Raw genomic sequence first — 57,671 nt, 5'->3', positions numbered from 1 at the left:
GGATGAATTCAGTTTGCAATGGACTCAGATTTTTCGTGTGAGGTTTGCATATGTCTCGGTTCCATTGGCGATCGCGCTTAACCCCGATCGCTGCCCTGGCCCTGTTGGCGGCGGCTCCTGCTGCACCGGCCTTGGCCCAATCCGTTAATTCCACTAGCCCTGACTTGGCCAATCCCGACTCGATCGGGGCCGTGGCCGACACCAGCGAGCTGATCAACGACCTCAACCAATACGGCCAAGAGGGACGCAACCGCCGCGCCAGCAGCGCCGATCAGGTCACCTCCGTCTCGCAACTGTCGGACGTGCAACCCACCGATTGGGCCTTCCAAGCCCTGCAATCGCTGGTTGAGCGCTACGGTTGCATTGCCGGTTATCCCGACGGAACCTACAAGGGCAACCGGGCCATGACCCGCTACGAGTTCGCGGCCGGTTTGAATGCTTGCCTCGATCGAATCCAAGAATTGCTCGTGACCAACGTGGCCGACTACGCCACCAAAGCCGATCTAGAAGTCCTGAAGAAATTGCAGGACATGTTCAAGACCGAGCTGGCCGCCCTGCGGGGTCGCGTAGACACCCTGGAAGGTCGGATTTCTTACCTGGAGAAAACCCAATTCTCCACCACCACCAAGTTGACCGGGAACGCCATCCTTGGTTTGCAAGGGGGAACCCTCACGGGCGATGACGACGACAGCAACGCCGAAAACGTCACCTTCAGCAATCGGGTGCGACTGGTGTTCAACACCAGCTTCACGGGCCAAGACACCCTGACCACCCGTTTGGAAACCAACAATGTTCAGAATCCGCTGAACGATGTGACGGGCTTGGGTTCCCTGAGCTACGGCGACGGCAACAGCAACCAAATCAGCCTGACCTATTTGGGCTATCGCTTCCCGATCGGGGAAAAAGTGGAAGCCCTGGTGGGAACCACCGGGTTGGATTTGGATGACATCCACGACACCCACAACCCCTTCCTCTATGGCGATGGTTCCGGGGCCCTGTCGCGATTTGGCGATCGGCCGCCCGTGTTGCGTCAACCGGCCGATGCTGGGGTGGGCTTTGTTTGGAGTCCCAGCGATCAATGGTCGATCGGGGCCGCCTACATGGCCGGCAACGCCGCCAGCCCCAGCGATGGCAGCGGTCTTTTCGGCGGTAGCTACAGCGCCAGCGCCAGCTTGAACTACAAGAGCAGTGACAGCCGCTTCAGCGCCGGCCTGTTCTTTGCCCACAGCTACTACTCCAACGACGATTACCAATACGCCGACGAAGACTTGGGCCTGTTGGGTCGCACCGGCACGCGACGCACAATCAACCCCTTTGGCGACCATTCCGCGATCAGCAACAGTGTTGGCCTGCAAGCTAACTATCTGTTCTCGCCCAAGGTGGGCTTGAACGGTTGGGTTGGTTACACCAAGGCGGAAGATGCCCAAAGCGACGACAGCATCGACGTGCTGAACTGGGCTGTGGGTTTGGTCTTCCCTGACTTGGGCAAAGAAGGCAACCTGGGATCCTTGTTGGTGGGTCAGCCGCCGACGGTGATCAGTGCGGATGGCGTGGAAGAGGATGACGAAACACCGATCCACGTGGAAGCGCTCTACCGCTGGGCCGTGAACGACTTCATTTCGATCACTCCGGGGGTGATTGCGGTGTTCAATGCGGACACGGGCAACGACAACAACACGGCCATCTTGGGCGTGGTGCGCACCGAGTTCAGTTTCTAGGTTCCTGGTGCTCCTGACCCAAAATCAGGGTTTGAACGATCAATTGGGGCGAATGGTTCGATCGTTAAACTTGAGCACAAAACTTGAGCACAAACCGGATGATGACCCGAATTACAGGGGAGAAGCGATTTAGGTGATTGGTGTTGTGGAAACTGCTGAAATCGGCTGAAGCCGGATCAATGGCGGTTGCTAAATATCCAGTGGCTCGATCGACTCACGACCCGTGATTTTGTCCAAATTCCCAATCATTCATGGAATCATCGCTGCCCAATTCTTGAATGATTTTTTCGTTCTTTTATCCTCACCTTTTTGACGAACTGTGATCGGGCGATCGCAGTTTTTTTGTTGAAAACCTCAGTCATAGTAATAAGGGGATTAAGCCCCTTGCTGTCTAACGATCTGGTAACAGCAACAGCTAGTAGGGTGGGCAGTGCCCACCTCATAATTGCTTTATGGCATCTGTAATATGACGTACCAATCGTTCTAGGTAAAGGCTGTAACTACAAATAATAATTCTGGCTAAGGGATTAATCATTCCAACGACCAGGCGCTACGATCGCCCGTTTTGGTAGAAGCTAGCCAGCTTGTTCGCGAGGGCCATTTTTTGGCTGGTGCAGTCCGTTTCGCGCATTCGACGGCGCAGCAGTTCCGTGGCGCTATACATCAGGGCTTGGGCTTGGTCTGCATTACCCAGGGCCCGATACGTGTCGATCGCCCCTTGGGCCGCTTCTAAATACCAATCTGGATGGCGATCGGGCGTGAGGAAATTGAGGGCTTGCTCAAAACAGAGCCGCGCCTCTTGCAAGTAGGGGAAGGCATCGGAGTGGCGCTGGCCTTCATCCACATGGGCCCGACCCTTGTGATAGTGCAAAATGCCGCAACCGAGGGCATAGTCTGGGGCTTGGCGATCGAGGGAGTCGATGCCCTGATTCCAGTTTTTGAGGGCGGCCGCATAGCCGTGGAGCCGCCAAAGGACACAGCCCCGATTTGCCCAGGATTTCCAGTGACTGTTTTGGGTGAGTGCCAAGGCGCGATCGAACGCGGTCACGGCCTCGCCTAATTGCCCCAGACTGTCCAAGGTGAGGCCACAGTTATTCCACACATCGGGATTATTCGGATCGCTGGCCAAAGACTGGTGAAAGGCTTCCAGGGCTTCCTGGTGGGCCTGTTGGCTATCGAGGGCAATGCCTAGGTTATTCCAAGCTTCGGCATATTGAGGATCCAGGTCGATCGCCCGTTGATAGGCCTCGCGGGCTTCCTGGGTGCGGCCCAAATCTTCGAGCAAGTTGCCACGATAGTTCCAGGCTTCCTTGCAATGGGGATCGATCGAAAGGGTGCGTTCAAAGGACTCCAGGGCTTGGGCCCGTTGACCGAGCTTTTTCTGAAGCATTCCCCGGGCGAACCAGGCCGTGCTGGCGGTGGGTTGCAACTCCAAAGCCCGTTCATAGGCGGCGGCGGCCTCGCCCCAGCGGTCTAGGGTTTGCAGCAACCGCCCACAATCGAGCCAGGCATTGACAACGTTGGGATCAATGGCCAGGATGTGGCGATAGGCGGCGAGGGCTTCCTCGTGACGCTCCATGGCAGCGAGGGCATGGCCATAGTTCCCCCAAAGATCCATTTGGTGCGGAATTTGTTGCAGGAGTGCCTCCAGTTCCGGGAGAGCTTCGGCATAGGCCTTGGCTCCCACTAGGGCGATCGCCCGGCCGTGGCGAGCAACGGTTAAGTCAGATTGGATATCGAGGGCCCGTTCAAAGGCTTCGATCGCCCCAGGATAATTGCTGGCTTCGAGCTGCTGAAGCCCCAGATCCAACCACTGCTGCAACAACCAGTCCGCAGAATGCTCGGGCATGACGGTTACTTCGCTAACCATCTCCTCTGGGGGCACTGGGGGCAACCAATCCGCTCCCCCAATTGCCCCGGGCGCAAGATGTGGCGGCCCAAATAGGGTCACCCCGGGCGACGATGCACCATTAAACGGATCGGAAAAGGATAGGGGTTCCACAGGCTGATCGACGAGCTAACGCGCGATAGGGATCCAAAAGACGGAATTCAGCGAGGTTAGGCGATCGAGCGGTTTCGGGTGACAAGGGGCGATCGGGGATCGTTAGGGTCAGTCAAGCACGCTCATGTTGACATCAGGAATACCAAGCTCAACCCATTCCGTCAATTCCCTAGCCGACAAATTGACCCAACTGTCAGCAGTTCCTGGGATTTAGCGAGCATTCTGGGCAGTAGGGTCTGTTTTGATCGACTTTGATCGACGGTTGGGGCTTTTTTGTGTTGTTGGGGCCGTTTTCAGGTTCTATTGGCGGCGACGGGGGCGATCGCGGCGATCGTCCTCAAAGTTCTCGAAATCGTTGTTCTCAAAGTCATCTTCAAGATCATCAAACCGCCCGCGCCCCTCGGAGGCATCACGCCGATCATAACGGGCCAGGGCCCGATCGCGCGGATCCGGGCGGCGGGCTAAGCCGGTCTCCTGGCTTGGGGCCGGACGGCTGGGCCGACGCGATCGACGATTTGGCGGTGGGTCGCTCAGCTCCCGGCTCACCTCCTCAAAGGCTTCCCGTTGCAACAGGGGATAGTCACTGATCCAAACTTGGCGATCAGGGATATAAAAATCAGCCACTTGGGCCACTCGTCCCAAATCGGGGCGATCGGACAAAATCAGGGTTTGGGCCCGCATTCCCGGCTTAATGCCCTTGTGCTCGCGACGCAGCGGAGCCTGCAAACGGGTTTCAAATCCCGTCTCATCGCCCACTTCCAAGTTGAGGCAACGCTCCCGGTTTTCCACAATCACCAACTCGCCCTGGCGGTTCACCGTTTCCTCTTGACCCACCAGTTCTTCGGTCACGTAAACATCCAGAATTTCACCTTCCCAAAAACCGCAATAGCCGAATTTGCGCACTTTGCCATTGCGGAGGCTGGCCCAATAGATGGGGGCCCAAAACCAATAGAGCGCTGCCGCAAAGCCCAGCACAAACCAAATGGGGCCCGTCGCATCGCCCGTGGCTAGGCTGCCCAACCAGGTCACCACCATGCCCACCACGGAAATGGCTAGGCGGCGAATGAAGTCCGCCGGCCGCCCCCAATAGAATTGGTATTGCGGATAGGTGGCGATCGAGGGAATTAGGCGATCGAAAGCGTCACGGGTCAGCGGAACCAGCATAGGTTGTTCGGAGGCGGTTCTGAGGAAGTTTCTGAGGAAGTCACTGAGGCGAGTGGACAAGGTTAAGCCATCGGAGGGCAACACCAGTCGCCCTCACAAGGGGCTGAAGCCCCTTGCTGCCTAGTGATCAGGTAACGGCAACGGCCATTGGCCTTGACCGATCGACATCAGGTTGTCGCGCTGCTACAGCAGTTTTTCAAGACCATAAACCAAGCACTTCAGGTCAATCAGCTTCCGAATTGTCAGCAACACACCGGGCATATAACAGGCCCGATCGCTCGTGTCGTGGCGCAGCGTGTAGATTTGGCCCGGCGCACCAAAGATCACCTCCTGGTGAGCAATGAGACCCGGCAAGCGAACGCTGTGAACATTGATATTGTCGCCGGCCAAGCTGCCCCGCGCACCGGGAATCAATTCCTTTTCTTCCACCTGTGCCGGATTGAAGGTTTTGCCCAATCCAGACATCAGTTGCACCGTTTGCAGGGCCGTGCCGCTGGGTGCGTCGGCCTTTTGGTTGTGGTGCAGCTCAATGATTTCCACATGATCGAAATATTGGGAGGCTTGAACCGCAGCCTGCTGAAGCAACACCATCCCGATCGAGAAGTTGGGGATGATGGCGCAACCGGTGCTGGCCTTGTCGGCAAATTCTGCCAACTCGTGCACCTGTTGCTCACTCAGCCCCGTTGTGCCGATCGCGGGTCGAATGCCATAGGCGATCGCCGATCGCGCATTTTCATAAACCGAACTGGGGTGCGTGAAATCCACCATCACGCCCAACTGTCGCTCTTGGGCCGCCATGGCCAAAGTCGCCTCTAGCTGATCCAAAATCGGCACTTCCAAGGGGCCGCAGCCGACCACTTCGCCCACATCCTGGCCCACTAGCTCCGGCGCGCGATCGACCGCCCCAATGAGGGTCATATCGGGCGCAGCCGCCACCGCCTTCACCACCTCACGGCCCATCTTGCCAGCCGCACCAACCACCACTACTGGAATTGGGGAATTTTGAGTCATGCCCATTCACCGCCGCGTTAAAGACAAACAGAATCAGTCAACCAAATCAAGCCAACCAAGACCAACAACCTAAAACAAATGGGCAACCTAAAACAAACTCCTGCCATAAACCAACCCCTGAAAATTTGTCAGCCCCCGAAAATCAGCCAGCAAAGACCGGCAAGCCACCCCGAACCCGCCCAAAACTGCCGCCCGGGCCAGGGCCAATGTTCACGCTTCGCTCACAGTCGATCGAGTATTTTCAAAGCACCGTATTAATTGCTACCTGGCTGACTTTGGGGTCTGAAGATGCTGTGGAGCGCTCTTTGCGTTGCAATTTGGTCATATTAGACCCGAAAATATCTATTTCTTCGCAAGAATAGCGACTAGGGGCAAGCATAATCAGCCAAACCATAACCGTGATTATGCGGAAAATGATCCAAGAATGCTTCCTCGCCAGAAGCTGGGTCAGCGATAAGATATTGGTAGTTTGCCGCGATGCGGCTTCGTTTGCGCCTCAGCTTTTGAGGAGAGCCTTGTGACTTTCTCGATCGACCCGTCTGCCGAGAGTTTGCCCGACGGTGCAGAGAGACCCGTTCTGCGTCCTGATTGGTCGGTGGCCCGCTCCAGTCTGTTGATCGTGGACGATCGAACGGACGATCGCACTCTTTTGCATCGACTTCTAGCGCGTGAGGGCTATCACATCCTGCTGGCGGATAATGCCCATCAGGCTTGGCAGCAACTGAAGCACCATACCTTTGACCTCATCCTATTGGATGTGTATCTGCCCGATCGCAGTGGCTTTGCCCTTTGCGAGGAGCTGAAAGCCAACCCAAAAACTGCCGATATTCCGATTATTTTTACTGGCAGCTCTGATGGCGGCTCCAATGGCAACTTAGATAAAATTCAAGCCTTCAAGGTGGGTGGCGTTGACTATTTAATCAAGCCCTTTGCCCTTGAAGAAGTTTTGGTTCGAGTCAATACACACCTGAAAATTCAGCGAGCTGCCAAGCTGGTTGCCGAACAAAACCAGCGGCTAATAGCGGAAGTGGCGGAACATGAAAAAACCGCCGCTATTTTGCAAGAACAAAAGCAATATTTACGCATTATTTTAGACAATATTCCTCAGCAAATTTTTTGGAAAAATGCTGACTTAGTTTTCTTGGGTTGCAATCGAAGTTGGGCAGAAGCATCCGGTTTAGGGGATCCCGAAAGTGTGATTGGCAAAACCGATCAGGACTTAATTGAAGATCCAGCCATTGCCGAACAATTTCGGGCCCAAGATCGCCGCGTGATTGAAACTAATCAACCCATTTCCCATCAACTATTACGAAAATATCGTCACGCTGAAGGGGGTCAGCCCATCTGGCTAGATTGCTACCGTGTACCGATTCGCGACGAAGCGGGGCAAGTGATTGGGGTTTTAGGGGTTTTGGATGACATCACCGATCGCAAGTTGGCGGCCGATGCCCTGCAACAGGCGGAGGAAAACTATCGCAGTATTTTTGAAAATGCCCTAGAAGGGATCTTTCAAGCCACTTGGGAAGGGCGATTTATGAGTGTGAATCCAACCTTGGCCCGCATTTGTGGCTATGGATCGCCTCAGGAAATGATGGAATTAATCACCAATGTGGGTCAGCAGCTTTACGTGCGATCGCACCGGCGCGAAGAGTTTTTGGCTTACATGGCTCAATACGGAGAAGTATCCAATTTTGAGTCGGAAGTTTACCGGAAAGATGGCCGGCGAATTTGGATTTCTGAAACCGTTCGTAGTGTTTATGACGCTGGGGGCAAGTTTCTTTACTTTGAAGGCATGGTGCAAGAGATTACCGAACGTCGCAAAACAGAGCTGGAATTGCGACAACAACGGCAACAATCGGAGCAATTATTGCTGAATATTTTGCCCCAGAAAATTGCTCAGCGCCTGAAAATGCAACAGACGGCCATGGCCGATCGCTTCGAGTCGGCAACGGTGCTGTTTGCGGACATTGTGGGGTTTACGGAATGGGCTTCCCAAATTCAAGCGGCGGAGTTGGTGTCCTGTTTGAATGACATTTTTTCGGAGTTCGATCGCATTGCTGAACGCTATGGGGTTGAAAAAATCAAGACGATCGGGGATGCCTACATGGCCGTGGGGGGCGTGCCTTCGGCGCATCCTAACCATGCCATCAACACGGCGCGGATGGCGTTGGAAATGCAGCAGGCGATCGGGCAGTTTCAACGCAAAAATGGGCAAACCTTTCAGTTGCGAATTGGGCTGAATACGGGCCCCTTGGTGGCGGGGGTCATTGGCATTCGCAAGTTTATCTATGATCTCTGGGGCGACACGGTGAATATTGCCAGCCGGATGGAGTCCCAGGGGGAAGCAGCCAAAATTCAGGTGACGGCTTCCACGGCGGCCCTGTTGGGCGATCAGTTTGTTCTAGAGCCGCGTGGCCCCTGGCAAGTGCGAGGACGCGGGGAAATGCTCACCTACTGGCTGGTGGGCGAGCGACCGCCAGTGCCGGATCCCGATTTTGCCGAAAGAGCCGGTGAAATAGCTGATGACCCCAGGATGAATCATCTGAATAATTTTCGTGATTCTAATCCGGGTGACTTTGACCCTGATCGTGCGGCGGGGAGTGATCATCCAGCCGACGATCGGCCAGTGGCGGGCAGTCAGCGCGGGGACTTTGATCCGGAGGTTGATCCCAAGGATTTGAATTCGATCGATCATAATGGGCAGACCCCTACCCATCCGGCCCGCTCCGGGGCTGGCCATGCCGTCGATCGCGCCACCGATGCCCATTCCTAAGACCGCCCCCAGTCCTTCCTCAACCGAGTCCCCCTACGACTGGATGGCCCAGGCCCTCCAGACGATTCACCGGGCCCATTGGCATCGATCGCCCCAGATCCTGAGCGGCCGGCCGGGGGCCGTGGTGGAGCGCGACGGCCGCACCCTGATTAACTTCGCCAGTAATGACTACTTGGGGTTGGCGGGCGATGACCGGTTAATGGCCGCTGCGATCGAGGCGATTCAAACCAATGGAACCGGCAGCACTGGCTCACGGCTGATTACTGGCCAACGAGCGTTGCACCGAGAGCTAGAACAGGCGATCGCCCAACTAAAACAGACCGAAGACGCGATCGTCTTCAGTTCCGGGTATTTAGCCAATCTGGGCACGATCGCCGCCTTGGTGGGCCCGCGAGATTTGATTTTGAACGATGCCTATAACCATTCCAGTCTGCTAGCCGGAGCCAAACTCAGTGGAGCCACGGTGGTGGACTATCGGCATGGCGACTTGCAGGATTTGGGCGATCGGCTCCAAAGCCACCGTTCCCACTATCGCCGCTGCCTGATCCTCACGGACACGGTGTTTAGTATGGATGGGGACTTGGCTCCCCTGCCGGAAATTCTGGACTTGGCGGAGGCCTTTTCCGCCATGGTGTTGGTGGATGAGGCCCATGGGACGGGGGTTTTCGGGGCCACGGGGGCCGGCTGCGTGGAGGCCCTGGGGTGCAGCGGGCGATCGCTGATTCAGATGGGAACCCTCAGCAAGGCCCTGGGCAGCTTGGGGGGCTATGTGGCCGGCTCGGCCACCCTCGTCGATTTTTTGCGCAACCGCGCCGCCAGTTGGATTTACACCACGGGCCTGTCACCCGCCGACACGGCCGCCGCCCTGGCTGCCATTCGGATTGTGAACCAAGAACCCGATCGACGGGCCGCCCTTTGGCACAATACCCGATCGCTCCGTCAAGCCCTTCAGGATTGGTTAGCCACCCAGTCCACCGAACTCACCCAGGGCGATCGCGCCTATCGCCTACTGCCCAGCGAATCGCCTATTCTCTGTTTGCAAGTGCCCAACCCAGCCACCGTCAGCCAATTGGGGCGATCGCTCACGGAAGCCGGCCTGTGGGTCGGAGCCATTCGACCGCCCACCGTGCCCACCAGCCGCCTGCGCCTGACCCTGATGGCCACCCACCAGCCCGAACATTTAGCTCAACTCATGGCCGCCTTGCGATCGGCCATTCCCCCAGGAGCCTAAGGGGGGAAATGGCTCCCCGCTGCAACCTTAGGAAGGCAAATTTCTAGGGCTGTTAGTGACCTTTCCAGGCATTTTTCAAGGTCAATCAATCCCAAGCCCAAATTCATAACAAGCGTACCCTGGCAACTCCTAGAACCCGTTTGTGCTAAAATCTTGGAATGTTTTGAAGTTATAGGGCTTTAGGCAAATTTAACCTGCCTAAGATGTCCAATCTGGAGCGGAGTGAGCATGACCAGCAACTATGGGGCAGATCAAATTCAGGTTCTTGAAGGGCTTGAACCTGTCCGCAAGCGACCGGGAATGTACATCGGCTCCACTGGGCCGCGCGGTCTCCATCATCTAGTTTACGAGGTGGTGGACAACTCGATCGATGAAGCCCTTGCTGGTTATTGCACCCACATTGAAGTGGATCTGAATGCCAACGGCTCCGTTACCGTCACCGACGACGGCCGCGGCATCCCCGTTGACATTCACCCCCAAACCGGCAAGTCCGCCCTCGAAACCGTGATGACCGTGCTGCACGCGGGCGGCAAATTCGGCGGCGGTGGCTACAAAGTATCCGGCGGTCTCCATGGCGTGGGCGTGTCCGTGGTGAATGCCCTCTCGGAAGAAGTGATTGTTGAAGTTAAGCGCCTGAGCCAACGGCACGTTCAACGCTACAGCCGAGGCATCCCCCAAGGGCCCCTGACCAGCGAACCCAGCGACGATGCCCAAACGGGCACGCGGGTCACCTTTTTGCCCGATCGCGAAATTTTCATCACCGGCACAGAATTTGACTACGCCACCCTCGCCAGTCGGCTGCGGGAGCTGGCCTATCTGAATGCGGGCGTGAAAATCACCTTCAGCGATCACCGGCTGGAGCTGTTGCGTACCGAGCAACCCAAGGTTGAAACCTACTGCTACGAAGGCGGCATTCGGGAATATGTAGCCTATATCAACCGCGATCGCCTGCCCCTCCACGAGGAAATTCTCTACGTGCAAGGGGAGCGCGACGGGGTGCATGTGGAAGTGGCCATGCAATGGTCGATCGATGCCTACACAGACAACCTATTCGGGTTTGCCAACAACATCCGCACCGTGGATGGCGGAACCCACCTGGAAGGGTTGAAGGCCGTTTTGACCCGCACCATGAACGCGATCGCCCGCAAGCGCAACAAGCTGAAAGATGGCGATGCCAACCTGGGCGGCGAACATATTCGGGAAGGCTTGACGGCGATTATTTCCGTGAAAGTGCCCGATCCAGAATTTGAAGGACAAACCAAAACCAAACTCGGCAACCCCGAGGTACGCGGCATTGTGGATTCCCTGGTGGGGGAAGTTTTCACGGAATATTTGGAGTTCCGGCCCGGCGTGGCGGACTCCATTTTGGAAAAGGCGATTCAGGCCTTTAATGCGGCCGAAGCGGCTCGCCGGGCCCGGGAATTGGTGCGCCGGAAATCGGTGTTGGAATCGTCGCCCTTGCCGGGTAAATTAGCCGATTGCAGCTCGAAGGATCCGTCCGAATCAGAAATTTTTATTGTGGAAGGAGACTCGGCAGGCGGTTCCGCCAAGCAAGGACGAAACCGTCGATTCCAAGCCATTTTGCCCCTGCGTGGGAAGATCCTAAACATCGAGAAAACCGACGATGCCAAGATCTATAAAAACACCGAAATTCAGTCACTAATTTCTGCCCTGGGATTAGGTATCAAAGGCGAGGAATTTGATGTTTCTCAACTGCGTTATCACCGGGTGGTATTGATGACCGATGCGGACGTGGACGGTGCCCACATTCGCACCCTGCTGCTGACCTTTTTCTATCGCTATCAACGGGAATTGGTGGAGCAAGGTCACATCTATATTGCCTGCCCGCCCCTATACAAGGTGGAGCGCGGCCGGAATCATCAATATTGCTACAGCGATCGGGAGTTGCAGCAGATTTTGGCGGGCTTCCCGGCCAATGCCAACTACAACATTCAGCGGTTCAAAGGTTTGGGTGAAATGATGCCCGATCAGCTTTGGGACACCACCATGAACCCGGAAACCCGCACCATGAAACGGGTGGAAATTGATGATGCGGCCGAGGCCGATCGAATCTTCACAATCTTGATGGGCGATCGGGTGGCTCCCCGCCGGGAATTTATCGAAACCTACGGGGCCAAGCTGAACCTCACCGACCTGGATATTTAGCCTGCATCTCTAGGATTCGTGGGAGCAAGGGTAGTGCCTGTGCAGTGATGATTTTCAGTGAAAGATTGCTTGCTCAAAGACGCTCTCACCTGCTCATCATGATTACGGCACTATCCAGTTTACAGCGGGCATTCTGGCTGAAGTCTTCTCACAAAATTTGGAGAAGGTACTTGCGGTTTCAAGGGCGACCAAAGCTATTGGCGAAGCTGTGAAGTACATTCCAGATTCAGCAAGAAGCCACTATCCTGATGTTCCCTGGCGAGATGTTGCCGAGATGCGAGATCAGTTGGTTCATGATTATTTCAATACAGATATAGAAATCGCCTAGAAAGCGGCTTAAGAAGATATTCCTCAGTTAGAAGTAATAACTTCTAGGGTGCTAGCTGATTCGGAAAGCCAGATTTAGTGAAAATGGACTAGGTAGTACTTGTGGATGACTGCTGTGCAATTAGTATCATTACTTCGCAGACGCTACTTAGTCAGACATCGTTGTCAACCCAATTTATAAGAGAGCATATTTTAATTTTGTAAAGTTTTCATAAGATTTCAAGAGATTTAGGTATTGTAAAAGTGGGATATTTGGCTGTAGGCAACAGGTTCAAGAATGAAAGGAGAAGTGCTAAAGCGATTATTCCGTGCTGTTGCCAGTGATGACTCACAGGCGATACAAAGCATGTTGTCCATCGTGGTAGAGGAAGAACGCAAGCTAGGGCATACCACCCTTGCTAATCAACTCGAAAGCATTCTGCGGAAAAGCGCCCATCTTGTCAAACCCGAAAATTCATCATCAGATTCTGTACGAGAAAGCCCTGCAACTTCTTCAGAGAGAGCCACGCCTAAAGCATCCGAAACACATACTCTCACCCTCTTATCGAGTAAACATAGATTCAATCATCCGTTTATTGTTACGATTCCTCGTGACAGTTTGAGGCATCATATGATCCTTGCCGATGCCATAGAAACACGATTTCGCCGTATTGAACGGGAATATGCTGCTCGTGATCGACTTGCCCATCATGGGTTGCGCTATCGCCAAAAGATTTTGCTTTATGGTTCTCCAGGGTGCGGTAAAACGATGGGAGCCGAACGTATTGCTTGGAATACCGGCTTAGCCTTAGTTAAAGTTCGCTTTGATGCAATGGTTTCCTCGTATTTAGGAGAAACCGCTACCAATTTGCGTGAAGTATTTGAAGCTGCTGTTGCTTCTCCTTGTTTACTTTTTATTGACGAATGTGACGCACTGGCTAAATCGCGTGAGGATAGCCAAGAGGTTGGTGAAATTAAGCGTGTAGTCAATACATTCCTCCAACTACTTGATGAGTACGAAGTCTCAAACGGCTTACTTGTGGCTGCAACTAATTTGACCAAGTTTCTTGATGAAGCTGTTTGGCGAAGATTTGATGATGCTATTGAAGTGCCAAAGCCAACAGAACCAGAAATTGAAGCTATTCTTAAACAGACCCTCTCTTCAGTTGAAGTTGGCTCAATCGATTGGAATTTAGTTGTGCATAAAATGGTGAATTTTTCGGCTGCACAAGTTACGAGGGTTGCTCAGGATGCCGCAAAACGAGCCATTCTAGATCGTGAAGAGCTAGTCATTCAAGAACATTTAGAAGAGTCAATCCAAGACATTTTAGTTTCTCATGCCTGATAGCTCCGAAAATTTTCCTCACATTTCACTTCACCTTGTTAAAGAAGGGATAGCCTCTGCTCCACCAGGAGGTGGTGGCAGAGTTTCAGCAACTACCTTGGCTAACAGGGGAGATGCATGTGGACATGGTAACAAGCTGAAATCTTCAGTTGATCTCATCACTACAAATTGGCAAGAGGAGAAGAAAAGACGAGAGGAAGAGGGCAAACCTGAATTGCCAGATGCAGTATCCTTTATCCTACAAGTAGATCCTGATTTATTTGATGCAGATGATCTCAAGAGCTTTGGTATTGAGGTTGTTGCTGATCTTGAGCAGGGATATATCATTGGAGCTTCATCTGATACAGGGCTATCAGAACTTAAGAAAAAGATTGAAAAGCTGATTCAGGAAGGTAAGGGGAAGACAAAGATTCCTGCAATTTGGGAAATTCTAGAAGGAACTCAACGCCCAGAATATATTCTTTCTGAAAGTCTTAAAACAGAATGGGAACGGATTCTAGAGCAACAGGAGTATATAGTAGACATCGGCATTGCTTGTATCAATATACAAGAGCAATATTCAAGATGCCCTAAACGTAAGAAAAATGAAGGAAATGAAAAATATCAGCAACGAGTAAATAAATGGTTAGACAAGCACAATTTGTCTCCTGAAGAATGGGATGACTTATATTCAGAACGAACGGATCAACTTCAAAAATTCATTAACCAATACAATGGTGAAATTCTTAGAAATATAGCTGGTGAAGAAATAGGAATTTCACGTTTACCAGATAGCTTTTCTTGTCGTATTCGGATTCTTGGAAAAGGGTTGAAAGATCTTGTCCTCAACTTTCCGTATATTTTTGATGTCAGTGAACCTGATGAATTTAATCCTCTTTTAGTGACACCCAATGGATCTGAATCCGACCGGGAACTGTTTACGCTAGAACCTCCCGATCCTAATGCGCCTAAGGTCTGTGTGATCGATAGTGGTATTCAAGAACTTCACCCCAAATTACGGGTTGCGATTGATTCACAGTATTCCAAATCATGGGTGCCTGGAGAACTTGATATGACTGCTGACTATGTTCGAGGAGGTGGACATGGTACCAGAGTTTCTGGTGCTGTTCTTTATCCTCGCGGTATTCCTACTACAGGTCGTCAGCAAGCAATATGTTGGATTCAGAACGCTAGAATTCTTGATGGTAGCAATCAGCTACCTAAAAAACTATTTCCACCTGAAGTGCTGGAAGAAATTGTAGAATTTTACCATCACCGTACCAGAACTCGAATTTTCAATCATTCAGTTGCAGGAATCGCTCCCTGTCGAACCCAATCTATGACTCCTTGGGCAGCCGCAATAGATAAGTTGACTTGGGAAAAAGATATTTTATTTATTGTCGCTGCGGGAAATATTGAAGCGAATTCGAGCTTTGTCACTCGGCTATCTATATATGCACATATGAAGGCTGGGCGGCCTTATCCACAGTATTTATTAACTCCCTCTGCACGAGTTGCAAATCCTGCCCAAAGTTTTCAAGCATTGACGGTAGGTTCAGTTGCTCATACTACTTATCAAAATCCTCCACTTAAATCAGTGGCAGAAGTAGATTATCCTTCTTCCTTTTCTTGTTCAGGGTTAGGGATTTGGGACACTATCAAACCAGAAGTAGTAGAGTACGGAGGAGATTATGTAATTGACTCACCTACTTCGCCAAGCTTCACTAAACCAGAGCCAGTTTGTCCTGAGCTAGTAAGATCTACGCTTTACGGTGGTAAAGTTATCAGTTCTGATGCTGTCGGCACTTCTTTTGCTGCCCCGAAAGTAACTCATATTGCAGCCACTTTAGCGACAATATTTCCCCAAGAAAGTACTTTATTGTATCGTGCACTTATTGTTCAGTCAGCACGCTTACCCAATTGGACAAATGAGTCCGCCGCAAAACTGTATCAAGGAATTAGAACAATGGGCTATGGAATTCCCAATCTTGATAGAGCGTTGGGTAATTCTCCCAATCGTGTAACTTTGACAACTCAAGGCAATGAAGTTATCCGCGCTCGGCAAGCCAAAATTTATCAAGTACAAATACCAGAAAGTCTTTTAAGGGAAGGTGAAGGTTTTGAGATTTTGATTGAAATTACTTTGTCCTATGTTGCTGAACCTCGCCGTACTCGTCGACATCGGAGGAAATATCTATCAACATGGCTTGATTGGACATGCAGTAAAAAAGGAGAAGATCCTCAAAAGTTTTTAGACAGGGTACTCAAGGAACACAATGAAGCTCCAGAAGATGCTGATGAAGGTGAAGGTTTATTTCGTTGGACTCTTGGCAAGAGACAGTTCAGATCTAATGGTGATGATCAGCGAAAACCCAAAGGAATTGATGGAATCGTGAAAAAGGTTTCTAGAAGTGCAGGAACCGTCCAGAAAGACTGGGCATTAGTTCAATCTTATGATTTGCGTGAGGGGTTCTGTGTCGCTGTAGTAGGGCATGAAGGGTGGAATCAGAATTCAGAGGCCACTGTTCCTTACTCTTTAGTTGTCAGTTTTGAAGCTATCAACTCGAAAATTGCAATTTATGATGCGTTTGTTCAGGTTCAGCAACCTCTACAAGTGCAGCAAGAGGTGCGTTTGAGTATCTCCTAAGGTAATATTAATCCCCCTACTATAATCACAGTCAAACCGATGTCTAACAACCATATTACAGCGGATGGAAAAGAGGCTATCGGCAGATGAGAAGGTGACTGGCCTCCGCTGACTAGAGGCGTTATACGGCTGAGTTATGAGGGGAGGCGATCGCGCAAATTCAAGGAAAATCTACAGCTTTTGCCTTGCCGAATTCAGTACACGTCAGTTCGGGTTAATCGTGTAGCTCAATTCCCAACACAGCCAAATCGAGGGACGGTTTCTGGGGTTGATGACAGTAGGCAATCAGTTCACTGGGCAGATACACACAACAATTGACCGGACTGCAGTGACGAGAGTGTTCAATCTGGTAACGGTTCTTGAGATTGAAACTCATGGAGTGCTCACGCTGGTGTTGCTTGAAACCATCCTTGAGCAAGTGTCGCATCCATTACGTTTCAAAATCTTGGCAGAAGTCGTCGATTTTGCAGAACAGAGCTTCTAACCTGAGCACGACGGGGTTGGGTTAAGGCTGGTTTGGATTAACACCTCAGCTTAACCAGTCCCGTCTTTCTGCTGCTTCCCCTATTCCGAACTGACGTTGGCTTAGGCTGCGGGATTGGGGGCTGGCCCATAGCTCTCGGCCAGTCGATCGATCCAAGGTTGCCAGGGGGTCATCTCCGCCCAATCGGTCAAGTTGAAATGCAAAGGAGTGAGGGTGATGTAGTTTTGCCGAATCCCCTGCACATCGGTGATCAGGGGCGAAGTTTGGCCTCCGGGCATGGTTTCCGGGTCAATTTCTTCAAGCACTTCTCCCGACAGCCAATAGTAGGTGCGGCCACGGGGATCCACCCGCTTTTCAAATAGGTCGTGATAGCGCCGGAAGCCGAGTTTGGTGAGCTGCACACCCGCGATCGGGCCGTCGGGCGCTGGGATATTCACATTCAGCAGCATTGGCCGGGCGGGCGGCTGGGCAATGAGTTGGGCCACCGCTTGCACGGCAAACTCGGCGGCGGCGCTGAAGTCAAGATGACCAAACTTGGCCAGGCTGAAGGCAAAGCTGGGAATATCCTCCAGCAGGCCTTCCATGGCCGCCGAAACAGTTCCCGAGTAGAGCACATCGGTTCCCAGGTTGGGGCCGTGGTTAATGCCCGACAGCACCACATCGGGCTTGCGATCGAGCAGGGCCCCCAGGGCCAGCTTGACGCAATCGGCGGGCGTTCCAGAACAGGCCCAAGCGGTGACGCTGGGGTGAAACAGGTTAGGAACCAGTTCCGTGCGAATTGGATCCTGAAGCGTCAGGCCGTGCCCTGTGGCGGAACGCTCCCGATCGGGACAAACGATCGTCACTTGGTGACCCGCTTCAGCGCAGGCATTGGCAAGGGCGCGAATGCCCAGGGCAAAAATCCCGTCATCGTTGCTAATCAAAATATTCATGGCGAGATATGCATGGCGGATCGAGAAGGAATAGCCGATCGAGGAGGGGTGGCCGGGAGCCGTTGGAATCCCGAAGCGCAGAACGATAGGGCAGAACTATTATTGACTATGGCTATCGACTGTGACCCATTGAGTGATCTTCATGGGTTGCAGCCATCGTTGAAGCCAAATATTGGAGCCATTGAGGTTTCCGGCTTCCCAAACGCTCCATCCGTTGATTGGCACCATCATGGCAACCGAAATCGCAATGCAACCGGCCGCTGCGCAACTGCTGGAACAGACGGCGCGATCGATCCAAAATCCCCAGACCGAGCCTGAGCGTCCGCGACCCGCTGCCGTGGTGACCGCGATGAAAACCGTGGAAACCCAAACCCGCCGCGATCGGGTGCAGCTCTCGGAAGGGTCGCTGGTGGGTCGCTGGCGTTTGGGGGTGGTGTCGCCCAAAAAGTCGGCCCAGCGCGATCGGGGGTTTTATTTTCCGGCTTTTGCCCCGGCCTATCTGACCTTTTTGGCCAACGAAGCCACGGGGGCGATCGCCCGAATCAAGAACCGAGTGCAGGTGGGGCCGATTTTTATGGAGTTTTCTGGCCCGGCCCGGTGGGTGGGCCAGCGGAATTTGCTGGCTTTTGATTTTTTGGAACTGGCGATCGGGATTGGCGATCGGGTGGTTTATCGCGGCCCGGTTCGGGGCGAGCGGCCGGCCACAAAGGCCCTAACCCAGGAGCCATTTAACCGCCGGGCGATCGGCTATTTGCCCTTTTTTGCGTTCTGCTGGGCCGGTGAATCGGGGCTGGCGGCTCGGGGGCGCAGTGGCGGCCTGGCCCTGTGGGTACGGGATCCAGAGCCAACCAGCCCCGATCGGCCCTAGCGATGGGCCACCACGGGCGTGCCCACCTCTGCCCAGTTGAAATACCAGCGGGAGGTGGATACCGGGAGATTGGTGCAACCGTGGCTCATGGGTGTGCCGAAGTTGTTGTGCCAGTAGGCTCCATGGATGCCATAGCCCCCGTCGTAATACATCGTGTAGGGCACATTGGGCACGTCATAGCCGGGGCCACGCATCCGGGTTGATCGCAGCTTGGTGTAAATCGTCCAAGTGCCGGGCAGGGTGGGTGTGCGGGCTTTGCCGGTGGAAACCGCATCCGTGCGGACTTGGCGATTTCCTTCCCAGGCGGTTAAGCGTTGGTTGCCGATATCGACTTGGAGCCAACGAACATTATCCAGCCGCTTCAGAATCGCCATCGATGCCTTGGGATTAAAGGGCAGCTCTTTGAAATTCACCAGGCCGGTGCTGGCGGCTTGGGCCATGGCCCGGGTCGATCGCTCCAAAAAGCTCCAGCGTTGATCGGTGATGGCAGCCCAGCGGGGTTGTTGGTCGGGCGTGGGCTGGTTCAAAACGGCCAGGGTTTTGGTCAGTTGTGCCCGCTCCCACTGATCGAAGTAGTAGTGAGCGGCACTGGATTGGGCCCCGGCCCAGGAGGCGGCAAAGGTCACCAGTGCCCCCGCAATCAAAAACTTGGGCCGACGTAACCACTGGGGCGGCCGTTGTCTGAGTTCTCGGGTACGATCGACCACTCGATCGCGGGTGTCATCGAGTTTTGCCAGCAGCCCTGTCATGGAGGTTCCTAAAAAAAATTTGCAAAATCTGCCAAGTCTGCAAAAAATCTGCCAAGTCCGCAGCACAGCGATCGAGCAGGCAGATTGTTTCGCATTTTAACCGGGCAATTTTCGTGGGGCCAATGATTGGGGCCACGAAGTGCTTGAAAGATAATCGGTTTCCCAGTTGATTTTCTGCTGTATCCGGTTAATTGGCCAGACTGTCGCCGGGCGGTTGGTCTAGGGGCGGAGATCTTCGAGCGGCGGGGTCGTCTCTGGAAGACAGTGGGGGGCCACCTGTTCAGCCAAGCGACGGGCCCGATCGCGCACTTGATCCCAACGACCAGCGGCCACGGCTTCCGCTGGAAACAGTTCCCCCGACAGGCCGATCGCGATCGCCCCGGCCGCCAAAAATTCCGCCGCATTGGCCAAAGTGACCCCCCCGGTGGGAATCAGCGGCATGGGCAACACGGGCACGAGTGATCGCACGTAGGCTGCTCCGCCGACCGCCGAAATGGGAAACACCTTAACGCTGCTGGCTCCGGCCCGCCAAGCCTGGGCAATTTCCGTGGGGGTCAAGGCTCCCGGCACGATCGGAATGCCGGCCGCCACCGCCGCCGCGATCGCCCCCGAGTCGCCAAAGGGCGCAAAACCAAATTGGGCCCCCGCCGCCACCGCTTCCCGCACCATGGCCGCATCCAGCAGCGTGCCGGCCCCAATTTGACAGTGGGGCAAGCGATCGCGCAGTTCGGCCACCAATTCCGCCGGCCGAACACTGTTCCAAGTAATTTCAATGAGTCGCAGGCCCCCTTCGGCGGCCGCCTGGGCCATGGCCAGCCCCTGAAGCCAGTTGTGCGATCGAATCACGGCGATCGCGCGATCGTGCCGCAGCCGCTGCACCCAGCGCGATCGCACCGTTGCCAAGGTCGTTGTCTCCCCCTTGTCCAATGGCTCCCCCGATTGGAACTGACTGCCTTCCTGCGGTTTCAGGGGGTCTGCCGCATCGCCATTACCCAACACTGGCTGATTCACCTTGCTAGGGGGTAATTTCCGTGGGCCCATCAAGGGGCAAGGATTCCAAATCGATGATTTCGTCCGTTTCGGAAGGGGCTTCCGGGATCACACTCTCGATCGGGGTTTCCATGGCTGCGGCCGCTTCCTCCGAGGGTTCATTGTCCGGGCGCACCCGCCGAATGGGCACATTGGCAATCAACGCCGTGGTGCGAAGGTCGTTTTCCAGCATGAATTGCAATCCCTCGCTATCAATTTCTACATAGCGAGAAATCACATCCAAAATCTCTTGGCGCATTCGATCGAGCGACTGCGGCGAAAGATCAGTTCGGTCATGGGCTAACAGCAATTGCAACCGCTGTTTCACCACGCTGCGGCTGTCGGGATCGCGGGCAAAAAGTTTATCGAGAAGTTCGCTTAACATGACGCAGATAACGCAGCGCGCTGGATCGAAGGGCGATCTGAGGGAAAAAACGAGTTGTGGGTTGAGGGCTGGTTGCCAACGGAGCCAAAACCGCCCGGTTGCTTGGTTTTGTGCCGGTCATGGGCCCCGGGCGATCGCAACAGCCCTTGCAGTCAAGACACACCACCCAAGGGATGAGACCAGCTTGGCCAAGGTTGAGCCAGCGGTCAGGGAAGCTTCCAGCGGCCGATCGGGAGCGGCTCGCCCATCCAGGCTAACCGCGAGGGCTACCCTTCAGCCAGCGCTTCAGCCGCTTCAGCAAGGAATCGTGGCTGGCGGTGAGATCTAAAAATTCCACGTTTTGACCCTCCAGACGGCGGGCAATGTTACTAAACGCCATCTTGGGCACGGAGACTTGCTCCGACAGCACCAGCGGTTCCCCTCGGTTGGTGGAGGTGATCACCCGTTCATCGTCGGGCAAAATTCCCACCAACGGAATCGCTAAAATTTCGCGCACATCGTCCACGGACATCATGTCGTTGGCTTGCACCATTTGCGGCCGCAGCCGGTTCACCACCAACCGAACGTTTTTGATGCCCTCGGCCTCCAGCAGACCCACCACCCGATCGGCATCGCGCACGGCGGCAATTTCGGGAGTGGTGACGATGATGGCTTCGCGGGCGGCGGCGATCGCGTTGCGAAAGCCCATTTCAATGCCCGCTGGACAGTCCACCAACACATAGTCAAAACTTTTGGCCAGGGTCAAAACCAACGCTTTCATTTGGTCGGGGGTGACCGATTCTTTGGTGCGGTTTTGGGCGGCGGGCATCAGCACCAATCGGGGCTGTCGTTTGTCGCGCACGAGGGCCTGCTCCAGGCGGCACTCACCGGCCAGGTATTCCACGGCGGTGTAGACCACGCGATTTTCCAGACCCAACAACAGGTCTAGGTTACGCAGGCCAAAGTCGGCATCCACTAGCGCCACTTTTCGCCCCAGTTGCGCCAGGGCCATGCCCAAGTTGGCGGTGCAGGTGGTTTTGCCTACGCCACCTTTGCCGGAGGTGATTACGATGATGCGGCTCATGGGATTGCCTGATAGTTGACAACGGCTGAAGGGTCGATCGAGAAGGGTGGATTCAGAACGGCCAAGGGCGGTGCGATCGGGCGGAACCCGAAAAGACACCTCAATTTAGCATGGCGATCAAAGGGCGATTTGACTATCTGTCGGGGGGTGGAGGCAAGCGTTTAGGCGGGTGGTTCCCCCAGGCGCGATCGCACTTCATTTTTGGCAAAGTCGGCGGCCGGTGAGATTCGGATCCCTTTTCCGGAAATGTAAGCCACTTCCGGACAGGGCACATCGAGCTTGGACTCGGGAACCCGGGCCGTGCGGCTGGCAATGCGCACCTGATTGGTCGCCAGGTTCAGGGCCATGATGATGGCGCTTTCGTTGCCATTAATGCCCGCGTGGGCCACGCCACAGAGCCGCCCCCAAACGAGAATGTCGCCCCCGGCCACGATCGCGCTGCCGGGGTTGGCATCGCCGCGAATCACCACCGTGCCCGGATAACGAATTTCCACCCCCGATCGCAAGGTTTTGTCCAAATACAAACAATCGGGCGCAAGGTCGAGGTCAGGATCGGCCGCGATCGGTTCCTGGGTGGGTTCGGGCGGTGTGAACTGAAGGGCATAGCCCATTTCGATCGCCAGGGCTGCGGTGGCGGGATGGTTGGTTTCCACCCGGGTCAGCCGCAATTGCACCTCCTGAAGGGCATCGGCGATCGCCTTCAGTTGCCTGGCTTCCAAGGTGCGATCGATCGCTTGCAGCGTGACGGGCCCGTCGGGTGTCCAGCCCCGCTCCCCCCCATACAGCCGATGCATCAATTGCTGCCACAAATCGGTCCAGGCCAAGCCCCGATCGGGCTGTTCGGCCACAAAGTCCGGCGGCAGCACCAGGCGCACCGGTTGGGTTCGATCGGCGCTTTCTTTGCTTTCTTGGCTGTCTTTGGTGTTGCTGGTTTTAATCTCGGAGGGTTTGGCCTCGGAGAGCGTTTGGGCAGAAGAATTGATCTCGGCAGCCGGGATAGGTTCGATCGCCTCAGGAGCCGCCGCTTCTGGCTGGGATTCGGCTGGGGATTCTGGCGGCGATTCCCGACCCGTCGCGGGTTCTGTCTCCGCAGATTCGAGAGATCCAATAGATCCAGTAGATCCAGTCAATTCAGCCCAGCCCGGAATCCAAAGGCGCACTTGGGGCCCCCGTTCCCCAGTCAGATCCGCCACGGGGCGATCGGCTCCCGTCAGCAATTCTCGCGCCAGCTTGGCCGCTTCTGGCGACAGGGGCGGCAACTCGGCCACAGGAACTTCGCTGCCGGTTTCCGAGCCGGTTTCGGTGGGCGATTCAGCCGGGTCATGCGCAGTTGAAGGCTGTTCGGCCGGCTGCTGGGTGGTTGCGGATGTGGAGGGCAATTTGGCTCCCCGCAAGGGCATCGCCAAGGCCGACACCAAATCATCGGGCAAGTCATCGCCGTGGGCCACCGGCCGATCGGGTAATTCCTCCGGCTCTGGCAAATCTTCTAAGGCTTCCAGGTTTTCTTCTGCAAGGGTTTCTAAACTTTCTAAATTCTCTAAACTTTCTAAATTCTCTAAATTCTCTGATTCTTCAGGATGTGGGTGCTCAGAAAATGCAGCAGCTTCAACCATGATCAGCAAACCGGGCGATCGACCCGACAACGGCTCTATGCAGTGTACCGGACGGCCGCCGGCTCCGTTGCTTGCGGCTCCAAAACGGCAAATTTCGAGCACGGGGTGGACAATCCCAAATTCCAACTCAAATCGCAACTCAAATCGCAACCCAAATCCCAAGTCGGTCACCCCATAGACCTCTTGCGCGAATCAGCCGCGCGATCGCCCTCGGGATGATTCTGAACAGCACCGCATCCTAGTGATTTTTTGGAATCGGGTGATCTAGCATTGGTCGAAGTTCGATCGAGAGTAATTCATGGGGCGGGTTCTCCTTTCAGCGGGCCATGGGGGCTATGAAAACGGGGTTTTGGATCCTGGCATTATGGCGGCAGGAACCACCGAAGCCCGGGAAATGATTTGGCTGCGGGAAGCCACGGCCCAAACCCTGCAACGGCGGGGCATTGAAGTGCTGACGGTTCCCGATGACTTGAGCCTGCAACAGACGATCGCTTGGATCAATGCCCGAGGACGCACCGGAGATGTGGCCTTGGAAATTCACCTGGATGGTTCCAGCAACCCCGCCACCCGAGGCACGACGGTCTATTTCATTGCGAATAATCAGGTGCGCCAAACCCAGGCAGAAATTCTGTTGCGATCGACCCTGGCGCGGGTTCCCCAACTCCTTTCGCGGGGGGCATTGCCCGACACGGCCACGGGGTTGGGGAATCGGCTGTTTTGTCGTCAACTCACGGTTCCTTCGCTGTTGGTGGAAGTGGGCTTTTTAACCAACGAGACCGATCGCACGATTCTCAAAAATCAAGGTTGGGGCATTGCCACCGGCCTCAGCGATGGCCTGCAACAAATTTTGCTGGAATTCCCCGCCCAGCCCTACAGCAGCATTCAAATCGAGGTGAATAATCAGCGCTATCCCGAGCGGGGTGTGCTGATCAATGGCAATTCCTACATCCCGATCGACCTGGCCGATCGCCTGGGAATCAAAGTGGCCACCAACCCGCAAATCGTCCGGGTACGCTACCAAAACATCGTTTACTTCAAGGCGATCGACCTGCGGCAATACAACATCTCTGTGGGTTGGAACAGCCAAACTCGCGCCGTCACCCTCCGCACCAACCTCTTGGTTTCCAACACCCTGAAGGGGCAAATTATGGGACTGGGCAGCACCGTTGATGCCCAAATGCTGACCTTTCTGAGGGCCTTTAACCCCAATGCGGGTAGCCAGTTTCCCGATTTACCGCGCCTTTACCGCGAAGAGGCGATCGCCGAGGGGGTCAATTTTGATCTAGCCTTTGCCCAAATGTGTGTGGAAACGGACTTTCTGCAATTTCCGGGCCCCACCAAATCCAGCCAAAACAACTTTGGGGGGCTGGGGGCCTTGGGGGGCAATCCCGAGGGGGCTTCCTTTGCCAGTGCGCGGCTGGGGGTGCGGGCCCACATCCAACACCTCAAGGCCTACGCCAGCACGGAACCCTTGGCGAATGCGGTGGTGGATCCTCGGTTTAGCTTTGTGCCGCGCGGCGTGGCTCCCACGGTGGCGCTGCTGAGTGGGCGTTGGGAGGCGGATATGAACTATGGCGATAAGATTTTGTCCCGCACGCGCCAGCTCTACGAGGTGTCTGGGCTGTTGTAGGGGTGATGCTGTAGGGGTGATATTGGCCACAATCCCGATGGCTGCGATCGCTGATGGTGGTTACTCGGGCTGATCGCTCAAGGCCCTAGGGAGCGATCGCGTCAGGATCCAAGCCCAGTTCCCGCAACCGGGCCGCCAGCCGATCGGCCCGCTCCCGTTCCCGATCGGCCCGTTGCCGCTCTTCCAGCAAGGTGGAAAAGGGCCGGCCATCGGGCCCAAACAGGGTGAGAGTTTCTTCATCTAGTTGGCAGCGAATGCCCAGCCGAGGACTGACCCAGTTTTGGGGATTCTCAACAGGTTCCAGATCGCCCCTGTCTCCCCGCGTCAAAATGTTCAATTCATTGCGATCGGGGTCATAGATGTAATATTCCTCAACGCCATAGCGGTTATAGAACATCTGCTTTTTCAGCATTTCCCCAAAGCGATTGCCCGGCGACCAAATTTCAAACACCACTTGAGGGGCGATGTTGTGTTCGCGCCACTGCATATAGGAACCCCGATCGCCCTTGGGAACCCCAAAAACAACCATCACATCGGGCGCTTGGCGAATGGTGTTGCTGCCTTCCAGGGGATACCAAAGCAAATCACCGGCCACAAACACCTGCGGATCGTCACTGAAAATGGTGGCGAGGTTGCTTTGAATAGTTTGGATCCAGTGAAATTGCTTTGTGTTGTCTGCCATCGGCTGGCCGTCACTGTCGGGATATTCGATCGGCTTGGGCTGGACTTTTCCCGGCTCACTGGGGGGAATTTGAGCAACCATCGGTTTTTCCTCAAGATTGCGATTGGTCTCATTATGCCAATGGCCGATCGGCTGGTTTGGACTGGGGGTGTTGAAGGGGCGGGGTTAACTGGTTCAACCTGATCAATTTCTAGATAAAGCTTTTTCAGCATCCTTTCGGAGCGATCGCGCGTAAAAGGCCCCAAGTCCCTAAAATGAATAGGCATTTTGCAACCTTGGCATTCTGCACCCATCTTTTTCTGTAACCATTACCTCGTCATCACCGCCCCACCGCCATGAGTTTCTGGGCAGATAAAATCGCCGCCGACGCACAGGGTCCACAGATCGTTAACGATTCCAAAACGCCATCGGGGCGTGTTCACGTTGGCTCCTTGCGGGGAGTCGTGATTCACGACACGATCTATCGCGCTCTGAAACAGGCCGGCAAGCCCGTGAAATTCATCTACGGCGTGGATGATTACGACGCGCTGGACACCGTGCCGCGCTATTTGGATCGGGAAAAGTTTGAGCGCTATTTGGGCTGGCCCCTCTGCAATGTGCCCTCGCCCGATGACACCGCGCCGGGCGATCGCGCCAGTGATTACGCCAAGTATTTCATGGGCGAATTTCTGGATGTGTTTGAGTATTTGGGTGTGCGGCCCGAGATTTATTACCTGCGGGATTTGTATCGATCGGGCAAGTTGAATCCCGCGATCGATCGCTTCTTGAAAAACGCCCATTTGGTGCGCGAAGCCTATAAAGAAGTTAGCAAGGCTGATCGCCCCAGCAACTGGTATCCCTTCCAGGTGATTTGCGAACATTGTGGCAAAATCGCCACTACCCAAGTCACCGACTATCAAGATGGCAAGGTGTTCTACACCTGCGATCCCAACGCCACGGACTACACCCAAGGCTGTGGCCATTCCGGTTGGGTTTCGCCCTTCGATGGCAACGGCAAACTGCCCTGGAAAGTCGAGTGGGTGGCCAAGTGGGAATTGCTGGGCGTGACGATCGAGCTAGCCGGTAAAGACCACTCCCAAAAGGGCGGCTCCCGCGACGTGGCCAACGCCATTTCCCGCAAGGTTTTGGGTCAACAACCGCCCTTCCACTCGCCCTACGAATTCATTTTGGTCAATGGCACGAAAATGAGTTCTTCCAAGGGGATCGGCTCCAGCGCCCGCGAAATTGCTGATCTATTGCCGCCGCAGTTGCTGCGCTTTTTGATGTTGCGCACACCACCCCGCACAGCCATTAATTTTGCGCCCAACTACGAAAGCATTACGCGCGTGTTCCGCGATTACGACAACTTGATCGACAAATATCGCCGGGAAACGATCGCCAGTGGGGGCAACCCGCCGGAACTGAATGAAGACTGGATGGCGCTGTTTTATGCCCAGTTGGATGGGGAAATTCAGCCCTACCAACCCTTTGAATTGAGCACAGCAATTTCCCTGCTGCAAGTGCCCCATTTGGATGTGGAAAAGGAAGTGGCAGCGCGATCGGCTGAACCTTTGAGCGATTACGATTGGCAAATTGCTCGCGAACGGATTTCGGCCGCCCAAAAGTGGCTGAATGACTACGCCGATGAAGAAGAAAAGTTGGTGCTTTATCTGGATACGATTCCGGAGCGGGCGAATCAACTTTCGCCGGAACAAATCGGCTATGTGGAAGCTTTGCTGAAAACGCTGGCAACGGTGGAAAGCTGGGACGGCGAATCCCTGCAAACGGCGCTGTTTGCCACCACGCGGGAGCTGGATTTGAAAATGCCGGTGGCCTTTTCGGCGATTTATCTGGCGTTTTTGAACAAGGAACGGGGCCCGAAGGCGGGGCCGCTGCTGTCCTATTTGGATCGGCAACTGGTGCTCGATCGCCTGCAAGCGGTGTTGGATCTGAATCGCGCGGCGGTTTAGGGCCTAATTAGGGACTCATTTAGCGCGGCACTGCTTGTGGCAATCCTGGGAGCAAGGGGCTTAAGCCCCTTGTCTCCGTCTCGGTGGGGATAGATGGGGAATGGGCAAATCGAAGAAGCGATCGGCTAAACCAGCGGCATCGGAGGCGATCGCAACGGAGCCGTCGCGCCTGTTGCTGAAGCTAGCCGATCGCCTGTTTGGGGAAGCGGCCGATCGCGCGGCCTTTGTCCAGAACCTCGGCCAAGCCCAGCGGTTTGCGCCCTGTTTGTTGTGGCTGGCCGATCGCCCCGATCCGTTTCCCTTCGCGGCCCTGCCTCCCTTGGCGATGCAGCCGGCCTGGGTCGATCGGCTCGATTTGACCGCCGACCAACCGGCCAATCGGCGACCCGGCAAGCATCCCCTGCATGAGGCGGGGGCGTTCTATTGTCTGGATTTTTCCTCGGTGTTTGCGGCTTCGGCCTTGCTGGCGATTCCCGATCGGGTCGATCGGCTGGTGGATCTGTGTGCCGCGCCGGGGGGCAAGAGTGTTTTTGCTTGGCGGGCGCTGCAACCGTCGCTGCTGGTGGCTAATGAGGCGATCGGTAAACGGATCGGTATGTTGGTCAGCAACCTGAAGCGCTGTGGCCTTGACCCGGCGATCGCCACTTGTGCCGACCCGGAAACCTTGGCCCAGGCGATTCCCAGTTGGGCGGATTTGGTGATTGTGGATGCGCCCTGCTCGGGCCAATCCCTGCTGGCGAAGGGGGAGAAAAATCCCGGCTGTTTCCATCCCCTGACGATCGGGAAAAATGCCAATCGCCAAAAACGGATTTTGGCCAACGCGGCGGCCCTGGTGGCTCCTGGTGGTTGGTTGGCTTACATGACCTGCACCTACGCGATCGAGGAAAACGAAGGGGCCACCCAATGGCTGCTCGATCGCTTTCCCCGCCTGGAACCGCAACCCGTTCCGGCCCTAGAGCCTTGGCGATCGACCCACGGGGCTTTTCCCTGCTATCGAATGTTTCCCCAGGAAGGATTGGGGGCCGGTTCCTTTGTGGTGCTGCTGCGGGATGGGCGAAATGGGCCAGCCAATCCAGAGCCGGCCAATCCAGAGCCAGCCAATCCAGGGCGATCGAGCTTATTCGGTGATCACGAAGCCTTGCAGTCCCTAATTCGTTGGCGATCAGACCGATCTAAGCCGATCTAAACCGATCCAATTAGCAGCAGGGCAATCAGCAACGCATAATGGAGGGCGTTTCGGGCCCAAGCCTTTTTGCTGTTTCACTGTCGGCGTTCCATGCTCGATCGCATTCTTCCGTTGTCCGTTCACTGGTTTCGCCCGATCGGGCCGATCCTGCTCAGTTTGGGTCTGGGTAGCCTCTCGATCGGCTGCACCAACCAAGTCACCACCTCCCAGCCCGCCGCCCAACCGGGAGGCATCACACTGCCGGATATGGCCCCAGCGGCCCTGTTGCCCAGCCCTTCCGCCACCCCCAACACGATCGCCGGATTACTGAAAACCTGGCCACGCTACCAATCACCCCAGGCCGGCTTTTCCGTGGCGTTTCCCGCCAAGCCCCAGGAAGAAACCAGCCGCGTCCCCACCGAAGTGGGCCCGGCGGAAGTGATTATGCTCCGTTACCAAGACCGACCGGCCAAGCGGTTTTATCTGTTTGCTCACAATCGCTTTCCGGTTCCGGCGGGCACGGGGGTGGATGTGGCCAAGGCTCTGGATGCCAGTCGCGACAGCATCGCCAAGGGCATTTCCGCCAAGGTGGTTTCCGAAAAACCCTTGCAACAAAGTGGTTTTCAGGGGCGCGATCTGGAATTGTCGCGATCGGGCGGTTTCGCGGCCCGGGTGCGAATTTTCTATGCCAACGGAATTTGGTATCGGGCCATTGTGGCGGCCGAAGACGGCAAACTCAAGGTTCCCCAGGTGCAGGCTTTTTTTGACTCAATTCAACTGATGTCGCCCACGGAGCCACGTAAACCTAATGCAGCGCCCGCCCAAAGCAATCCCAGCCCCACCGGCACACCGCGACCCTAGGGGGATGGAGAGCGAGCACCAATGCCACAAGCACCAATGCCACAATGGAGATATCAACGGAAGTCTCGACAGGAGATGTATTGCTAGACGTATCGATCGCGGCCGCGAGCCAACGTCAGCCAACGGATCGGTAAACGGCTCCGCTCCCATGGGTCTAGAAGATGCAAACCTGTTTGGATGGGTGCATTCAGGAAATCAGCAAAGAATCTGAAACTCCTGGCCTACGATTGTCTTGCTTGTGGCATCTCAGGGAATGATGAATAGGAGCCTTAGCCTTTAGGCTCTTGCAAGCGTCTGTTCCAGGCGTTTTCCGCAAGTTTTCTGCAAATTTCGCGCCCCCTTTCGATCGGTTGTTTATGAAGCGAGCTAGTTGGACAGGAGCCAAATCCCGCACCCGCGATCGCGCAGCCCGGGCCATGGCGATCGTGATGTTGGGCAGTTTGGCCACTCCCGGCGGTGGACTGGCGGCCACGGAAACGGTGGCCCAAGCCTTGCTCCAAGTTCAACCGGCCATCAGCGGCCCCAACCGCAGCTCTAGCCAGTCTTCGCCATCCTCCGCATCGATGCCCGTTGCCCAGGCGGCTCCCAATGAATCTCAACCGGCGAATGCTGGGCAAGATTCTGGGCAAGATTCTGGGCAAAACAATTCGGGCAATCAAGGCAATTCCAACAACGGTTCAAATAATAATTCTGATAGTAATAATTCCAATAGCCAGAATAATCAAAATAATCAGCCTAATAATTCAGGCAATTCAGGCAATACTCAAAACAATAATCAGAATAATAATCAAAACCAACAGAATAAAAAGCCCAAAAAACCCAAAAACGATCAACGGGCCTTCCAGCGCCGAATTGTGTTGTTGGGGGCGGCGGGAATTGGGGGGCTTGGTTTGTTGGGGGGCTTGGTTTGGTTTGTTCGCCAAGTTCGGAATAATGAGCATTTTGGTTGGGATGAAGCGGATGCGGAGTCAGAGGCGGATTTTGATCCTTTGGCGGATCCAGATGCCGTAGAGGGCTTGGAGGCGATCGACCCTTGGGGCGCTCCGTTGGCTTCGGCGGCGCGATCGACCCGGCCCCGGGATGTGGGCCCCACCCTCGATGCCCACAGTGCGGCAGCCCACAATGGTCAAAATGCCATGGCGCTGGAAACGGCCGCCCCGATCGACTCCAAGCCAGGATCCAAGTCGGAATCCAAACCAGAGTCAAAACCCCGTCGCCGGTTGTTTCCCTGGCAAAAACTAACCCCGGCAGCCGATTCCGAACTCTCTGCCGACCCTTCAGAGGCGGCGGCTCCGGCTCCTGCGGAATCCAAAGCGCCTGAACCGGCCACGCCTGCGCCCTTGCCCAATCCGGCGGCTAATGCGGCTGCGCCGAAAGCCGCACCCAATGCCACACCCAATGCCGCACCCAACCCGACGGCTCCTTTGCCCAGCCCAACGGCCCTTGCGCCTACTCGGGTAGTGCAACCGAGCCTGATTGAGCGGGCAATTCAAAATCTCCGCAGCGACAACGCGGCCGATCGCCGCAAGGCTATTTGGGAATTGGGACAACGGGGCGACTCTCGGGCCCTGCGTCCCCTGATGGATGTGTTGCTGAATGGGGATTCCAAGCAACGAAGCCTGTCGATCGCGGCTTTAACCTCGATCGGGTCGCGGGTGTTGGAACCCACCCTGGAGGCGATGGCCCTGGCCCTGCGGGATCCGAATCCGGAAGTGCGCACCAATGCGATTCGGGATTTAACGCAGGTTTATGAACAAGTGACTCGCCTCAGCCAAATGATGGGCATGGCGGCCCGCGACCCGGATCAACAGGTGCAACAGACTGCGAGTTGGGCCCTGGGCAAGTTGGAGCAAGTACGGGCGATCGCGGAAACGGTTCAAACCGGCGGCAGCAGCGCGTTTAATGCTTCATCTTTGACGGAATCGCCTCTGATGGCGGGCATTGCGCTGCTGGACAGTGACCAACCGGCGGAAGCGGCTCCCCTGCTGGAGGCGGCGATTCGGCAACATCCCAGCGATCCCGATGCCCATTTGGCTCTGGCGAAGGCCCTGGAGGCCCACGGCGCACAGGCCCAGGCCCTGCAAGCGGCGATCGCGGCGAGAGATCTTTACGCCTATCAAGGCCGTGGCGAAGCGGCTAAGGCGATTGAACAGACTTGGCAAGCAAGGGGGCTTGACCCGGATCAGGCGGCCTATCGGGTGGCCTGGGCTGGGGTGCTGATCCAACAGGAACAGTGGGACGAGGCAATGAAGGAACTGGAGCAGGCGATCGCCCATAATCCTCACGACCCGGAGCCACACCTGGTGCTTGCCCGTCTACGTCGATCTCAACACCGTTCTGCTGAGGCGATCGAGCATCTGAAACAGGCCCGAGATCTTTACTTGGCCTTGGGAGACCAACCGGCGGCCGATCGATTACAAACCCTGATTCAGTCTTCTTGATTGGTCTTCCCGAGAGGATTTGGGTCGGGTTTTGCTCGATTGAATTTGCCCGGTTTAGCTTGCCTGGTTGAATCTATCTGGTTGAATCTATCTGGTTAAATTTGCCCGGTTGAATCTGCCTGATGCAATCTGCCTGACTCAATCTGATCCGTTTTTAAACGCTTCTGATCTCACACGTTTCTGATCAAGGCGATCGGCTATGGAACCCCTTCTCAAAACATTGGCGCAGTGGCTGCGGATTACGATCGCACTCTGGGCCGATAACAGCTATTGGATGGCTTGGAATTTATTTTTGGCCATTGTCCCTTTGGGAATTGCCGCTTGGCTTTTTCGACACCGCCCCGCTCGATCGCCCCGATCGCCCCTATGGTGGGGGCTGGCGATCGTGTTCATTTTGTTTTTACCCAATGCGCCCTATGTCTTGACCGATTTGATTCATCTGGTCAATGACATTCGCTATCGCTACACGTCCCTTTGGGCCACGGTGATGATCGTGATTCCGCAATACGTTCTGTTTGTGGCCGTGGGCTTTGGGGCCTATGTTTGGTCGCTGGTGTGGCTGGATGGATGGCTCCGGGCGATCGGGCGCAGCCGCTGGATTCCGCTCATGGAACAGTTGCTCCATGGCCTGTCGGCGGTGGGGGTGTTTGTGGGTCGGTTTTGGCGCTTCAACAGTTGGGACTTGTTCACCCAGCCCCATACCCTGCTGGAGCGGATGGCCAATGACTTGGCGGCCCATCGTCCGGCCCTGGTGATTGGGTTGATTTGGGGCGTGTTGGCTGGTTTGTATGGGCTGCTGAAACCCTTCGCCATTGGCTATGGTCTCTATCGCCAGCAACAACACCAGCCCGATCGCCCCTCGTCTCCGGGCCAGCTTTGAGCCATTGGTGACCGGGCCCTTTGGCTACAAGGCCATCACAGCGCTGCTGACTAATTGGGACAGCAATTGCAGCGCCAAAATGGCCAGCATGGGCGAAAAATCTAAGCCACCCAGGGGGGGGATGATCGATCGAAACAGGTTCAGGTAAGGATCGGTTAACTGCCCCACCGTGGCAAAGGGCTGGGAGAACCAATCGATATTCGGAAACCAACTCAGCAGAATCCGAATGAAGATCACCAGCGTATAGATATTGACGAATTGCAGGATGGTGTTGGCCAGCAGGTTGATTGAAGTATCCATGGGCAAGTACCGGAAAAAAATCGCGCCTTCAAAGGCAGCAGCGCAAAAGTGCAACGCACATCATAGTAGGCATCATAGGCGCAAACACCCGTGGCGGGGCGATCGGGATCCTGTCCCGCTTTGAGGAGATAACCGATCGTCTCTCGGAATTGCCCCCAGGAATTACCCCCAGGAATTACCCCCAAGAATTACCCCCAGGAATTTAGAGGGCCCCCCTTGGCAGTGATCGGGATCCAGCTCTTAAGCTGGGAATAGCCCCTCAAGTTGGCCCCTCGATCGCGTCACCGAGGTGGCGGCAGTTGGTGACATGGGGCCCCAAGCGGAAACGCGGAGATATGAATGGACGATTGGAAAGATGATTGGGCCGGGAACTGGGCTAAGAATCTTGAACAGTGGTTGACTCCCATCGCCCGGGATTGGGAGCCGATCGCCCGGGAAGTGGAAGCCACGTTGGATGCAGTGATCATCACCATGGCCGAGTCGGTGGAATCAACCGTGACCCAGGTGGATCAATGGCTGACGGATTCGGCCCGGGAACTGGAGCAAACGGCCCTTGACCTTCAGGAGCAAGTGGAAACCCATTTGGCTGAACAGTGGGGAATTGAGGTCGATCGACTGTGCCAGGAGGTGGACGGGGCGATCGAACAGTGGGCCACCGAGGTGAACGATTGGTTAGCGCCCCTGTGGTCAGACTGGGCGGAAACCGGTTTTCCGGCCAATCCTTTCACCACCGAAGAACCGGAATCGGAGGGCGATCGGGCAGCTTTGGCCCCGCCGACCCTGAACCAATACGATGCGCTTTACGACCAACTCAACCCCAAAGTGCCGCCGGTTGACCGCCATGCCGCCTGTGTGGGCTGTCGTCACTACCATGGCCGGGTCTACAACGGCACGCTGCTGATCTGCGGGATGTATCCCTTTGGTTGGACGGAGGGTGCTTGTCCGGATTGGGAAGCTTAGGTGCAATTCCGGGACTGGGGGCAATCCTGACCCGTTTCTAGGGCGATCGCCTCAGATCCGCCGGAACGATCGCCCCATCCAGCTTGGCCCCCGTTAACCGCACCATCAGCCGCCCACCGACGGTCATTTTGGCATTGGTCAAATTGGCTCCCCGGAGGTCAGCCCCACTCAGGTCAGCCCCGATCAAGTCCGTGCCGCTCAGGTCGGCCCCGCTCAGGTTCGCTTGCAGCAGATTGGCCCGAAACAACCGGGCCCCGCTCAGGTTGGCCCCGCTCAGGTTCACGCGGTGCATAAAGGCATCCGTCAAATCAGCTCCCGCGAGGTCAGCCCCGCTGAGGTTTCGGCTCGCAAAATCCCGTTCCCGCAGGTTGGCCCCGCGCATCTTGGCTCCGCTCAAATCGGCAGCGGGACGAGGCGGCGGTTGATCTTGCCATTGGGGCGGCACGATCGGGGGGCGCGGTCGTCTTGGGGGTGGTTCGGGCGATCGATTGGCGGTCGTTTCCGCCGTGGGGTCACCGGGGGGATGGCTATTAAAGGGCGATCGGCGTGGTGTTTTCCAAGCGAACGGTTCCGGTTCGGGATGGATGCCTTGGCCAGGAACCGAACCCGTTGATGGGCCTTGGGTGCTGTATCCATAGGTGCTATATCCACCGGAACCATTGGCACTGGATCCATAGGCCCCCGCCTTGGGGGTTGATTGCCCATTGGCCCCAAATCCTTGAGCGGAGCCGTTATGGTTCGCGCCGTGGTTTGCGCTGTGATTCGCACCGTGGCTGGCACTATGGCTAGCCCCTTGGTGATGCACACCGGCATGGTATGGATTTTTGTGGTGATGGGCCGTCGATCGCCCGTGGGGTTGGGCGGTGGTTCGTTCCGTTGGGGCCCCGCTGTTGGGCCGCTGCCGAAAATGGGCCCGAAAAAAGCCCCGCGCTTCATTGAGCTGCTTCAGCTTCTCTTGGGCCTTGGCTTTCAAACGGGGATTGTCGTCTGGGATCCGATCAGGATGCCAAACGAAAGCCAGGTCTTTGTAAGCCTGGTTCACTTCCTCGGCTGAAGCGCCAGGTTCCAGTTCCAAAATTTGATAGTAGCGCCGACTGTCGCTAAAGGCCATGTAGCGCAAGCACTTGCCCCAACCATGAGCAAGTGGTGAGTTGTTGCCATTTTAGCCGGGTGGCTGCCATCGCGCGATCTGGGTTTCGCGGCGGTGGGGGATGATGGGCTGTTTTGATCAAAAATTCAACTCAACAATCCAAGGTGCTGTATGGGTCGCGATCGCCAATCATGTCGCTCAGGAGTCTGATGGCTCAGGAGTCTGAGAATCATCGCCGCCCACAGCCACGGCCGCCGGTAGCGCCTTTTCAGGGTCGGGGTCGATCGCTCCTTCGCGGCTCGATCGCAGCCAACGCGGCCCCTGATCCCAATGATCCAGCACATCCTCAACCAACAATGCCTGGAACCAAACTTGGGCCACCACGGTCAGCGGCAACGCCAACACCAGCCCCGTGAACCCAAAAAAGGTCGCAAAAAAGATTTGGGCAATCAGTGTCACGGCCGGTAACAGGGACACCTGCTTGGACATCACCATCGGCGTGAGCAAATTGGTTTCCAACTGCTGCACAATCACGTACCAACCCAGCACCAACAGGGACTTGAGCGGATCATCCAACAGCGCCACCAACATTGGCGGCAACACGCTCAACACCGGCCCCACATTGGGAATGAACGTCAGCAAACCCGCCAAAACCCCGTGGGCCAGGGCCAGCTTCACCCCCATCAAGGCCAACCCCGTGCCGCTGAGGACACCGATGATCGACATGTTCAACAAAATGCCCAGCAGCCAAGCATCGAGAGAATTACGGCAGCGATCGAGAATCGTGATCACCCGCCGCCGATAGAAGGAGGGAAAGAGCTGCACGAAGGCATTGCGATAGGGCAATGGATCGAACAGCATCATCAAGGCCAAGATGGTCACCAACAGCAGGTTGAAGAACCCGCCCAGGGTGCTGGCAAACAGGGCAAACCCACCCCGAAAGAGCGGATTAATGGCCGGTTGGGCCTGGGTGAGCAAACTGCGGAAGTCGGGGTTGGGGAGAACCGTTTGTAACCACTGGCCCAAGGGTTGTTGGGAAAGGTTGCTGAACCAGGTATCGAGGCGATCGAGCGCCACGGGAACCAACTCGGTCAGCTCCCGAAACTGAGCCGCAAAGGGGGGAACAACCAACAACATGGCCCCCAAGAAAAAAGCCACCAACAGCCCGATCGCCCCAAAAATTGCCTTGGTTCGATCTTGGAGCAGGTTGCGCCCCCGAAACTGGAGGGTGAGCAGGGCGCGGGCCAACCGGTCGATCGCAACGGCAATGGCGATCGCCCCAAAAATCATCAGCACCAACTGCCGCACAGCCCACAGCACATACAGGGCCGCAATAAAAACCAGTAAGCCTAACCAGCGTCCGAGGGTCATGAACCGAGCGTCCTGTGCGATTTCTTGTGCAATTTCCTGTGCAATTTCCCGTGTAACTGTCTGGGCGACTTGCGGGGTGATTTACGGGGCAGTTGTTGGGGTGATCTTATAGATGTTGGGGTGATTTACGGATGACTTACGGGCGATCTACGGGCGATCGGGTTTGCTCTGCTGCCACATCCAACCTGCCAAAATCAGCGATGGCAACAGGATCATGACCCAAGCCACCCAGTCTGGCGGCGTGCCGATCGATCCATAGGCAGTTAGCTTGATGGCCACCGACAGCACCACGGACAAGACCGCGACTTTCAGCACCATGCTCAAGGTTTCTGGGTTGGGCGATCGCATCAAGATTCAGGGTTTCTTCCCTGGGCGGCGGTTTTCGCAAATTCAGGCAGCATCATAGCTCACGGCTTGGGAAGCGACCAACTGCGCGATCGCCCTGTGCGATTCAGTCGTCCTGGTGGTGGGGCGATCGAACCGCAACCGTGAGGACTGATACAATATCCAAAAAATCCAAATCCGACCCTCAAAACTCAATCTTCAAAATTCAAAGAAATTCAAAAAACTTCCAAAAACTCAATTAGCCCCAAAGATTCCATCCCAAAGATTCCATCCCAAAGATTTCACCCTAAAAATTCCATCCCAAAGCTTTAACTCAAAAAAGCTTTAACCCAAATAACTATTGCCTGACCTTTCCATGACCGCCACTGCCTTTGTGAAACCCGGCCCCGCCTCGCGTTTGGTGAATGGGCTGCTGTCCATCAAACCCCTGGCTAATTTTGCTCGTAGCCGCGCCCGCAAGATGATGATTGAGCGGGCCGAAAGCATGGGCATTCCCTGGCGCAAGACGGCCGCTGAGTTGCAAAGTCGGGATTGGTCGGCGGAGCTGGCCCAGGTCAGCAACCCCAACCTCACCTATCCAGACTATTACCTCAATCCTTTCCACGCCTATCCTGAGGGGAATTTGGGCTGGGAGCCGGCCAGCGAGGTGGAAGTGGCGGCCTATTCGGTGCATTCCACCATTTTTGGCGAAAAAACCCCGGAAGGGGACGCAAAATTGCGGGCCGCTTACCATGATGTGCTGAAGGCCACGGTGGCGATCGAGCCTCGGGAGATTGTGGACTTGGGATGCAGCGTGGGGATGAGCACCTTTGCCTTGCAGCGAATTTATCCCCAAGCCCAACTGACGGGGGTGGATCTGTCGCCGAATTTCCTGGCGGTGGCCGCCTACAACACTCACCATTCCCCGATGAATCCCGATCGGGCCCAGCCCCGCTGGATTCATGCGGCAGCGGAAAACACCGGCTTACCGGCCGCGAGCTATGACTTAGTTTCGGCTTGCCTGCTATACCATGAGCTGCCCCAGACGGCGGCGATCGCGATTTTGCAAGAGGCCCGGCGGTTGCTGAAGCCCGGCGGCTATCTGGGAATTATGGACATGAACCCCAAATCCCAGATTTATGCCCAAATGCCGCCCTATATCCTGACCCTGCTCAAGAGTACGGAGCCGTTTTTGGATCAGTACTTTGCGCTGGATTTGGGCGAGGCGATCGAGCAAGCGGGCTTTGAGCTGATCACTGTCCAATCCACTACGGTGCGTCACCGGGCTTTGGTGGCTCGGGCGCACTAGGGTTGCTGGGCCACCAGGCTCAGGAGTTTATCCACGGCGTGATCCCAGGTGAACCGGCTTTGCACCCAAGCGGGGCCGGCCGCCCGGGCGGCCGTTTGCCATTGGGGGCGATCGAGCCAGGTTTCGAGACAATCAACCAGGGCATCGCAATCCGGCTCCCACATCCAAACGGTTTCGGAAACGCCATCCGGGTATTGAACGGGTTTCTCAATCAGTTGGCTGGCGATCGGGAGGGTGAAGGCGGGGTTGGTGAATTCATCGGTGGGCCCACCTTGGGTGCAAATGACCGGTAACCCACAGCCGATCGCTTCCAGCACGGGCAGGTTAAACCCCTCCGCGCGGTAGGGCGACACATAACCATCGGCCGCTTGATAAAGCTTGGCCATGTCTTGGTAGGACAAAAATTTGTTGAGATAAATCGTTCGATCGAGCAACCGTTGGGCCCGATCGGTCGGCAACAGCGATCGCACCTGATTCACCCAGGCGGCTCGCCCCCGATCGCGTCCATAAACCGCGTCATTGGCCTTCAAAACCCAGCGCAATTGGGGCGATCGCTCCATCACTGCCCCCAACGCCAAAATCAACAAATCGCCACCCTTGCGGGGAATCGTGCCCCCCACGTTCAGCAGGACTTGGCAACCCTCCCAACCCCAGGCCCGCCGCAGATCCGCCCGATCGGCCGCTGCCAAGGGGTGATAAATCTGGGGATCGACCCCATGGGGCAACACCACGACCCGATCGGGCGCTGCACCGCTGTGGATTAGCCCCTGTCGCGACCAGGCCGAAGGGGTGAGCACCACGGCTCCCCGATCGCCCCCGGCCGCCGCCCATTTGCCCGTTTTTTGGGCGCACCCCATCCATTGCCAATATTCATGGTGCAGCTTGCCAAATTCCGCCGTGGCAAACACAAACGATCGACGGGCGATCGGGTCTGGCTGCAATCGGTAGGGCGAATCGATCCGCAACAGTCCATCCACCGGGTCGCCATCGGGGGCCGGAATTTGGGCCAATCGACGCGATCGCTCCGGATCCAATTGCCCCGCGATCGGCTGCCAACCATGAGCCAACGGTTGCTCGCGATGAAACAGTTGCAGCCCCGATCGCTCCAGCAGCGCCAAACATTGGAACTGATTCACCGTTGTGTAGGAGTGGGGAGCCGACAGCCAACCTTCTACTAAAAACCGCATTGCCGATCTGCCCGCCACCACAACGCCATCAGTCCCCACTTTCGCTTGTTAAGATTAGGCCGAAACAAGAACGGACTCAACATCCTGTTGGCCACAGTCCTCAATTAATCCTTCTGAATTGATCTTGCTGAATGACTTTTAACCACCACTCGGCCAACAACAATCATCACATCCATTCATCGCAGGCCAAAATTATGAACGAAGAGCTAGTCACACCTGATAATGCTTCAAAAGCTCTGTTGCAATCCATCTTTGATGAAGCGCTGATGGATGTTTCGATCGATGACGATGGCGACATTCTGATTCAGGAAGAAATCAAGTGCTATGTGTTCCTGAGCGAGAACAAGGATCGGGTGCGATTGCTGACTCTTTTTGGCATTGCGGAAACGGCCACCCGCGCCCAATGTTTGGAGTGCGTGAATGCCATTAACAGTGAATATATTATGGTCAAGGCCTATATTGCTTCCGAAAAAACCTTGGCCATGGAATATGACATTTATCTCAAGGGCGGCGTTCCTAAAAAGACAATTGCCCTGACGGTCAAGCGTTTTTGCACCATTCCCCGTCGGGCTGTGAATGAAGAATATGCCCGTGATGTGGTTGAGTAGCTGAGTGGTTGCTTAGTCGTCACAACGATCATTGCGCCCGGCTCGCAGGGAACCCAGCAAGGTTTCCACATAAACACAGCTTCGATCGGTCAAATCAGGACGGCCTGCCATTTGGAAGGTAATGCGATTCCCAGCATTGTCGTCATTGCCTTTGTATTCCGCGCCGTCCTGAGAAGAAGCTAGCCAGCCGCGACCATTAAACTGCACCACATAACTCCCACCGTCGCGAGTGAAGTCTGATTTCCCGCCGTCGATCGCGGCATAGGTCGATGCTTCGGCTCCCAGGGGCCGCCAAACGGCTTTGCTGCATTTTGCGCCCACGGCGGGATGCACAGAATATTGAATGGCACGCTTGTCCTCTGGGTTGGTGCGAAAACAGGCTTCCCAGGGTCGTCGTTGTTGCCTGGCTTTGGATTGGGCCGATCGCAGGGCCCGAAACGCATCGTCTTGGGCGGCTCCGAGCCGTTGGCCATCTACCATCGACAGCCAAACGGGCGCGCTAATGGCCATCAGAATGGTCACCATCAACAGCACCACCAACAGTTCCAGCAAGGTAAAGCCCGATCGTGCGGTTGGTTGCGGGGTTGCCTGGCGATGGCGCAGGGTTTGGGCCAACAGCCAATGGATTGTTTGGCTCCGAGATTGGCTCCGAGATTGACTCAGAAATTGCAATAAACGATCGGGACGGGGACAACGGCGAGAGGCAGGCATAGGAAACCTCGGGTTCGGGGAAGGGCAACAAACAGCAGAACAAGAAGCAGAAACCCACCGGGCGCTAAGGTTCGGTGTCGCGCCGCTGGTAATGCAAGAACACTTCTTGGCCATGGGCTTCGGCACTGACCAAATTGAGCCACTGGGCCTCGTGAAGCGGCAAACCCACACCATCCATGGGCGTGGGGGCGGCGGCTCCACCCACCAACAGGGGGCAAACCGTCAGCCACAGGTGATCGATCGCTTTCATTGACAATAGGGAGCCGACCAAGTTCCCACCACCCAAGACGGCGAGCTGTTGGATTCCTTCCTGGGCCAGTTGGGCGAGAATTTCGGGCCATTGAAAATCCCGATCGCCCAACGGGCCGAGCAAGATCCGATCAAATCCATTGGCTGCTTTTGAATGGGGGGATGGATCCTCGGAATCTCCTGAGGCAGACCAGCGATCGAGCCATTGCCGAGATCCGGCTTCCGTGGTCAACAGCCATCGGGGCACGGCCTGGCGAAAGAAGCCATAGCCAGGGTCGATCGCCCCGGAGGCAGAACAGATAATTTGGGTGGGTTGCGGAGGTTTGCCCTGGTCAACTCGCCCCTGAATGAGTTCTGGACTCAGAACCGGCATGGCCAACCCTTCCGAGCGGAGGGTTCCGGCTCCCATCAACACCGCATCGGCTTGGGCCACTTGTTTTTCCAAATGCGCGCGATCGGCCGGACTGCCAAAGCGTCCCGGCGACCCATGCGCATCGCTGATTTTGCCGTCAGCGGTGATGGCAAACACCACCGTAATTTGGGGTCGATCGTTCACCCGCGTTCACCCAATGCCACAAAACAACCAATGCCACAGGACGGCCGCGATCGGGGCAGCCGCGATCGGGAGCCTGTCTGCAACCCTGTCTTCAGACCCTCATCGGCCACCGGGGCTTCGGGGCTGGCCCCTTTGAAGTGGAATTGAGGGGGCTGAGTCAGATCTCGCTGATCAGATTTTGCTGGTCAGATTTCGCTGATCAGATCTCTGTAGATCTCTCAGATCGGTCAGATCTCTAGGTACACCTTGCCCAAAATTACCCCGATCGGGATCAGATTGAGGGAAATTCTCCCGGCGATCGCCCCCATGGCTATCCTAGTAGCGTGGCTGCCTTAATTCGTTGGGCTGAAAGACGTGGCTGCTACCGTCACCTGATCGTTAAGCAGCAAGGGGCTTAAGCCCCTTGTTACCACGACTGGCTCCGGGACTTTGACCCAATGTATTAAGCCTGTCATGCTACTAGAGCGATCGGAACTGGTGGGTTTGGGTGTCGTAACAGCGTGATCGGGGTTTTTCGGGAATTTCCAACTCCTTCATGGCCCAATCTTGGCGCGTAATATCCAAATTGGGATTGAAGTAGGGATCGGTTGCTTGAATCATCGATTTCCAGCGTTTAAAAAACTTGGCGGAATCTTCCGGGTGTGGATCCCCTTCAAAGGTTTTGCCCCTTGTGTAGGATTCGTGGTGAACCAAGGTGGCATCGGCACAAAAAACCGCCCGATAACCCACTTCTCGGGCCCGCAAACACAGATCCACATCCCCAAACCCAACGGCCAAAGACTCGTCATAGCCACCAATTTTGGCGAAGGTATCGGCCCGCATCAGCAAACAAGCGGCCGTGACCGAGGACATTTCGCGACAGGAAATTAGAGCGCCAATATAGCCCGGTTCTGCCTCTCCAGAGGGCAAGGAATCCCGCATGAATTTGCCGAAATGTTCCGCCATCCCATGCATTCCCACACAAACGCCCGCATGTTGGATGTAGCAGCGATCGGGATAAAGCAACTTAGCGCCCACGATGCCAATGTCTGGTTTTTGGGCAAATTCTGCCATTCGCTCCAACCACCCATCCTCGATCGCCTCAATATCGTTATTGCAAAAGAGATAGTGGGTGAAATGCCCGGGCGGCAACTGGGCAACGGCCCAATTATTAATCGCTGAAAAATTAAAAGGGCCAGAATAATTTAAGACGCGATGTTGATCCTTAAGGGATCGAAAATAGCGAATGGATTTCGGATCATTGGAATCGTGATCGATCAAAACAATTTCGTAGGCGACCTGATGCACGGTTTTGGCAATGCTATCAATGCATTGTTTAACCAACTCTCCGCAATTTTTGGTCGGAATCACGATCGCGATGCGGATGGGGCCCTGGAGGGGATAGCGCACTCGGAAATAATTAAACCGAAATCCCGTTTGCACTTCACCCGGATCGCCCGATCGATCTAAATGTTCGCTTAAAACGGCCCGTGAAATCTCCAACACATCCGATCGCCGTTGATTGCCGGTGCTGGTCAGGTGTTGTCGCCACAGGTAAAGAATTTCGGGAATGTGGCTAATTCGTTTGGCCCGCTCACAGGCCCGCAAAATCAGGTCGTAGTCCTGGGAAACGGTCAAAAACTCCCGAAACCCGCCAATTTCCTGCAAGAGAGACTGCCGGAACCCCACCAAATGCACGATGTAGGGGTGTGATCGCAGCAACTCCAGCGAAAAGGCCGGCCGAAAAGCAAACTCGATCGGCTCGCCTTCGGGAGTCACCAGCACTTCATCGGAATAAAACAAGTCTGGATCATCGGCCAAGATAGTTTCCGCCACCCGCAGCAGGGCATGTTCCGGCAGTTGATCATCATGATCCATCAGCACCACAAAATCGCTGGTGGCCAAGGCCAAGGCCGAATTGGAGGCGGCGGAAATTCCCCCATTGCGATCGCGGTAGGTCACTTTGATTCGGGAATCCTCGGCCGCGAGTCGATCGAGCGTGGCCTTCACCTGGGGATCGGGCGATCGATCATCGGCAATGCACAGCTCCCAATGGGGATAAATTTGGGCCCGCACAGACTCGATCGCTTCCGTCAGCCAGCGCTCTGGCGTGTTGTAAACGGGCATGATGATCGAGATTTGGGGCGGATTTTCCAGGGCCGCCGCTCGATCGGCAAATCGCCGTCGATTCTCGGGCGACAGACCCCGGCGATATTGATCCCAAGCGGCCAGTTGGGCCCGTTCTCCCAACAGTCGCCGCCGGAGTTTGGTGCGCAATTTTTGGGCGATCGCCCCCAGGCCGCCTCGTTGCCACAACCGCCAAGCTCGTCCGGGCCAACTGGCCAACCGCGCAATCGCCATACCTGTTGATTAGCCCTATGCCGTGAGCAGTATATCGCTTCAGGGCCCGCCCAGAATGATGCCCCGAGGATTCATCATCCTCGCCTCGCGGTGTTTCTGAATTAACGCCCCACTTCCTTGAGTTCTCGGCCAAAGGGCAACAGCGCCATCACCAACAGCTTGAAATGTTGTTTAGCAAAGGGCAAACCAATGATTGTGATCGCCAAAATCACGCCATGGATCAGATGTGAAAGGGCGATCGCCCAACCAAAGAAAAACACCCAAATCACATTCAAAATCACCCGCAAAGGGCTATCGGCATTTTCCACCGCCACCACTTCTTTACCGAAGGGTGTCATGGTTGCCAAACCAACCTTAACCTGTTGAAGACCAAAGGGAATTCCCACGATCGTCAAACACATGCTGAGACCGCCGATGATGTAGCCCAGCCCACTGATGAGTCCACCGAAAATCAGCCAAATGATGTTACCTAATAAGCTCATAGTTCCAAATGTCTAAATCTTTGGTGTATCGAGGGTGTCCATGGAATGCTACGGCATAGCCACCCACAACGAGATAGCGAACTTGGTTAGCGTTTAAGCACTCGATAAACTCTCTGAAATCGGGGTTCAAAACCATAGGCCCATTGATGATATTCGCGGCGAATTTCTTCGAGGGCGGCCAAACGGGCCTCGGCGGGTTGACTGCGCCAATAGGCTAGGTCGCTTGCTTTGGCTGCCTGATCATCTTTCATGTTGAGAATGCGGCAGCTCATCACCATTTTACGAACCATTTTGGACTCCTATTTGGACTCCTGATTGAGCAAAATTGTCCCAATGGCCCCAGGATAGCGAAATTTCAGCGATTGCCTACTCTAAAAACAGCAGACGACGCAGCAGTTGTTCCAGTTCGTTGGCCGTGCGATCGATCCCGAGGGTTTCCACGGTGGCTCGTCCCGTTTGGGCTAGGTTCACCCGCGACACTGCGTCGGTGGTCAGTTGCAGCAGGGTTTGAGCGATCGACTCGGCCACGGGCAGCACCGTGCCGTAGTGAATCCCGGCGGACAGGGTGGGATGCAGGGGCAAATCTTCGCCCACCAGCAGGGCCGCACAACCGCAGCCGATCGCTTGCAGGGTGGGGAGGGCGCTGTTGGCGGCGGAGGGGGCCAAGTGCAGTTGGGCCGTTTGCAACGCGGCGGCCAAGGTGGCCTGATCGGGCCAGCCCAGTTCCTCGCAAGCAAAGGGCAGTGGCTCCGGCGCGTGGGAACCGTAGCGGCGAATTTGGAGATCCGGTTGCTGGGTGGTCAGGAGGCTTAACCCGGCAATGATGGCCGATCGCTGGTCGGCATCGGCGGCGCGATCGTCTAACCAAAGGATCGATCGGGCGGGGCCGCTGTGGCGTACCCAATTGGGCGTGGCGGGCAAAAAGTCTGCCGTTAATCCGCCTTCTAACCACAGGGGCGGCACTCGCAGGGCCCGGGCCGTTTCCCAGCGATCGGCGAGGGCCTGGCCGAGGGCGATCGGCCGCAACGGCAACCCACAGGAACCGAGGGCCGTTTCGCGCTCAAGAGTGCCCGGGGCTTCGCAATCCACTTCCCAGTTTTGAACCAAACGCACCCGCAGCCGCACGGTGGCCCAATCGGCCACCGCACAGGCCGATCGCCAATCGGTGGCCAGGGCCACATCCAAGGCCGGCAGCCCCGTTTGGCCTTCCAACACCTGCACACCGCTGCCTTGCAACTGGGTTTCCCAAGCACGACAGGCCTGATGGACTTGGCCGCTGCTACTGGCTCCGAAGGGTTGCACCACGAGCCGCACCTCATGGCCTTGGGCATCCAGGGCCCGGGCCAGGGCGGCGATTCGATCGACCTCCACGCTGTCGCTGGCTGCGAGAGAGACCACCACGGCCACGGTCAGCGCAATGGGTTCCGGGATCGATCGGGCTAACAGGTGATGCCAGCCGGCCCAGGTTTCTCCCAAGGCGGCGCGGGTGAGGTAGCGCTGGCGGGCCGCTTGGTTGGCCGCTTGCCCCAGGCGATCGCGCAAATCCCGATCCTCAATCAACTGGCCCAAGGTGGCGATCCAGTCTTCCGAATCACCACACAGGAACCCCGTAACTCCCGGTTGAATGGCTTCCGCATAGGTTCCCCAATGGGAGGCCACCGTGGGCACGGCCAACAGGGCCGCCTCAAAATATTTCAGCTCGCTCTTACCGGCGGTGAATTCCCGATCGCGCTCTAGGGGAGCCAAGTTGATATCCAAACGGGCATACACTTCCGGCAGTTTTTCCCAGGGCAAAATCGGCAACCGCTCCAGTCGATCGCCCCAGGTTGCCGCGAAGTCCGCCGATAGTTCCAAATGCCCCACCACCAACAGTCGCGCTTGGGGATAGCGGGTGGCGATGACCTGCAAGGCGGCTTCACATTCCGCAAAGTCCCGCTGGTGGGTTTTGGTGCCGCTGAGATAGCCCAGGCGCACCACGGAGCGATCGCGCTCATCGGTTCTGGCCGCCAGGGTTTCGGCCGCTTGCCGTTCCATTTCGGCGCTGGCTCGGTTGGGCAGTAGCGCCACGGGAGTGCCGGGGAATCGCTGCTCGATCGACCGTTTCAAGTTGGCAGTGCTGGTGCTGACCCCATCCACCCGGGCGATCGCCCGTTGGTATTGGTGCATCATCTCCTTGTAAACCTGCCGCAGTTCTTCTTCGCCGCTGTTGGCATCTTCCAACTGATAGAGCAGATCCGGATCAAAGACCAAATCATCGGTTTCAAACACAAACCGCACGCCCTGTTTTCGCCCTTCCTCGATCGCGGACTCCAGGTTGGGATGGAAGGTGGGCCGGTGCATCACCACCACTCGGTATTGATCCAACAATTCCCGGTAAGGATATTGGGCAATGTCGTAGACCTCAACGCTGTAGCCCAAATAGCGCAGGGCTTCCGCCTGGTGCAGGCAACGGTAGCGGTAGGGCGCACCGCCGCAGCCGCTGATGAAGGCAAACATCCCGATCGGGCGATCGTCCGCCGTTTGCACCTTCACTGGAGCTGCTAAACGCCCTTCGCGCACCCCCACCAACAGGAAATGCTCAAAGGCACTGCGATATTGCCCCAGTTCCACCGCCAAGGCCGCGTCGCCATAGGTTTGCAAATAAAATTCGCTGTCAAAGTTGGGATTGGGATTCAGCCCCTCCGCCATTCCCACTTCAAGAAAATGTTCGATCGCGCTGTTGAAGTCCTTGGCCGCCAATCGCGCTTTCACCTGGGGGTAGGTTTCCAGGTAGTAGCGGGTTTTGAAGAGGGGGCTGGGGTCGCGCCCTTCCGTTGCCCCGTTGGCCACAAAGTGGGTAAAGGCCTGGCTATAGGTGGCATTGGGCAGACAGTTGGCCACATCCGGCTGAGTTTCCAGATAGTAGGCCGCATCAAACAGCCGCAGGAGAGCGTGGGGCTTGCGCAAGTCCAGGCTGGGCAGCTCTCGCTTAATGGCCTCATAGATCGCAGACTGTTGGGCCGCCGGATCGGGGGCGATCGCCAGTTCCGGGGGAATTTGCGACAGAGCCACCAGCGTGCGCGCAAACAGCTCCGGATCAAAGTGATCGGCCGCTGGCGGCCGCAGTTTGTATTTCAGCTTGATCCAAAAATTCCGCAGGGCCCAAAACTTGCTACTGCGAATGATGTCTAACAGGCGACGGGTTTCCTCAAGGCGCGATCGCAACTCCCGAAACTGATCTTGGGCGGCGGCGATTTGGGCCTTGGCGTGATCCCGCAGTTCGTTGGCCCGGGCGATCGCCTGGCGACCGTGCTTCACTTCCAACTCCGCCAGTTCCAATTCCTCGTGGAGGTCGGCGATTTGATCCCGCAGGCTTTCTAGGTCTTGATTAGCCGCTTGCAGCAGGTCTTCTGTGCATTGCAGCCGGCTGTCATAGGTTCCAATCAGGGCTTGGTACTGATCCACTTGCAATCGCCCCTCGATCGCCCCCTGTTCGGCGGTCAGGACGCGGGCCTGATAGCGACTGAGATCCGCGCGGGTTTGCTCCAGTTGAAATTGGCTTTGGGCCAAGGCCGGTTGCAGTTGGGCCAGTTGTTGTTGCAGTTGCCGAAACTGCCCTTGGCGATCGCGGGTCTGTTCAGCCAAGGCCCAATCCTGCAACCAGGTGAGGGCATCGGTGGGCGCGCTGGGGTCGATCGGCAATTGCGGGTGTGGAGCCAAGGCCCGGGCGTTGAGCTGCTGATAAAGGGCGGTGGCCGTGGGATAAAAATGCTGGAAAAGGGCTTGGCGTTCATCGGCGATCGCCTCCCAGTCGGGCAAAATTAGGGTTTCGGGCCCCCATTCCACCGCCCCGGCCGCCAAGTCCACCAAAATGGCGCGATTGCCCAATTGCTCAAGGGCCACCAACAGCGCCTCGTGGTAGGTTTGCCAAACCCGCAGGGCCCATTCTGGATCTTCGAGGGCCCGATCGCCCGCCGCCCGAAACAGGGCCGAAACGCCCACCCAAGGGGCACAGGACACCAACACAAACCGAGCGGTGGGGAACTGGGTTTGCCAATCACTCAAAAACAAGGTGGCCAAAGCGTCCGCCACCACCACCGGGCCCGTGGGCCAGCGGCGACAAAGCTGCCCCAAGCGATCGATCCAAAGGGCCGAAACCGGCTCCGGTTGCCGCGTCACCCAACCGGACTCTTGGAAACCTTGGGCCCGCAATACGGCCTGATGCCAGGGTTCCACGGAAACCGGTCGCCAGCCCAACTCTTCGAGGGCCGCCGCCACCCGATCGCATCCCACCGGCAACAGTCCAGCAACGATCGCAATAGTCGGCTCAGTCATAGGAGGGGGTTGCAAGATCGACAACGGGTGCGTGGCAATGGGCGTGCATCTGGGAACCGGTGGGGTTCTCAGGAAAAATACCACACCGGCCCGGCCCTCCAATGGCTGGCCCTCCGAATGCCCAGCTCGCCCGCCAATGGCCATCGCATTCCTTGGCCAGTGTTGACCATTGGACGATCGCCCGCCGGTCGCTATCCTGTCTGTGTGCTGCCTGTGCCCCGAGCAATTATCGTTCCTGCGTCTTCTGTCCTTGCCCTCCGCTGCCTAATTCTTGCCATGACCGCCATCGATCGCACCTTTTGGACTGATGTTTTAACCTTCACCGCCGACCTGGCCCAGCGCACGGGTCAGCAACTGCTGAAGGACTTTGCGGGCGATCGAGCCACCACCGAAAAAGACGACGGAACCTTGCTGACCCAATCGGACACCTGGGCCGATGCCACCCTGCGCCAGGCGATCACCGATCGATTTCCCGATCACGGCTTGCTCAGCGAAGAGGGCAACCATGATTTGCCCGATCGGGATTGGTGTTGGATCATTGACCCGATCGATGGAACCACCAATTTCAGCCACGGCATCCCTGTTTGGGGCATTTCGATCGGGCTGCTCTATCGCGGCTGGCCCGTCTTTGGCTATTTGTACTATCCCCCCACCCAAGAAGCTTGTTATGGCTTTTGGCCCGGTGAAACGGGATTGGATCTCGAACCAGGAGCCTTTCGCAACGGCCGCCCGATCCGAACCACCAGCGCCGACCCGGGCCCCAACCAAACCTTCAGTTTTTGCACCCGCAGCATTGAGCGGGCCCCACGCCCCTTCTGTTGCAAAATCCGGGCGATCGGGTCGGCTAGCTACAACTTGCTCACCGTCGCCACCGGTAGCATGGTGGGAGCCTACGAGCTAACGCCCAAAGCCTGGGATATTGCCGCCGTTTGGCCCATCCTGCAAGCGGCCGGAGCCACCTGGATTTCCCTAGAAGCCTATCCACCCTTTCCGCTCACCCCTGGCGACAGTTATGGCAAACGTTCTAATGCCTGTCTGGTGGTGGCTCGGGCTGATTTGGGCGATTTTTTCCGCCGGGCGATCGGGATTTAGGGGCCTCTGATTTGGCGGCGGTTGGGGGCAGTTGGGTCATGAGATCCCCAAGTCTCAGATCTTCGATCCCGTCTTTGATCCCCAAGTTTTAGATTCCCAGGGAATCTAAAATAAAAACTCCCATAATCTGCAAAACCCCTTCCCAAAACTTTCCCGAACGAACCCAAGGCCTGGAAGCCGGGCGGCTACCCGCACAAAATTCAGTGGACAACCAGGCTCGGAATCCTTATATTGGGATGTTGTCTAGATTGCGACGGTGTTCTTAGGAGGTCATTATTCCCGAGCAACTTACCCTAACCGTCAGCTTACGAGGCACGCGCGAAGTTAAGGGAGATTGTCAACTGTTCCGCCTCACAGGGCTGCTCGATGCATTTTCGGAACCCACGTTCCGTAAAAAGCTGGGGCAGTATGTTGAAGACGGCCCGCCCCATGTGGTGCTGGATCTAGCGCATATCGATTTTGTAGATAGTTCTGGGCTAGGCGCTCTGGTGCAACTGGCGAAAAAGGCCCAGAGTGCAGGTGGTAGTTTCCAGATTGTGACGAATCCCCGCGTCACCCAGACCGTTAAACTCGTGCGTCTCGAAAGCTTCCTATCGCTCCAGGATTCGGTTGAAGTGGCGATTAAGCGCGTTTCTGAATCGAATCAAGGCTAAGATTGGCTGTGGAGTTACAACCGGCGATCGCGACGGATTCTCCGAGTGTCGAAGCAGGCTGGCTAGCCGCCGCGGCCTTGCGATCGCCCCTCCCCCTCAGTTCGTCAATTCCCGCAGCCGAAATTCAACGTCTGTCGCCGGCTGCCTTGGCCTATTTAGGCGACTCCGTTTACGAACTTTACATCCGCTGCTATTACCTCTTGCCGCAATCACGCACCCGCACCTATCACGATCGCGTGGTTGCCCAAGTTCGCGCTGAAACCCAAGCCCGCCATCTAGAGGCGCTGCTGCCCCACCTGACCGAGGCTGAACGTGAGATAGTTCGGCGCGGTCGCAATGCCACTGATAAGCGTCCAAAACGGCTCGCGGGTGGAATATACCAGGCCGCCACGGCCTTTGAAACCTTGGTGGGTTATCTCTACCTAACCCAGCCGTCCCGACTGACCGAGTTGTTGGCCCGGTTGGATTTGTCGCCGTCTGTTTCCTCTCATGCGACTTTAGATCGCAACTCTTCATCATGACTGATTTTTCGTATCGTAAGGGTCGTACCGGCAATTCAGCAGGCCAAGCCGGTCAATCCAGCAAGTTTGAGCGTCCGGGGAAACCGGTTAAGGGCGGACAGTTTCAGGGCAAGGGACGGTATCAAGGTTCCCAAGGGGGAGAAGGCTCGAAGGGGCGTTACGAGGGACGGCGCGATCGCGCGGATGATTTCGGGTTCTCCGGGGAAGACCGGGAACGCCGCAACTATGACGGGGGCGAGCGCCGGGATTTTGGCAAAGACCGGGACTTTGGCAAGGAAAAGAAGGACTACGGCGGCCAGCGATCGGGCTATGGCTCCCAAGGTCGATCGGGTTATGGTTCCCAGGGGCGATCGGGCTATGGCTCTCAGGGATCGCAGGGATCCCAGGATCGATCGCAAGGATCGCGGGGCTATGGCTCCGGCCAGCGTGATGGCGAGTCCCGGGACTTTGGCGGTAAATCCTTTGGCCGCAAGCCTTTTGGTGGCGGTCAGGGCGGCCAGTCCTTTGAGCGCCGTGGCCGGGATGGCGATCGCCCGAACCGTGGGGGCGATCGACCCTTTAGCCCTCGGGGCGATTGGAACCGGGAAGAGAACCGGGACTCGCGCGGTGGCGAGGGTTCAGACTTCCGGGGCAAGAAATTTGGCAAGGGTCAAGGCAAGTTCAGTCGGCCCTTTGGCGATCGACCCGATCGCCCTGACCGGCCGGAGCGGAACCGGGATGAGCGTCGGGATGGTGACTATGGCTCACCCCGGGGCGATCGGGGTGAACGGATCGATCGCAGTGATCGCGGTGAACGGGGGGATCGGTCTCCTCGGTTCGATCGCGGGGGCGATCGCCCGGCCTTCAGTCGCCGTCCCGAAGGGGGCAAGTTTGGCGGCCGCCGGGATGGGTTCCGCGAGCAACACCGGGACGGCCAAGGCCGGGACTTCGGCGGGCGCGATCGCGCTGCCCATGCCTTTGATGGCAATACCCAAAATGGCAACCCAACCACGGGCGAAGCCGAAACCAACAATGACATCATCTACGGCCGTCATTCGGTGTTGGCAGCCCTAGAGAGCGAGCGCACCCTGCACAAACTCTGGATCGTGCCCCAGTTGCGCTACGATTCCCGGTTCATGGGGCTGCTGCAAACGGCTAAGACCAACGGCACAATCATCGATGAAGCCACCTATAGCCAACTGGCGCGGCTGACGGATGGGGGCAATCACCAAGGTGTGGCAGCCCAGGCGGCGGCCTACGATTACTTGGACTTGGCGGATGTGATTGAAAAGGCCAAGGCGGCCACCGATCGCGCCGTGTTGGTAGCAGTCGATGGGGTGACGGATCCGCACAATTTGGGTGCGATCGCCCGCAGTGCCGAAGCCTTGGGCGCAAAGGGTATCATCATTCCCCAACGGCGGGCCGTGGGCGTAACTTCCACGGTGGTGAAGGTGGCGGCCGGCGCGATCGAACACTTGAATATCGCGCGGGTGGGCAACTTGGTTCAAGCCCTGGAAACCCTGAAGGCCGCTGGCTTCTGGATCCATGGCTTGGCCGCTGAAGGCAGCGAACCGATCGACAAGGTAGACCTCACGGGCCCGATCGTGCTGGTGATTGGCGCAGAGGGCGATGGCCTGAGCCTGTTGGTGCAAAAAACCTGCGATGTGTTGATGTCCATTCCCATGAGCGGCCACACGCCCAGCCTGAATGCTTCGGTGGCGGCGGGCATGGCGCTCTATGAAATGAGCCGTCAGCGTCGTCATCAGTCCTTGGACTTGCGGGACTCCTAGGAGCGCGGCTGCGATCGCGCCCTGATTTTGCCTCCCAGCGGGCCATTTGCTAGGCTGTCCGGAGACTTAGCCGCCACCGAACCTCAAGGGGCCGGGAACGGTTAAGCCCCGGGGTTACCTCGTGCCTCCGGTGCGAGTTGATGAAAACCCCGGCCATGGCCTGAGTTTGGAGGTGGTGCGTGTCTCAATTGCCGGATGGGCCCTTGCCCGAGGATCGATCGCGATCGGCCCGCGAGACTAATGACGAATGGATTGCGGTCTTAGTGGCCCTGCTAATCTTTGGGGGATTGTTCTGGTGGTTTGCCAGTCGCCAATCGATCCCAGTGGGTTGGCAGGGCTTGCTGCGATCGCGCCCCGTTGCCCCTGAAGCGCCTAAGGGCACAGGCAAAGAACCCACGAGGGCGATCGCCCCGAAGCCCCAACCCGACGCGCCCGCCAAGGCCCCAGCAGCCTCCCCCACGGCTCCCCCGGTGGCTAGCCAAACCCTGGCTCCTGCGGCTCCTGCGCCCATCCCCGCCGCCCCAGCCCAGCCGATCGCCCCTGCGCCGTCTGTTGCCCCAGCCCTTGCGCCAGCCGCCTCGGAGCCAGTGGCCGCGCCCTTTAAGGATGTGGACGGGCAACATTGGGCCTATCCCTTCATTGAAAAACTGCGGAAAGACAAAATTATTGCTGGGTTTGAGGATGGTTCCTTCAAGCCCGATCAACCGGTGACCCGGGCCGAACTGGCAGCCATTTTGCGAGATGCCTGGGCGGGGCCCACGGTGCGATCTCCTCTGCCCTTCCCGGATTTGGCTGCCGACCATTGGGCAAAATCCGCTGTCGATCGAACCGTTGTGTTAGGGCTGATGCGCGGTTATCCCAATGGACAATTCGCCCCCGACCAACCCATTTCTCGCCTTGAACTCTATATCACCCTCGCCTCTGGGCTGAATTTGCCGCTGCCGGAACCGCCCGATCGCCAACGGCAACTGGAGCGTTACGGCGACGGCTTGGCCCTGGCCCGCTGGGCCCAGCCCAAGGTGGCCGCCGCCAGCCAAAGCAACCTGGTCACTTACTATCCCTTGCGCGATCGCCTGGATGCCCAGCGGCCAGCAACCCGCGCGGATGTGACCGTGGCGCTCTATCAAGCCCTGGTTTGGCAAAAACGCCAAGCCCCGATCGCCTCGCCCTATCTGTCGCCCCAACCCTAGGGAGGCGATCGGGCAGTTTGTTCAGGGCAAAATCAACCCCCCAGCGGATTTCCGATGAATGCGGTACGGGTTCCCGGTGTGGATGCTGCCTAGGGCGATCGCGCTAGGTTGGGAACCGAACAGGCTGATCAACAGCCATCTTTCAGCATTCCGCACCGCAACCAGCCCAGAGGGAGGGGCGATCGCCGTGAATCGATCGGCTAGGCAATCTCGATTATCGCAAGTCCGTTTCCAGCCACGGCCCGGCGTTCCCACCCTCGGGGCGATCGCCCTGTTGTTGCCCTTGGTGGGCTGTGGATTCAGCTTCAAAGCCGACATCCAAAACGGTAACTTGGTGGTGAACAGCGGCTACGAAATTTCCGAAACCCTGCTGAACCAAAGCCCCATCAGTTTCAAAGGCGATCCCGCTTCCTTTGTGGAAACCATCGATCGCTTTGAAATTCAAGAGGGACAGGTGCGCGCCTTTGGCAAATTCGTTTGTCCCGACAAGCGCCTAGAACCGGGAAGCCTCGATTTTGTGTTGCAAGCCAGCTCCCGGCAACTGCTTGAAGCCAAAATTGCCCGTGTGGATTCCCCCTGTATCACCTTGGCTGACCCTCGAATCATCACCGTGAATCAGCTTTTGGCGGATAGTTTTCAGCGCCTGGCCGCCGGAACCCGAGAAATTGAAGTGACCCAAGTGAAGGTGGGTGACCAAAAAATCGCGATCGACTTCCAATGGGTCACACCGCTGGAGTCACCCAGCCCCGCCGCCAGCCCCGCCGCGCCCGATCGCCCCGCCAATTCACCATCCACCCCCAACAATCAAGCCCCTAGCGATTCATTGCCCAACAATCCGCTACCCAACAATCAACCTGGCACAGATATCTAGCTAGCATTGAGCCACCAGAGATTGGGTTAATCCAAATCTTGCCAAATCTCACCCGATTTCGCCGTTAGCCAGCATTGATACCTAGGATGCAATCTAAGGTTGATCCAAAAGATCGATTCAAGAGGTTGATCCAAAAGATTGATCCACAAGATTAATCCAAAAGATTGATCCAAAAAATTCAAGCAGCATTAATTCAATAGGGCAAATTGGGATCAATGAGGGTGAATTAGCGGTATCTAGGATATTGGAAAGTAATTGCCTGTGTAAAACCATGACTGACCTAACCCGAGACTATATTTTGGCCGTGGACGCTTCCAGCTCCATGGGCATTCAGATGCCGAACGGTCAAACCCGTTGGGCCGCCGTTGCCGAAGCAGCCTTTGGACTGGCCCAGGCGATCGAGCAATTTGATCCCGATGGCATCCAGGTTTATACCTTTGCCTCTGGGGTCAAGGAACATGGCAACGCCAACGCTCAAACCGTTGCCAATTTGTTTAGCCAAAATCGCCCATTTGGGTCAACTAACTTGGCTGGACTGTTGAACCTGGTGTTGCTGCAAAAGTGGGTTCCCGAAGTGCCCACCACCTTGATTATCGTCACGGACGGGCAACCAGATGACAAAGCTGCTGCCGCCCAATCCCTGGTGGCCGCCACCAAAAAAATGCAATCGGACGAGCAACTAGCGATTACCTTTGTCCAAATTGGCGATGATCCGGGTGCGACCAATTTCTTGAAATTCCTGGATGACGAGTTAATGGGATTGGGCGCTAAATTCGATGTGGTCGATACCTTTTCCGCTAGTGAATTTGGCAATCGATCAATTGAAGAAATTCTGCTTGCCGCCATCCAAGATTAAGAGAAATCAATGGGCGCAATGTTCAAGCATCAACGATCAGTGAAAACGATCAGTGAAAACGATCAGTGAATGGGTCATGATTCAGCGACCAATTTCCTGAAAACCATGGGCAATAGTTGCATCAATTCTCTAGACGCTCTGATCGTTTAACCACCTTTTTTCTATCAAATTGAGACATGATTAGCCTCAAGCGTGATTACATTTTGGCGATTGACGCTTCCAGCTCCATGGGCATGACCCTTCCCAATGGGCAAACCCGCTGGGCTGCCGTTGCTGAAGCGGCTTTTGGGCTGGCCCAAGCGGTGGAAAAACTAGATCCAGATGGAATTGAAGTCTACACCTTTGCCAGCAAAATTCGTGAATTTGGCAATGCAACGGCGGCGACGGTGGCCGAAATTTTTAGCCAAAATGAACCCTTTGGCTCCACCAATTTGGCAGGGCTTTTGAATACAGTTTTGCTGAAAAAATGGCAAGCGGAAGTTCCCTTGACCCTATTGGTGATTACCGATGGTCAGCCCGATGACAAAGCCGCCGCGGCCCAAGCGATCGTCGCAGCCACCAAAAAGATGTCCGTTGATGAACAATTAGGCATTAGCTTTGTCCAAGTGGGGAACGATCCGAGCGCAACCAACTTCTTAAAGTTTTTGGATGATGAATTAATGGGGTTGGGAGCCAAATTCGATGTGGTTGATACGTTCCCTGCCAGTACCTTTGGCGATCGCCCGATCGAGGAATTGCTGCTGGCTGCGATTCAAGACTAAAATCGTTGGCTGAGAAATGTTTTCTAGCCAATATTTTTTAACCTCGGTTTTTGACCATTTCTCCACATCACCTCTGAGAACTTGAGAGATTTTATATGACTCAATGGACAATGCGATCGACCTTGAAATCGGCCTTGGCGGCCACTATTGCAGTCCCGATGGTGGCCCTGTCGGCAGCCATGGCCAAAGCGGACACAGAGTCAGTGACTTTCACGTTGGTGAATGGCACTAGCTCAACCATGACGCATTTCTATGCTTCGCCCCCCAGTACCAGTTCTTGGGAAGAGGACATTTTGGGGGTTGATGTATTGAACCCTGGCGAGTCCGTTGACATCACCATTGATGATGGCCGTGAAGATTGTACCTATGACTTCATGGCTCGCTTTGCTGATGGCTCAGATTCGGTCAGTTCAGGCACAATTTGCGGTGGGGAAACCTATACGTACACCGATTAAGCCCCGGTTTCTCGATCGATTCAACCCTGAAATGGGCAAAGCTCGATCGAATCAAAAGACATTTCAGAGCGAGCCGATCGGTTTGTTTTGATTAATCCCACCACTGCGCAGATTTCATAGAACCCCAGGAGATGATCAATGACTCGTGAATCGCTCCTGGGATTTTGATTTTGATGAAGGTCGATCGATTCTGGGAGGCTGATGATGGCTAATTTTGCCGAAGAACATAGCGAAAAAAGCAAAATGATCGCAGGGCAACTATACCTAGCCTCCGATTCCCAACTCATCCAAGAACGGGCCCGGGCCCGCCAACTTTGCCGTCGCTATAATGCCACCACCGAGGAAGAACCCAACCTAAGGTTCAGCATTTTGCGCGATCTTTTAGGCACAGCGCCACCGGAAATTTATATTGAACCGAATTTTAAATGTGACTACGGCTATAACATCCATTTGGGCAATCATTTCTATGCCAATTTTGATCTCATCATTCTGGATGTTTGTGAAGTGCGAATTGGCGATTATTGCCTAAGAGCTGATTTATAAAGACAATATTAATCAGCCATCCCCGCTAATCGTTTCACCATCAAATGCATTAAGCAGCCGTAGATCATCCCTTCGCTCGTCTCCGA

General features: G+C 56.1%; 47 protein-coding genes and 2 pseudogenes. 27 read left to right on the top strand and 22 right to left on the bottom strand.

Features of this window, described 5'->3' with window-relative positions; translation table 11 throughout:
* Nucleotides 1-50: 50 nt before the first annotated feature.
* The gene (locus H6G53_RS17185; protein ID WP_099533585.1) at nucleotides 51-1,718 is read left to right on the top strand and encodes an iron uptake porin; all 1,668 of its coding nucleotides are present in this window, start codon (nucleotides 51-53) and stop codon (nucleotides 1,716-1,718) included.
* A gap of 550 nt (nucleotides 1,719-2,268) precedes the next feature.
* Here the strand turns inward: H6G53_RS17185 and H6G53_RS17180 are convergent.
* The 3 genes from H6G53_RS17180 to dapB all read right to left on the bottom strand — a co-directional run bounded on the left by H6G53_RS17180 (nucleotide 2,269) and on the right by dapB (nucleotide 5,895).
* Nucleotides 2,269-3,720 carry a tetratricopeptide repeat protein gene (locus H6G53_RS17180; RefSeq protein ID WP_190535070.1) on the bottom strand — a complete coding sequence of 484 codons (1,452 nt, stop codon included), beginning with the start codon at nucleotides 3,718-3,720 and terminating at the stop codon, nucleotides 2,269-2,271.
* A gap of 300 nt (nucleotides 3,721-4,020) precedes the next feature.
* Nucleotides 4,021-4,968 carry a phosphate ABC transporter permease gene (locus tag H6G53_RS17175; RefSeq protein ID WP_199309301.1) on the bottom strand — a complete coding sequence of 316 codons (948 nt, stop codon included), beginning with the start codon at nucleotides 4,966-4,968 and terminating at the stop codon, nucleotides 4,021-4,023.
* Nucleotides 4,969-5,067: 99 nt separating this feature from the next.
* Entirely contained in the window at nucleotides 5,068-5,895 is an 828-nt protein-coding gene (dapB, locus tag H6G53_RS17170) for a 4-hydroxy-tetrahydrodipicolinate reductase (protein ID WP_190535068.1), read from the bottom strand.
* 517 nt (nucleotides 5,896-6,412) lie between these two features.
* Between dapB and H6G53_RS17165 the strand changes: the two genes are divergently transcribed.
* The 6 genes from H6G53_RS17165 (at nucleotide 6,413) to H6G53_RS17140 (ending at nucleotide 16,342) form a co-directional block, all read left to right on the top strand.
* Nucleotides 6,413-8,668, top strand: a complete 2,256-nt coding sequence (locus H6G53_RS17165; RefSeq protein ID WP_190535066.1) for an adenylate/guanylate cyclase domain-containing protein — start codon at nucleotides 6,413-6,415, stop codon at nucleotides 8,666-8,668.
* Nucleotides 8,655-9,899 carry an 8-amino-7-oxononanoate synthase gene (gene bioF / locus H6G53_RS17160; protein ID WP_190535107.1) on the top strand — a complete coding sequence of 415 codons (1,245 nt, stop codon included), beginning with the start codon at nucleotides 8,655-8,657 and terminating at the stop codon, nucleotides 9,897-9,899. Before H6G53_RS17165 ends, bioF begins: the two co-directional genes overlap by 14 nt.
* Nucleotides 9,900-10,127: 228 nt before the next feature.
* Nucleotides 10,128-12,065, top strand: a complete 1,938-nt coding sequence (gene gyrB, locus H6G53_RS17155; RefSeq protein WP_190535064.1) for a DNA topoisomerase (ATP-hydrolyzing) subunit B — start codon at nucleotides 10,128-10,130, stop codon at nucleotides 12,063-12,065.
* 64 nt (nucleotides 12,066-12,129) lie between these two features.
* Nucleotides 12,130-12,393 carry a HepT-like ribonuclease domain-containing protein gene (locus H6G53_RS17150; RefSeq protein WP_190535104.1) on the top strand — a complete coding sequence of 88 codons (264 nt, stop codon included), beginning with the start codon at nucleotides 12,130-12,132 and terminating at the stop codon, nucleotides 12,391-12,393.
* 276 nt (nucleotides 12,394-12,669) lie between these two features.
* Nucleotides 12,670-13,716 carry a 26S protease regulatory subunit gene (locus tag H6G53_RS17145; RefSeq protein WP_190535062.1) on the top strand — a complete coding sequence of 349 codons (1,047 nt, stop codon included), beginning with the start codon at nucleotides 12,670-12,672 and terminating at the stop codon, nucleotides 13,714-13,716.
* Complete coding sequence (locus H6G53_RS17140; RefSeq protein ID WP_190535060.1) at nucleotides 13,709-16,342, top strand: S8 family peptidase; 2,634 nt, start codon at nucleotides 13,709-13,711, stop codon at nucleotides 16,340-16,342. The genes H6G53_RS17145 and H6G53_RS17140 overlap by 8 nt, the downstream gene beginning before the upstream one ends.
* A 214-nt stretch (nucleotides 16,343-16,556) precedes the next feature.
* On the opposite strand, the pseudogene H6G53_RS18840 reads toward H6G53_RS17140, so the two are convergent.
* Both H6G53_RS18840 and surE read right to left on the bottom strand, forming a co-directional pair.
* Nucleotides 16,557-16,706: pseudogene (locus tag H6G53_RS18840) on the bottom strand (IS982 family transposase); the annotation flags it as partial.
* 221 nt (nucleotides 16,707-16,927) lie between these two features.
* Entirely contained in the window at nucleotides 16,928-17,758 is an 831-nt protein-coding gene (surE, locus tag H6G53_RS17130; protein WP_099533571.1) for a 5'/3'-nucleotidase SurE, read from the bottom strand.
* Nucleotides 17,759-17,987: 229 nt separating this feature from the next.
* On the opposite strand from surE, the gene H6G53_RS17125 reads away from it, so the two are divergent.
* On the top strand, nucleotides 17,988-18,626 hold the full coding sequence (locus H6G53_RS17125; protein WP_190535055.1) for a hypothetical protein: 639 nt from the start codon (nucleotides 17,988-17,990) through the stop codon (nucleotides 18,624-18,626).
* Here H6G53_RS17125 and H6G53_RS19365 read toward each other — a convergent pair.
* From H6G53_RS19365 to H6G53_RS17100, 5 genes and pseudogenes are all read right to left on the bottom strand, one after another.
* Complete coding sequence (locus H6G53_RS19365; protein WP_190529780.1) at nucleotides 18,623-19,066, bottom strand: L,D-transpeptidase; 444 nt, start codon at nucleotides 19,064-19,066, stop codon at nucleotides 18,623-18,625. The two genes, H6G53_RS17125 and H6G53_RS19365, sit on opposite strands and share 4 nt — an antisense overlap.
* A gap of 528 nt (nucleotides 19,067-19,594) precedes the next feature.
* Entirely contained in the window at nucleotides 19,595-20,416 is an 822-nt protein-coding gene (locus H6G53_RS17115) for a bifunctional 4-hydroxy-2-oxoglutarate aldolase/2-dehydro-3-deoxy-phosphogluconate aldolase (RefSeq protein ID WP_190355935.1), read from the bottom strand.
* 115 nt (nucleotides 20,417-20,531) lie between these two features.
* Nucleotides 20,532-20,789: pseudogene (minE, locus tag H6G53_RS19360) on the bottom strand (cell division topological specificity factor MinE); the annotation flags it as partial.
* A 253-nt stretch (nucleotides 20,790-21,042) separates the two neighbouring features.
* A complete protein-coding gene (gene minD, locus H6G53_RS17105; protein ID WP_099533566.1) occupies nucleotides 21,043-21,852 on the bottom strand; it encodes a septum site-determining protein MinD in 810 nt (269 codons plus the stop codon).
* 161 nt (nucleotides 21,853-22,013) lie between these two features.
* Nucleotides 22,014-23,636 carry a septum site-determining protein MinC gene (locus tag H6G53_RS17100; RefSeq protein ID WP_190535050.1) on the bottom strand — a complete coding sequence of 541 codons (1,623 nt, stop codon included), beginning with the start codon at nucleotides 23,634-23,636 and terminating at the stop codon, nucleotides 22,014-22,016.
* 127 nt (nucleotides 23,637-23,763) lie between these two features.
* On the opposite strand from H6G53_RS17100, the gene H6G53_RS17095 reads away from it, so the two are divergent.
* Nucleotides 23,764-25,095 carry an N-acetylmuramoyl-L-alanine amidase gene (locus H6G53_RS17095; RefSeq protein ID WP_190535047.1) on the top strand — a complete coding sequence of 444 codons (1,332 nt, stop codon included), beginning with the start codon at nucleotides 23,764-23,766 and terminating at the stop codon, nucleotides 25,093-25,095.
* 85 nt (nucleotides 25,096-25,180) lie between these two features.
* Here the strand turns inward: H6G53_RS17095 and H6G53_RS17090 are convergent, their stop codons facing one another.
* The gene (locus tag H6G53_RS17090) at nucleotides 25,181-25,858 is read right to left on the bottom strand and encodes a Uma2 family endonuclease (protein ID WP_190535045.1); all 678 of its coding nucleotides are present in this window, start codon (nucleotides 25,856-25,858) and stop codon (nucleotides 25,181-25,183) included.
* 254 nt (nucleotides 25,859-26,112) lie between these two features.
* On the opposite strand from H6G53_RS17090, the gene lysS reads away from it, so the two are divergent.
* The 5 genes from lysS to H6G53_RS17065 all read left to right on the top strand — a co-directional run bounded on the left by lysS (nucleotide 26,113) and on the right by H6G53_RS17065 (nucleotide 33,073).
* Nucleotides 26,113-27,726, top strand: coding sequence for a lysine--tRNA ligase (lysS, locus tag H6G53_RS17085; RefSeq protein WP_190535042.1), 1,614 nt, complete (start codon nucleotides 26,113-26,115; stop codon nucleotides 27,724-27,726).
* A 100-nt stretch (nucleotides 27,727-27,826) separates the two neighbouring features.
* On the top strand, nucleotides 27,827-28,912 hold the full coding sequence (locus H6G53_RS17080; RefSeq protein ID WP_199309299.1) for an RsmB/NOP family class I SAM-dependent RNA methyltransferase: 1,086 nt from the start codon (nucleotides 27,827-27,829) through the stop codon (nucleotides 28,910-28,912).
* A 90-nt stretch (nucleotides 28,913-29,002) separates the two neighbouring features.
* Nucleotides 29,003-29,752: a hypothetical protein gene (locus H6G53_RS17075; RefSeq protein ID WP_190355941.1), complete on the top strand. Its 750-nt coding sequence runs from the start codon at nucleotides 29,003-29,005 to the stop codon at nucleotides 29,750-29,752.
* Nucleotides 29,753-30,108: 356 nt separating this feature from the next.
* A complete protein-coding gene (locus H6G53_RS17070) occupies nucleotides 30,109-32,193 on the top strand; it encodes a tetratricopeptide repeat protein (protein ID WP_190535039.1) in 2,085 nt (694 codons plus the stop codon).
* Nucleotides 32,194-32,392: 199 nt separating this feature from the next.
* A complete protein-coding gene (locus tag H6G53_RS17065) occupies nucleotides 32,393-33,073 on the top strand; it encodes a DUF1361 domain-containing protein (protein ID WP_190529701.1) in 681 nt (226 codons plus the stop codon).
* Between the two features lie 24 nt (nucleotides 33,074-33,097).
* Here the strand turns inward: H6G53_RS17065 and H6G53_RS17060 are convergent, their stop codons facing one another.
* The gene (locus H6G53_RS17060; protein ID WP_099532210.1) at nucleotides 33,098-33,373 is read right to left on the bottom strand and encodes a YggT family protein; all 276 of its coding nucleotides are present in this window, start codon (nucleotides 33,371-33,373) and stop codon (nucleotides 33,098-33,100) included.
* 339 nt (nucleotides 33,374-33,712) lie between these two features.
* On the opposite strand from H6G53_RS17060, the gene H6G53_RS17055 reads away from it, so the two are divergent.
* On the top strand, nucleotides 33,713-34,333 hold the full coding sequence (locus H6G53_RS17055) for a hypothetical protein (RefSeq protein WP_190529703.1): 621 nt from the start codon (nucleotides 33,713-33,715) through the stop codon (nucleotides 34,331-34,333).
* Nucleotides 34,334-34,370: 37 nt separating this feature from the next.
* Here the strand turns inward: H6G53_RS17055 and H6G53_RS17050 are convergent, their stop codons facing one another.
* The 3 genes from H6G53_RS17050 to H6G53_RS17040 form a co-directional block, all read right to left on the bottom strand.
* The gene (locus H6G53_RS17050) at nucleotides 34,371-35,444 is read right to left on the bottom strand and encodes a pentapeptide repeat-containing protein (RefSeq protein ID WP_190535037.1); all 1,074 of its coding nucleotides are present in this window, start codon (nucleotides 35,442-35,444) and stop codon (nucleotides 34,371-34,373) included.
* A gap of 177 nt (nucleotides 35,445-35,621) precedes the next feature.
* Nucleotides 35,622-36,794, bottom strand: a complete 1,173-nt coding sequence (locus tag H6G53_RS17045) for an AI-2E family transporter (RefSeq protein WP_190535034.1) — start codon at nucleotides 36,792-36,794, stop codon at nucleotides 35,622-35,624.
* Between the two features lie 147 nt (nucleotides 36,795-36,941).
* Nucleotides 36,942-37,142 carry a hypothetical protein gene (locus H6G53_RS17040; protein ID WP_099532214.1) on the bottom strand — a complete coding sequence of 67 codons (201 nt, stop codon included), beginning with the start codon at nucleotides 37,140-37,142 and terminating at the stop codon, nucleotides 36,942-36,944.
* Nucleotides 37,143-37,494: 352 nt separating this feature from the next.
* On the opposite strand from H6G53_RS17040, the gene H6G53_RS17035 reads away from it, so the two are divergent.
* Nucleotides 37,495-38,427, top strand: coding sequence for a class I SAM-dependent methyltransferase (locus H6G53_RS17035; RefSeq protein ID WP_190535032.1), 933 nt, complete (start codon nucleotides 37,495-37,497; stop codon nucleotides 38,425-38,427).
* Here the strand turns inward: H6G53_RS17035 and H6G53_RS17030 are convergent.
* Nucleotides 38,424-39,614 carry a glycosyltransferase family 4 protein gene (locus tag H6G53_RS17030; RefSeq protein WP_190535029.1) on the bottom strand — a complete coding sequence of 397 codons (1,191 nt, stop codon included), beginning with the start codon at nucleotides 39,612-39,614 and terminating at the stop codon, nucleotides 38,424-38,426. The genes H6G53_RS17035 and H6G53_RS17030 overlap by 4 nt on opposite strands.
* A gap of 131 nt (nucleotides 39,615-39,745) precedes the next feature.
* Here H6G53_RS17030 and H6G53_RS17025 point away from each other — a divergent pair, with 131 nt between their 5' ends.
* A complete protein-coding gene (locus H6G53_RS17025) occupies nucleotides 39,746-40,222 on the top strand; it encodes a YbjN domain-containing protein (protein ID WP_099532217.1) in 477 nt (158 codons plus the stop codon).
* Between the two features lie 12 nt (nucleotides 40,223-40,234).
* Here the strand turns inward: H6G53_RS17025 and H6G53_RS17020 are convergent, their stop codons facing one another.
* The 6 genes from H6G53_RS17020 to H6G53_RS16995 all read right to left on the bottom strand — a co-directional run bounded on the left by H6G53_RS17020 (nucleotide 40,235) and on the right by H6G53_RS16995 (nucleotide 48,874).
* The gene (locus tag H6G53_RS17020; protein ID WP_190535026.1) at nucleotides 40,235-40,933 is read right to left on the bottom strand and encodes a prepilin-type N-terminal cleavage/methylation domain-containing protein; all 699 of its coding nucleotides are present in this window, start codon (nucleotides 40,931-40,933) and stop codon (nucleotides 40,235-40,237) included.
* A 64-nt stretch (nucleotides 40,934-40,997) separates the two neighbouring features.
* Entirely contained in the window at nucleotides 40,998-41,738 is a 741-nt protein-coding gene (locus H6G53_RS17015) for a dihydrofolate reductase family protein (protein WP_190535023.1), read from the bottom strand.
* Nucleotides 41,739-42,197: 459 nt separating this feature from the next.
* Nucleotides 42,198-44,078, bottom strand: a complete 1,881-nt coding sequence (locus H6G53_RS17010) for a glycosyltransferase family 2 protein (RefSeq protein ID WP_190535020.1) — start codon at nucleotides 44,076-44,078, stop codon at nucleotides 42,198-42,200.
* Nucleotides 44,079-44,179: 101 nt separating this feature from the next.
* The gene (locus H6G53_RS17005; RefSeq protein ID WP_099532221.1) at nucleotides 44,180-44,560 is read right to left on the bottom strand and encodes a YccF domain-containing protein; all 381 of its coding nucleotides are present in this window, start codon (nucleotides 44,558-44,560) and stop codon (nucleotides 44,180-44,182) included.
* Between the two features lie 86 nt (nucleotides 44,561-44,646).
* Complete coding sequence (locus H6G53_RS17000) at nucleotides 44,647-44,850, bottom strand: hypothetical protein (RefSeq protein ID WP_199291641.1); 204 nt, start codon at nucleotides 44,848-44,850, stop codon at nucleotides 44,647-44,649.
* 76 nt (nucleotides 44,851-44,926) lie between these two features.
* Entirely contained in the window at nucleotides 44,927-48,874 is a 3,948-nt protein-coding gene (locus H6G53_RS16995; RefSeq protein WP_190535017.1) for a glycosyltransferase, read from the bottom strand.
* A 9-nt stretch (nucleotides 48,875-48,883) separates the two neighbouring features.
* Here H6G53_RS16995 and H6G53_RS16990 point away from each other — a divergent pair, with 9 nt between their 5' ends.
* The 10 genes from H6G53_RS16990 (at nucleotide 48,884) to H6G53_RS16945 (ending at nucleotide 57,585) form a co-directional block, all read left to right on the top strand.
* The gene (locus H6G53_RS16990; protein WP_242030956.1) at nucleotides 48,884-49,966 is read left to right on the top strand and encodes an inositol monophosphatase family protein; all 1,083 of its coding nucleotides are present in this window, start codon (nucleotides 48,884-48,886) and stop codon (nucleotides 49,964-49,966) included.
* A 275-nt stretch (nucleotides 49,967-50,241) separates the two neighbouring features.
* Nucleotides 50,242-50,619 (top strand): STAS domain-containing protein, encoded by a 378-nt coding sequence (locus tag H6G53_RS16985; RefSeq protein WP_099534531.1) that lies wholly within the window; start codon nucleotides 50,242-50,244, stop codon nucleotides 50,617-50,619.
* Nucleotides 50,620-50,696: 77 nt separating this feature from the next.
* A complete protein-coding gene (locus tag H6G53_RS16980; protein WP_199291639.1) occupies nucleotides 50,697-51,140 on the top strand; it encodes a Mini-ribonuclease 3 in 444 nt (147 codons plus the stop codon).
* Nucleotides 51,137-52,909: a 23S rRNA (guanosine(2251)-2'-O)-methyltransferase RlmB gene (gene rlmB / locus H6G53_RS16975; RefSeq protein WP_190355955.1), complete on the top strand. Its 1,773-nt coding sequence runs from the start codon at nucleotides 51,137-51,139 to the stop codon at nucleotides 52,907-52,909. The genes H6G53_RS16980 and rlmB overlap by 4 nt, the downstream gene beginning before the upstream one ends.
* 179 nt (nucleotides 52,910-53,088) lie before the next feature.
* Nucleotides 53,089-54,099, top strand: a complete 1,011-nt coding sequence (locus H6G53_RS16970; protein WP_190535013.1) for an S-layer homology domain-containing protein — start codon at nucleotides 53,089-53,091, stop codon at nucleotides 54,097-54,099.
* 58 nt (nucleotides 54,100-54,157) lie between these two features.
* Entirely contained in the window at nucleotides 54,158-54,970 is an 813-nt protein-coding gene (locus H6G53_RS16965) for a hypothetical protein (RefSeq protein WP_190535011.1), read from the top strand.
* 271 nt (nucleotides 54,971-55,241) lie between these two features.
* Nucleotides 55,242-55,826, top strand: a complete 585-nt coding sequence (locus tag H6G53_RS16960; RefSeq protein ID WP_190529728.1) for a hypothetical protein — start codon at nucleotides 55,242-55,244, stop codon at nucleotides 55,824-55,826.
* A 176-nt stretch (nucleotides 55,827-56,002) separates the two neighbouring features.
* Nucleotides 56,003-56,587 (top strand): VWA domain-containing protein, encoded by a 585-nt coding sequence (locus H6G53_RS16955; RefSeq protein WP_099534183.1) that lies wholly within the window; start codon nucleotides 56,003-56,005, stop codon nucleotides 56,585-56,587.
* A gap of 95 nt (nucleotides 56,588-56,682) precedes the next feature.
* Nucleotides 56,683-57,042 (top strand): hypothetical protein, encoded by a 360-nt coding sequence (locus tag H6G53_RS16950; RefSeq protein WP_190355961.1) that lies wholly within the window; start codon nucleotides 56,683-56,685, stop codon nucleotides 57,040-57,042.
* A 204-nt stretch (nucleotides 57,043-57,246) separates the two neighbouring features.
* Nucleotides 57,247-57,585: a maltose acetyltransferase domain-containing protein gene (locus H6G53_RS16945; protein ID WP_190535009.1), complete on the top strand. Its 339-nt coding sequence runs from the start codon at nucleotides 57,247-57,249 to the stop codon at nucleotides 57,583-57,585.
* The last annotated feature ends 86 nt before the right edge of the window (nucleotides 57,586-57,671 follow it).

The sequence above is a fragment of the Limnothrix sp. FACHB-406 genome, assembly GCF_014698235.1.
Taxonomy (GTDB): domain Bacteria; phylum Cyanobacteriota; class Cyanobacteriia; order CACIAM-69d; family CACIAM-69d; genus CACIAM-69d.
This window is presented reverse-complemented; position numbering and strand designations above follow the sequence as displayed.

Coding starts and splice junctions, on each gene's coding strand:
- H6G53_RS17060 (WP_099532210.1), bottom strand. CDS start 33,373: ATGGATACTTCAATCAACCTGCTGGCCAACACCATCCTGCAATTCGTC.
- bioF (WP_190535107.1), top strand. CDS start 8,655: ATGCCCATTCCTAAGACCGCCCCCAGTCCTTCCTCAACCGAGTCCCCC.
- H6G53_RS17140 (WP_190535060.1), top strand. CDS start 13,709: ATGCCTGATAGCTCCGAAAATTTTCCTCACATTTCACTTCACCTTGTT.
- H6G53_RS19365 (WP_190529780.1), bottom strand. CDS start 19,066: ATGGCCCAAGCCGCCAGCACCGGCCTGGTGAATTTCAAAGAGCTGCCC.
- lysS (WP_190535042.1), top strand. CDS start 26,113: ATGAGTTTCTGGGCAGATAAAATCGCCGCCGACGCACAGGGTCCACAG.
- H6G53_RS17115 (WP_190355935.1), bottom strand. CDS start 20,416: ATGGGCCCACGGAAATTACCCCCTAGCAAGGTGAATCAGCCAGTGTTG.
- H6G53_RS17025 (WP_099532217.1), top strand. CDS start 39,746: ATGACTTTTAACCACCACTCGGCCAACAACAATCATCACATCCATTCA.
- H6G53_RS17010 (WP_190535020.1), bottom strand. CDS start 44,078: ATGGCGATTGCGCGGTTGGCCAGTTGGCCCGGACGAGCTTGGCGGTTG.
- rlmB (WP_190355955.1), top strand. CDS start 51,137: ATGACTGATTTTTCGTATCGTAAGGGTCGTACCGGCAATTCAGCAGGC.
- surE (WP_099533571.1), bottom strand. CDS start 17,758: ATGAATATTTTGATTAGCAACGATGACGGGATTTTTGCCCTGGGCATT.
- H6G53_RS16965 (WP_190535011.1), top strand. CDS start 54,158: ATGCGGTACGGGTTCCCGGTGTGGATGCTGCCTAGGGCGATCGCGCTA.
- H6G53_RS17185 (WP_099533585.1), top strand. CDS start 51: ATGTCTCGGTTCCATTGGCGATCGCGCTTAACCCCGATCGCTGCCCTG.
- H6G53_RS17125 (WP_190535055.1), top strand. CDS start 17,988: ATGGCAACCGAAATCGCAATGCAACCGGCCGCTGCGCAACTGCTGGAA.
- H6G53_RS17065 (WP_190529701.1), top strand. CDS start 32,393: ATGGAACCCCTTCTCAAAACATTGGCGCAGTGGCTGCGGATTACGATC.
- dapB (WP_190535068.1), bottom strand. CDS start 5,895: ATGACTCAAAATTCCCCAATTCCAGTAGTGGTGGTTGGTGCGGCTGGC.
- H6G53_RS17000 (WP_199291641.1), bottom strand. CDS start 44,850: ATGGTTCGTAAAATGGTGATGAGCTGCCGCATTCTCAACATGAAAGAT.
- H6G53_RS17020 (WP_190535026.1), bottom strand. CDS start 40,933: ATGCCTGCCTCTCGCCGTTGTCCCCGTCCCGATCGTTTATTGCAATTT.
- H6G53_RS17145 (WP_190535062.1), top strand. CDS start 12,670: ATGAAAGGAGAAGTGCTAAAGCGATTATTCCGTGCTGTTGCCAGTGAT.
- H6G53_RS17045 (WP_190535034.1), bottom strand. CDS start 36,794: ATGACCCTCGGACGCTGGTTAGGCTTACTGGTTTTTATTGCGGCCCTG.
- H6G53_RS17090 (WP_190535045.1), bottom strand. CDS start 25,858: ATGGTTGCTCAAATTCCCCCCAGTGAGCCGGGAAAAGTCCAGCCCAAG.
- H6G53_RS17070 (WP_190535039.1), top strand. CDS start 30,109: ATGAAGCGAGCTAGTTGGACAGGAGCCAAATCCCGCACCCGCGATCGC.
- H6G53_RS17050 (WP_190535037.1), bottom strand. CDS start 35,444: ATGGCCTTTAGCGACAGTCGGCGCTACTATCAAATTTTGGAACTGGAA.
- H6G53_RS17040 (WP_099532214.1), bottom strand. CDS start 37,142: ATGCGATCGCCCAACCCAGAAACCTTGAGCATGGTGCTGAAAGTCGCG.
- H6G53_RS16950 (WP_190355961.1), top strand. CDS start 56,683: ATGACTCAATGGACAATGCGATCGACCTTGAAATCGGCCTTGGCGGCC.
- H6G53_RS17030 (WP_190535029.1), bottom strand. CDS start 39,614: ATGCGGTTTTTAGTAGAAGGTTGGCTGTCGGCTCCCCACTCCTACACA.
- H6G53_RS17055 (WP_190529703.1), top strand. CDS start 33,713: ATGGACGATTGGAAAGATGATTGGGCCGGGAACTGGGCTAAGAATCTT.
- H6G53_RS16945 (WP_190535009.1), top strand. CDS start 57,247: ATGGCTAATTTTGCCGAAGAACATAGCGAAAAAAGCAAAATGATCGCA.
- H6G53_RS16960 (WP_190529728.1), top strand. CDS start 55,242: ATGACTGACCTAACCCGAGACTATATTTTGGCCGTGGACGCTTCCAGC.
- H6G53_RS17035 (WP_190535032.1), top strand. CDS start 37,495: ATGACCGCCACTGCCTTTGTGAAACCCGGCCCCGCCTCGCGTTTGGTG.
- H6G53_RS16955 (WP_099534183.1), top strand. CDS start 56,003: ATGATTAGCCTCAAGCGTGATTACATTTTGGCGATTGACGCTTCCAGC.
- H6G53_RS17095 (WP_190535047.1), top strand. CDS start 23,764: ATGGGGCGGGTTCTCCTTTCAGCGGGCCATGGGGGCTATGAAAACGGG.
- H6G53_RS16995 (WP_190535017.1), bottom strand. CDS start 48,874: ATGACTGAGCCGACTATTGCGATCGTTGCTGGACTGTTGCCGGTGGGA.
- gyrB (WP_190535064.1), top strand. CDS start 10,128: ATGACCAGCAACTATGGGGCAGATCAAATTCAGGTTCTTGAAGGGCTT.
- minD (WP_099533566.1), bottom strand. CDS start 21,852: ATGAGCCGCATCATCGTAATCACCTCCGGCAAAGGTGGCGTAGGCAAA.
- H6G53_RS17075 (WP_190355941.1), top strand. CDS start 29,003: ATGCTCGATCGCATTCTTCCGTTGTCCGTTCACTGGTTTCGCCCGATC.
- H6G53_RS17080 (WP_199309299.1), top strand. CDS start 27,827: ATGGGCAAATCGAAGAAGCGATCGGCTAAACCAGCGGCATCGGAGGCG.
- H6G53_RS17005 (WP_099532221.1), bottom strand. CDS start 44,560: ATGAGCTTATTAGGTAACATCATTTGGCTGATTTTCGGTGGACTCATC.